The sequence below is a fragment of the Xenorhabdus kozodoii genome (assembly GCF_002632875.1).
Taxonomy (GTDB): domain Bacteria; phylum Pseudomonadota; class Gammaproteobacteria; order Enterobacterales; family Enterobacteriaceae; genus Xenorhabdus; species Xenorhabdus kozodoii.
The window spans coordinates 57672-115342 of sequence record NZ_NJCX01000015.1 but is presented as its reverse complement, the minus strand read 5'-3'; the positions used below and the strand labels follow the sequence as shown (position 1 = coordinate 115342).

The 57671-nt window shown below is 44.6% G+C and carries 52 protein-coding genes and 1 pseudogene (1 of these 53 only partly in view); 30 read left to right on the top strand and 23 right to left on the bottom strand.

What is annotated here, in order from left to right; all coding sequences use genetic code 11:
- Nucleotides 1-153: 153 nt before the first annotated feature.
- Both murI and btuB read right to left on the bottom strand, forming a co-directional pair.
- Nucleotides 154-1017, bottom strand: coding sequence for a glutamate racemase (gene murI / locus Xkoz_RS11755; protein ID WP_099142341.1), 864 nt, complete (start codon nt 1015-1017; stop codon nt 154-156).
- The gene (gene btuB, locus Xkoz_RS11750; RefSeq protein ID WP_099142340.1) at nt 962-2800 is read right to left on the bottom strand and encodes a TonB-dependent vitamin B12 receptor BtuB; all 1839 of its coding nucleotides are present in this window, start codon (nt 2798-2800) and stop codon (nt 962-964) included. Before btuB ends, murI begins: the two co-directional genes overlap by 56 nt.
- A 191-nt stretch (nt 2801-2991) precedes the next feature.
- Between btuB and trmA the strand changes: the two genes are divergently transcribed.
- Nucleotides 2992-4092 (top strand): tRNA (uridine(54)-C5)-methyltransferase TrmA, encoded by a 1101-nt coding sequence (gene trmA, locus Xkoz_RS11745; RefSeq protein ID WP_167386584.1) that lies wholly within the window; start codon nt 2992-2994, stop codon nt 4090-4092.
- A 65-nt stretch (nt 4093-4157) separates the two neighbouring features.
- On the opposite strand, the gene Xkoz_RS11740 is transcribed toward trmA, so the two are convergent.
- Both Xkoz_RS11740 and fabR read right to left on the bottom strand, forming a co-directional pair.
- The gene (locus Xkoz_RS11740; protein WP_099142339.1) at nt 4158-4535 is read right to left on the bottom strand and encodes a YijD family membrane protein; all 378 of its coding nucleotides are present in this window, start codon (nt 4533-4535) and stop codon (nt 4158-4160) included.
- Nucleotides 4536-4556: 21 nt separating this feature from the next.
- The gene (gene fabR, locus Xkoz_RS11735) at nt 4557-5207 is read right to left on the bottom strand and encodes an HTH-type transcriptional repressor FabR (RefSeq protein ID WP_099142338.1); all 651 of its coding nucleotides are present in this window, start codon (nt 5205-5207) and stop codon (nt 4557-4559) included.
- 205 nt (nt 5208-5412) lie between these two features.
- Between fabR and sthA the strand changes: the two genes are divergently transcribed.
- Nucleotides 5413-6810, top strand: a complete 1398-nt coding sequence (gene sthA, locus Xkoz_RS11730) for a Si-specific NAD(P)(+) transhydrogenase (RefSeq protein WP_099142337.1) — start codon at nt 5413-5415, stop codon at nt 6808-6810.
- Here the strand turns inward: sthA and oxyR are convergent.
- From oxyR to argC, 5 genes are all read right to left on the bottom strand, one after another.
- Nucleotides 6802-7719, bottom strand: a complete 918-nt coding sequence (oxyR, locus tag Xkoz_RS11725) for a DNA-binding transcriptional regulator OxyR (RefSeq protein ID WP_099142336.1) — start codon at nt 7717-7719, stop codon at nt 6802-6804. The genes sthA and oxyR overlap by 9 nt on opposite strands.
- Before the next feature lie 98 nt (nt 7720-7817).
- Entirely contained in the window at nt 7818-9191 is a 1374-nt protein-coding gene (gene argH, locus Xkoz_RS11720; protein ID WP_099142335.1) for an argininosuccinate lyase, read from the bottom strand.
- A gap of 40 nt (nt 9192-9231) precedes the next feature.
- Nucleotides 9232-10443, bottom strand: coding sequence for an argininosuccinate synthase (locus Xkoz_RS11715; RefSeq protein ID WP_099142334.1), 1212 nt, complete (start codon nt 10441-10443; stop codon nt 9232-9234).
- 73 nt (nt 10444-10516) lie between these two features.
- Nucleotides 10517-11290 carry an acetylglutamate kinase gene (argB, locus tag Xkoz_RS11710; RefSeq protein WP_099142333.1) on the bottom strand — a complete coding sequence of 258 codons (774 nt, stop codon included), beginning with the start codon at nt 11288-11290 and terminating at the stop codon, nt 10517-10519.
- 69 nt (nt 11291-11359) lie between these two features.
- The gene (gene argC, locus Xkoz_RS11705) at nt 11360-12364 is read right to left on the bottom strand and encodes an N-acetyl-gamma-glutamyl-phosphate reductase (RefSeq protein ID WP_099142332.1); all 1005 of its coding nucleotides are present in this window, start codon (nt 12362-12364) and stop codon (nt 11360-11362) included.
- A gap of 116 nt (nt 12365-12480) precedes the next feature.
- Here argC and argE point away from each other — a divergent pair, with 116 nt between their 5' ends.
- Nucleotides 12481-13638, top strand: a complete 1158-nt coding sequence (gene argE, locus Xkoz_RS11700) for an acetylornithine deacetylase (RefSeq protein WP_099142331.1) — start codon at nt 12481-12483, stop codon at nt 13636-13638.
- Nucleotides 13639-13892: 254 nt separating this feature from the next.
- Nucleotides 13893-14780: a methylenetetrahydrofolate reductase gene (metF, locus tag Xkoz_RS11695; protein WP_099142347.1), complete on the top strand. Its 888-nt coding sequence runs from the start codon at nt 13893-13895 to the stop codon at nt 14778-14780.
- A 174-nt stretch (nt 14781-14954) separates the two neighbouring features.
- Here metF and ppc read toward each other — a convergent pair whose 3' ends face one another.
- From ppc to metB, 3 genes are all read right to left on the bottom strand, one after another.
- Entirely contained in the window at nt 14955-17591 is a 2637-nt protein-coding gene (gene ppc, locus Xkoz_RS11690) for a phosphoenolpyruvate carboxylase (protein WP_099142330.1), read from the bottom strand.
- A 314-nt stretch (nt 17592-17905) separates the two neighbouring features.
- Nucleotides 17906-20341: a bifunctional aspartate kinase/homoserine dehydrogenase II gene (locus Xkoz_RS11685; RefSeq protein WP_099142329.1), complete on the bottom strand. Its 2436-nt coding sequence runs from the start codon at nt 20339-20341 to the stop codon at nt 17906-17908.
- A complete protein-coding gene (gene metB / locus Xkoz_RS11680) occupies nt 20338-21504 on the bottom strand; it encodes a cystathionine gamma-synthase (protein WP_099142328.1) in 1167 nt (388 codons plus the stop codon). Before metB ends, Xkoz_RS11685 begins: the two co-directional genes overlap by 4 nt.
- 292 nt (nt 21505-21796) lie before the next feature.
- Here metB and metJ point away from each other — a divergent pair, with 292 nt between their 5' ends.
- Entirely contained in the window at nt 21797-22114 is a 318-nt protein-coding gene (metJ, locus tag Xkoz_RS11675) for a met regulon transcriptional regulator MetJ (RefSeq protein ID WP_099142327.1), read from the top strand.
- A gap of 82 nt (nt 22115-22196) precedes the next feature.
- Here the strand turns inward: metJ and rpmE are convergent, their stop codons facing one another.
- Nucleotides 22197-22412: a 50S ribosomal protein L31 gene (gene rpmE / locus Xkoz_RS11670; RefSeq protein WP_099142326.1), complete on the bottom strand. Its 216-nt coding sequence runs from the start codon at nt 22410-22412 to the stop codon at nt 22197-22199.
- A gap of 219 nt (nt 22413-22631) precedes the next feature.
- On the opposite strand from rpmE, the gene priA reads away from it, so the two are divergent.
- The 7 genes from priA to rraA all read left to right on the top strand — a co-directional run bounded on the left by priA (nt 22632) and on the right by rraA (nt 30736).
- Nucleotides 22632-24830 carry a primosomal protein N' gene (gene priA / locus Xkoz_RS11665; protein WP_099142325.1) on the top strand — a complete coding sequence of 733 codons (2199 nt, stop codon included), beginning with the start codon at nt 22632-22634 and terminating at the stop codon, nt 24828-24830.
- 313 nt (nt 24831-25143) lie between these two features.
- Entirely contained in the window at nt 25144-26169 is a 1026-nt protein-coding gene (cytR, locus tag Xkoz_RS11660) for a DNA-binding transcriptional regulator CytR (protein ID WP_099142324.1), read from the top strand.
- 73 nt (nt 26170-26242) lie between these two features.
- Nucleotides 26243-27043, top strand: coding sequence for a cell division protein FtsN (gene ftsN, locus Xkoz_RS11655; protein ID WP_099142323.1), 801 nt, complete (start codon nt 26243-26245; stop codon nt 27041-27043).
- Between the two features lie 135 nt (nt 27044-27178).
- On the top strand, nt 27179-27709 hold the full coding sequence (gene hslV / locus Xkoz_RS11650) for an ATP-dependent protease subunit HslV (protein ID WP_092520260.1): 531 nt from the start codon (nt 27179-27181) through the stop codon (nt 27707-27709).
- 11 nt (nt 27710-27720) lie between these two features.
- Entirely contained in the window at nt 27721-29052 is a 1332-nt protein-coding gene (hslU, locus tag Xkoz_RS11645; protein WP_099142322.1) for an HslU--HslV peptidase ATPase subunit, read from the top strand.
- 136 nt (nt 29053-29188) lie between these two features.
- Nucleotides 29189-30106 carry a 1,4-dihydroxy-2-naphthoate polyprenyltransferase gene (locus tag Xkoz_RS11640; protein ID WP_099142346.1) on the top strand — a complete coding sequence of 306 codons (918 nt, stop codon included), beginning with the start codon at nt 29189-29191 and terminating at the stop codon, nt 30104-30106.
- 108 nt (nt 30107-30214) lie between these two features.
- Nucleotides 30215-30736 carry a ribonuclease E activity regulator RraA gene (rraA, locus tag Xkoz_RS11635; RefSeq protein WP_099142345.1) on the top strand — a complete coding sequence of 174 codons (522 nt, stop codon included), beginning with the start codon at nt 30215-30217 and terminating at the stop codon, nt 30734-30736.
- Nucleotides 30737-30875: 139 nt separating this feature from the next.
- On the opposite strand, the gene zapB is transcribed toward rraA, so the two are convergent.
- The gene (gene zapB / locus Xkoz_RS11630) at nt 30876-31118 is read right to left on the bottom strand and encodes a cell division protein ZapB (protein WP_099142321.1); all 243 of its coding nucleotides are present in this window, start codon (nt 31116-31118) and stop codon (nt 30876-30878) included.
- Between the two features lie 317 nt (nt 31119-31435).
- On the opposite strand from zapB, the gene Xkoz_RS11625 reads away from it, so the two are divergent.
- Nucleotides 31436-32233: an MIP/aquaporin family protein gene (locus Xkoz_RS11625; protein WP_099142320.1), complete on the top strand. Its 798-nt coding sequence runs from the start codon at nt 31436-31438 to the stop codon at nt 32231-32233.
- Nucleotides 32234-32302: 69 nt separating this feature from the next.
- Entirely contained in the window at nt 32303-33826 is a 1524-nt protein-coding gene (gene glpK / locus Xkoz_RS11620; RefSeq protein WP_099142319.1) for a glycerol kinase GlpK, read from the top strand.
- An 82-nt stretch (nt 33827-33908) separates the two neighbouring features.
- On the opposite strand, the gene emrD is transcribed toward glpK, so the two are convergent.
- Complete coding sequence (gene emrD, locus Xkoz_RS11615) at nt 33909-35096, bottom strand: multidrug efflux MFS transporter EmrD (protein ID WP_099142318.1); 1188 nt, start codon at nt 35094-35096, stop codon at nt 33909-33911.
- Nucleotides 35097-35522: 426 nt separating this feature from the next.
- On the opposite strand from emrD, the gene fpr reads away from it, so the two are divergent.
- Entirely contained in the window at nt 35523-36269 is a 747-nt protein-coding gene (gene fpr / locus Xkoz_RS11610) for a ferredoxin--NADP(+) reductase (RefSeq protein ID WP_099142317.1), read from the top strand.
- Between the two features lie 39 nt (nt 36270-36308).
- Here the strand turns inward: fpr and Xkoz_RS11605 are convergent, their stop codons facing one another.
- A complete protein-coding gene (locus Xkoz_RS11605) occupies nt 36309-36746 on the bottom strand; it encodes a DUF805 domain-containing protein (RefSeq protein WP_099142316.1) in 438 nt (145 codons plus the stop codon).
- A gap of 70 nt (nt 36747-36816) precedes the next feature.
- Between Xkoz_RS11605 and Xkoz_RS11600 the strand changes: the two genes are divergently transcribed.
- Nucleotides 36817-37425: a DUF1454 family protein gene (locus Xkoz_RS11600; protein ID WP_244183462.1), complete on the top strand. Its 609-nt coding sequence runs from the start codon at nt 36817-36819 to the stop codon at nt 37423-37425.
- Nucleotides 37426-37569: 144 nt separating this feature from the next.
- Nucleotides 37570-38337, top strand: a complete 768-nt coding sequence (gene tpiA, locus Xkoz_RS11595; RefSeq protein WP_099142315.1) for a triose-phosphate isomerase — start codon at nt 37570-37572, stop codon at nt 38335-38337.
- Between the two features lie 91 nt (nt 38338-38428).
- Here the strand turns inward: tpiA and Xkoz_RS11590 are convergent, their stop codons facing one another.
- From Xkoz_RS11590 to Xkoz_RS11575, 4 genes are all read right to left on the bottom strand, one after another.
- Complete coding sequence (locus Xkoz_RS11590) at nt 38429-39406, bottom strand: sulfate ABC transporter substrate-binding protein (RefSeq protein ID WP_422646056.1); 978 nt, start codon at nt 39404-39406, stop codon at nt 38429-38431.
- A 284-nt stretch (nt 39407-39690) separates the two neighbouring features.
- Nucleotides 39691-40668, bottom strand: a complete 978-nt coding sequence (gene pfkA, locus Xkoz_RS11585) for a 6-phosphofructokinase (RefSeq protein ID WP_099142313.1) — start codon at nt 40666-40668, stop codon at nt 39691-39693.
- Nucleotides 40669-40860: 192 nt separating this feature from the next.
- A complete protein-coding gene (gene fieF / locus Xkoz_RS11580; protein ID WP_099142312.1) occupies nt 40861-41760 on the bottom strand; it encodes a CDF family cation-efflux transporter FieF in 900 nt (299 codons plus the stop codon).
- A gap of 31 nt (nt 41761-41791) precedes the next feature.
- Nucleotides 41792-42736 (bottom strand): phosphatidate cytidylyltransferase, encoded by a 945-nt coding sequence (locus tag Xkoz_RS11575; protein ID WP_099142311.1) that lies wholly within the window; start codon nt 42734-42736, stop codon nt 41792-41794.
- Between the two features lie 93 nt (nt 42737-42829).
- Here Xkoz_RS11575 and rfaL point away from each other — a divergent pair, with 93 nt between their 5' ends.
- Nucleotides 42830-44095, top strand: coding sequence for an O-antigen ligase RfaL (rfaL, locus tag Xkoz_RS11570; protein WP_099142310.1), 1266 nt, complete (start codon nt 42830-42832; stop codon nt 44093-44095).
- 62 nt (nt 44096-44157) lie between these two features.
- Here rfaL and Xkoz_RS11565 read toward each other — a convergent pair whose 3' ends face one another.
- Together Xkoz_RS11565 and Xkoz_RS11560 are read right to left on the bottom strand one after the other, a co-directional pair.
- Nucleotides 44158-45297: a glycosyltransferase gene (locus Xkoz_RS11565; RefSeq protein ID WP_167386583.1), complete on the bottom strand. Its 1140-nt coding sequence runs from the start codon at nt 45295-45297 to the stop codon at nt 44158-44160.
- 166 nt (nt 45298-45463) lie between these two features.
- Nucleotides 45464-45964: a Spy/CpxP family protein refolding chaperone gene (locus Xkoz_RS11560; RefSeq protein ID WP_099142308.1), complete on the bottom strand. Its 501-nt coding sequence runs from the start codon at nt 45962-45964 to the stop codon at nt 45464-45466.
- A gap of 152 nt (nt 45965-46116) precedes the next feature.
- On the opposite strand from Xkoz_RS11560, the gene cpxR reads away from it, so the two are divergent.
- From cpxR to Xkoz_RS11515, 9 genes are all read left to right on the top strand, one after another.
- The gene (cpxR, locus tag Xkoz_RS11555) at nt 46117-46809 is read left to right on the top strand and encodes an envelope stress response regulator transcription factor CpxR (protein ID WP_099142307.1); all 693 of its coding nucleotides are present in this window, start codon (nt 46117-46119) and stop codon (nt 46807-46809) included.
- Nucleotides 46806-48182 carry an envelope stress sensor histidine kinase CpxA gene (gene cpxA, locus Xkoz_RS11550; protein ID WP_099142306.1) on the top strand — a complete coding sequence of 459 codons (1377 nt, stop codon included), beginning with the start codon at nt 46806-46808 and terminating at the stop codon, nt 48180-48182. Before cpxR ends, cpxA begins: the two co-directional genes overlap by 4 nt.
- A 380-nt stretch (nt 48183-48562) precedes the next feature.
- Nucleotides 48563-49873 carry a nucleotide sugar dehydrogenase gene (locus Xkoz_RS11545; RefSeq protein WP_099142305.1) on the top strand — a complete coding sequence of 437 codons (1311 nt, stop codon included), beginning with the start codon at nt 48563-48565 and terminating at the stop codon, nt 49871-49873.
- A 13-nt stretch (nt 49874-49886) separates the two neighbouring features.
- Nucleotides 49887-50936 carry a Gfo/Idh/MocA family protein gene (locus Xkoz_RS11540; RefSeq protein WP_099142304.1) on the top strand — a complete coding sequence of 350 codons (1050 nt, stop codon included), beginning with the start codon at nt 49887-49889 and terminating at the stop codon, nt 50934-50936.
- Nucleotides 50937-50951: 15 nt separating this feature from the next.
- Nucleotides 50952-51542, top strand: coding sequence for an acyltransferase (locus Xkoz_RS11535; RefSeq protein ID WP_099142303.1), 591 nt, complete (start codon nt 50952-50954; stop codon nt 51540-51542).
- A gap of 17 nt (nt 51543-51559) precedes the next feature.
- The gene (locus tag Xkoz_RS11530) at nt 51560-52642 is read left to right on the top strand and encodes a DegT/DnrJ/EryC1/StrS family aminotransferase (protein WP_099142302.1); all 1083 of its coding nucleotides are present in this window, start codon (nt 51560-51562) and stop codon (nt 52640-52642) included.
- On the top strand, nt 52635-53843 hold the full coding sequence (locus tag Xkoz_RS11525; RefSeq protein ID WP_099142301.1) for an MATE family efflux transporter: 1209 nt from the start codon (nt 52635-52637) through the stop codon (nt 53841-53843). The genes Xkoz_RS11530 and Xkoz_RS11525 overlap by 8 nt, the downstream gene beginning before the upstream one ends.
- Nucleotides 53840-55171, top strand: coding sequence for an O-antigen polymerase (locus Xkoz_RS11520; RefSeq protein WP_099142300.1), 1332 nt, complete (start codon nt 53840-53842; stop codon nt 55169-55171). Before Xkoz_RS11525 ends, Xkoz_RS11520 begins: the two co-directional genes overlap by 4 nt.
- Nucleotides 55168-56382 (top strand): glycosyltransferase, encoded by a 1215-nt coding sequence (locus tag Xkoz_RS11515; protein WP_099142299.1) that lies wholly within the window; start codon nt 55168-55170, stop codon nt 56380-56382. Before Xkoz_RS11520 ends, Xkoz_RS11515 begins: the two co-directional genes overlap by 4 nt.
- Nucleotides 56383-56618: 236 nt before the next feature.
- Here the strand turns inward: Xkoz_RS11515 and Xkoz_RS23025 are convergent.
- Nucleotides 56619-56846 (bottom strand): annotated as a pseudogene (locus Xkoz_RS23025) (IS1 family transposase); the annotation flags it as partial.
- Between the two features lie 151 nt (nt 56847-56997).
- On the opposite strand from Xkoz_RS23025, the gene Xkoz_RS23020 reads away from it, so the two are divergent.
- The 3 genes from Xkoz_RS23020 to Xkoz_RS11500 form a co-directional block, all read left to right on the top strand.
- Entirely contained in the window at nt 56998-57162 is a 165-nt protein-coding gene (locus Xkoz_RS23020) for a hypothetical protein (protein ID WP_244183461.1), read from the top strand.
- A gap of 72 nt (nt 57163-57234) precedes the next feature.
- Nucleotides 57235-57576: a hypothetical protein gene (locus tag Xkoz_RS23015; RefSeq protein ID WP_244183460.1), complete on the top strand. Its 342-nt coding sequence runs from the start codon at nt 57235-57237 to the stop codon at nt 57574-57576.
- Nucleotides 57509-57671, top strand: partial view of an IS630 family transposase gene (locus tag Xkoz_RS11500; protein WP_099142298.1) — the start only. The gene runs 317 nt beyond the window's last position; 163 of the gene's 480 nt are visible here — the first part of the coding sequence; the start codon lies at nt 57509-57511; its stop codon lies beyond the right edge, outside the window. Before Xkoz_RS23015 ends, Xkoz_RS11500 begins: the two co-directional genes overlap by 68 nt.

The window sequence follows — 57671 nt, the reverse complement described above, 5'->3', positions numbered from 1 at the left end:
CAAGCGTTTATTTTCGCTTTCTTCCGGCTGTCCGCCGCGGCCTGTTTCAGCTCGTCGTCGGTCAGTGGTGGCGCATTATAGGGAGTTTTTCGGCGCTGACAATAGTTTTTTTGAAAATAATTACCAACCGATTACTATTGCGCCAAATTGCACTTAAGTTGGTAGTTTTTCCAGCGTTAAGAAGCCCAATTCGCGTAAACCGGGGAGTAGTTCTTCATTCCCAGGTTCGATCTTTGTGCAATAAGCCAAGTTATCCGATGTTGTTAAAAACAAATCTTCCCGATTTTTGACCAACCATGCCGTTCTGCGGGCAATTGCAGCACCTGAATCAATTAATCTTGTTCCATCTGGTAAAACCTGGGCAATTTCTTCTGCTATCAGAGGAAAGTGGGTGCACCCCAAAATAACAGTATCTGGTGGCTCTTTCATTCTTAACCACGGTTTCAATATTTTCTCTAACTCTTTTAGCGGAACGTTCTTGCCATGTAACTTTCGCTCAGCTAATTCGACCAATTCAGCAGAGCCGATTGAATATATCTGGCAATCCGTCGCAAACCTTGCAATTAATTCTTTGGTATAGTCGCGATTCACTGTAGCGCGTGTCGCCAATAATCCCACAACACGATTACAAGTGAGTTTCGCAGCAGGTTTGATCGCCGGCACAACACCAACAACAGGAAAAGAAAAACGTTCACGTAAGGCAGGTAAGCTGACTGTACTGGCAGTATTGCAAGCAATCACAACAACCGCCAAAGGATGTTTTTTCTGGATCGTACCAACAACCTGGACAACCCTTTCTACAATCACTTCCGCCGTTTTTTCGCCGTAAGGGAATGCGGCATTATCGAAAGCATATATATAGTGGAGATCCGGCAAGAGTTGCCGAATCTCTTGATAGACAGATAACCCCCCTACCCCAGAATCAAAAACCAGAATTGTTGGGCGGGCGGTCTTGTTTAAATCAGAAGTTATAGCTTCCAGTGAGATAGAACTCTCTACCTGGGGTGCGATAGCCATAGGCTGTCTCATAATTTTTATCAAACAGGTTAGCTATTCTAGCACGGATTGTCAGGTGGTCAGTGATCGGGAATGAAGCGCTGATATCCCATAGACTTACGCCCGCTAATTTCACTGTTTTTGGCGGATACGTACTATAGTTTTGGTCATAACGCCAACCGATGTATTGATAGGTTACTCCCCAATCGATATTAAAGGCTTCCCAGTCTAATTGATATTTAACTTGCTGTTTGGCTCTGCGAGTCAATGGCTGGCCATTACCATCACGCGGGTCAATGTACTGTAATGTGAGTTGATGCTGAAATAGGCCGGTGTCTATTGTTCCTGTCCACTCAACACCTTTTATTTTTGCTTTGTCACGGTTTTCATAACGGTTATTGGCAAAATTTATCAGTTGTTCAATATCGTTACGATAAGCAGATAGACGCCAATTAAGTGGCCCAGTCAAGCCTTCAAGTCCAATTTCCCATTGCTGACTTTTTTCTGGTTTAAGGCTTTCATTTCCCCATTGACTATAAAGTTGACTCAAAGTCGGAGCCTTAAATGCCGTTCCATACGAAGTGATAAAACGATAACCCTCAATAAATTCCCAGCCGAGGCCGATTTGCCCCGTCGTATTCCAGTCATATTCAGAATGGCGATCTGAACGTACAGCACCTTCTAAAATGACATTCTGAACTTTTTGCTGTGCAGTGAGATATAGTCCCGCATTATCAACCTGTTTTTGCACAGGGATGTTATTGGAGCCTGCGGCAACTGATTCTCTTTTCCAATCAATCCCACTACTGATTGCACCATGACTAAGCTGCCACGTATTCCCCCATTGCACATTGTATTGCTTTGAATCACTCAGGCTGGCGTTATCGCCATAACGCCCATGTTTGGGAACATAATTGTAGTCTTTGACATGGCTGTAACTGGCAATGAATTGAGAAGAATAGATGCCCTGGTTAAATTGAAAACCCGCATCATAGTTATGGCTGAAGAGTTCGCGGGTATCTGTATCGCCGATGCTCCATGCATCGTAAGCGGTTCGATTATTCAATCCATAGGCTCTGACAAATCCGCTCATTTGCTCATTTATCTTATGATCTATTTCCAACCACAGCAGCTTACTCATAAAGCCATCCCGATCTGGCTGACGATCCCCGCCGGTTTTGCCCTCAACGATCACATCAAACCCTTTGGTGTAGGTATAGCCTGCGGCGGTGGTTAATAGCGTATTCTCACCGAGTTTTTGCTGTGTCGAACCATGATAGTTCTGGTATCCATTCGAACCGATCCCGACATTCAGTGTTGTGCCACGCTGTTCCCGTTTTGTGATGATATTGATCACGCCACCCATGGCATCAGAGCCATATACAGCAGAGCGTGCACCACGGATATACTCTATTTTTTGCACCATTGAGATGGGGATCTGGCTAAAATCGGCGGCTCCAGTAATGCCTGCCTGGTTCAAGCGGATCCCATCCACCAGCACCAGGGTATGGCTTGAGTTTGTGCCGCGAACAAATAAAGAAGCGTGCTGTCCCATACCGCCATTTTGCGCAATATCAACACTCGGTAAACGGCGCAAAACATCCACTAAGTTGCTGGATTGCCACCGATCGATATCTTCACGAGTCACTACCGTTATTGGCGCCAAAACTGAAGAAATCGGCTGCCTAAAGCGATTAGCGGTAATCACCAACGTATCTTGATTATCGGCAATGGCTAACTGGCTCCAACCAGAAAATACCGCTACGGGAGTAACAAATAGAAGAAAGTGTTTTTTATTTATCATAAGATTTTTGATCAGTATGAGTGGGGTATCTGGCTATATAAAGCGTCATGCTAAGATGAAGGTCTTGGCATGTCTAGCGTATCTCTCCATCAAAAAAAGAGTGGATAAACCAGAAAACTGGACATCCTTTGCACTTGCCCTACAATGCCGCTCGGAAATTTTTCTTAACGCGACCATACGAGAACCCGATAATGCAGAATGTTTTGCCAACGGAAAATTATGAAAATCAATTGATGGAGAAAGTCCATCGTCTAAAAGGAATGATGCTCCCCTTTAGTGCACCTGAGCCTGAAGTTTTCCGTTCCCCTGCATCACATTACAGAATGCGCGCAGAATTCCGTATCTGGCATGAGGAAGATGACCTCTACCACATCATGTTTGATCAGCAGACTAAACAGCGTATCCGTATCGATCAATTTCCCGTTGCCAACCCGCTAATCAATAATATGATGCAAGCCATCATTGCGGGTGTAAAAGGCAATCCAGTATTACGCCACAAACTGTTTCAGGCTGATTACCTTTCTACCCGCAGCAACAAAATCATTGTCTCCCTGCTTTACCACAAAAAACTCGCGGATGAATGGCGTGAGCATGCAACTGCACTGCGTGCCCAACTCATTGCGGCAGGATTTGATGTCCAACTTATTGGACGTGCGGCAAAAACCAAAATCATGCTTGATCATGACTATATCGATGAAGAATTGCCGGTTGCAGGTAAGACGATGATTTACCGTCAGGTTGAAAATAGCTTCACACAACCGAATGCCAGCATCAATATTCATATGTTGGAATGGGCGATTGATATTACCAAAGGCGCCAAAGGCGACTTGCTTGAGCTGTATTGTGGCAATGGTAATTTTTCCCTGGCGCTAGCGCAGAATTTTGAACGCGTATTGGCGACAGAAATTGCTAAGCCTTCCGTGGCTGCCGCACAATTTAATATCGCAGCGAACCAGATTGATAATGTACAGATTATCCGCATGTCGGCGGAAGAATTTACTCAGGCGATGAATGGGGAGCGGGAGTTCAATCGACTGCAAGGCATTGATTTAACCAGTTATCAATGTGAAACCATTTTTGTTGATCCACCACGCAGTGGTCTGGATGAAAAAACAGTCAAAATGGTTCAAGCGTATCCGCGCATTCTTTATATCTCCTGCAATCCAGAGACACTTAGCCAAAATCTGGAAACGCTGACGCAAACCCACAAAATCAGCAGACTGGCCCTCTTTGATCAATTTCCTTATACCCACCATATGGAGTGCGGTGTTCTACTGGAAAAACGTCATTAAAAACAAAAACGCCACGGAGGTTAATTTTGTGGCGTTTTTTATTGAACCGCTTTCGATAAAAGCGATTAACTTTGGCTTTCGGAAGTGAGCGTTGATTGCTGCTTGCGCTTTTTCATCTTTAGGTAGATCCAAAACACCAAGACCGTGCCAATAACGACAGGAAATAAATTAGAACCAATGGCCGGATATTCCATCCGAATGAAGGCGCTATAGATAAATATGCCTAAGAAGAAACATCCCGTGGCCAGTTTAGGTAACCCTTCAGCCATTGGAAAATTCAGATAACGTTGATGGAGACAATACAGAGAAAGTACCAGTGTAATCAGCGGGAAAATAGAAAAAGGGACAAAGGAATTGAAAAATGCTGAGAAAGTTCCGTGTGTTGCCATTCCAACGATAAGAGCCAGCAACATTGTGCTTTTATCCTGGCGGTATTGTTCCATCGTATTATTCTCCTTTCATTATTATTCAGGGATTTTAGGGACAGCGTTTTTTTCTTGCTCACGGCGACACCAATGATAAGCACCTTTGGAAATCATACGGAGTTGTAAAACCAAACGCTCTTCAAGGCTACGCCTTTTTTCTTCATCAATATCGAGTGCTTCTGCACCGGCACTGAATACGATTGTCACCATCGCCTCGGCTTGTATTTCCGTAAAATGACGAGGCATATGGCTGGCTTGCTCAAGGTAGTCTGCCAATTCGGCAATAAAATGTTGGATTTCCCGTGCTACAGCCGCACGAAATTCAGCCGATGTGCCGGAGCGTTCACGCAGCAATAACCGGAACGCATTGGGATTGTTGCCGATGAATTCCATGAAAGTTGAAACCGAAGTACGGATGACACTGCCACCTTTGGCAATGCGTTGGCGTGCCTGACGCATTAACTGGCGCAGCATCAAACCACTTTCATCCACCATCGTCAGCCCCAGTTCATCCACATCGCGAAAATGCCGATAAAAAGAAGTCGGTGCAATACCCGCCTCACGAGCCACTTCCCGTAGGCTCAGGCTGGTAAAACTGCGTTCAGCACTGAGTTGGCTGAATGCCGCCTCAATCAGGGAGCGGCGGGTTTTTTCTTTCTGTTTTGCTCTAACGCCGGTTACGTTACTCACAACAATCCTGATCTATTTCGCCTCTAATTCGGCAAATATAACAGATTCTGCTAAGTTTGCTGTGATTGTTCTCTTAAAGATATTATTCAATTTTTCCTGATTTATTTCTAAACAATGCGATAAAAACCTTATGCGGATTGGGTTATTACATCAAGTAATGTTAATATAGCGTTGTTATTTTGTATAAAAAACAGGTCTTTCCTCTATGCAACATACTCATTTTGATGCCATTGTGATTGGCTCTGGCCCTGGCGGCGAAGGAGCAGCAATGGGGCTGGTCAAACAAGGCAAAAACATTGCGGTTATAGAACGTTACAATAATGTCGGTGGTGGATGTACTCATTGGGGCACCATCCCCTCGAAAGCACTCCGCCATGCCGTTAGTCGTATTATCGAATTTAATCAAAACCCCCTCTACAGTGATAACTCCCGCATTCTTCGTTCTTCGTTTTCAGAAATTCTGCGCCATGCTGAAGTCGTTATTAACCAGCAAACCAAGATGCGCCAAGGGTTTTATGAACGTAACCGGTGTCGAATGTTTGCAGGAGAAGCCACTTTCATTGATGAACATCGGGTCAGTGTGCGTTATCCCGATGATAGTGTTGATATCCTGAGTGCAGACAAGATCATCATTGCCACTGGCTCCCGTCCTTACTGCCCTCCTGATGTCGATTTCACCCACTCCCGTATTTATAACAGCGATACCATACTGCAACTGGATCACGAACCACGCCACGTCATTATTTATGGTGCCGGCGTGATTGGCTGTGAATATGCCTCTATTTTCCGCGGATTGGGAGTTAAGGTGGATTTGATCAATACCCGTGATCATCTTCTGTCTTTTCTTGATCAAGAAATGTCTGATGCCCTCTCCTACCATTTCTGGAACAGTGGCACGGTCATCCGCCACAATGAAGAATATGAAAAAATTGAAGGTCTTGATGATGGTGTCATTGTTCACCTGAAATCCGGCAAGAAGGTCAAAGCGGATTGCCTGCTCTATGCCAATGGCAGAACCGGTAATACGGACACGATAGGTTTAGAAAATGTCGGGCTGGAAACAGACAATCGAGGCTTATTGAAAGTCAATCGTGTCTACCAGACCAACAATGAAAACATCTACGCCGTGGGTGATGTTATTGGCTATCCAAGTTTGGCTTCTGCGGCTTATGATCAAGGGCGCATCGCTGCCAAAGCAATGACGACCGGCAGTGCCAATCTACATCTGGTGGAAGATATCCCAACCGGGATTTATACCATTCCTGAAATAAGTTCAGTGGGCAAAACTGAACAGCAATTAACCGCAATGAAAATCCCTTATGAAGTAGGGCGCGCCCAATTCAAGCACCTGGCACGTGCGCAAATTGCAGGAATGAATGTTGGCAGCCTCAAGATCCTGTTCCACCGTGAGACAAAACAGATTTTAGGTATCCACTGTTTTGGCGAGCGCGCCGCAGAGATCATTCACATTGGTCAGGCCATCATGGAACAAAAAGGTGAAGGCAATAATATCGAATATTTCGTTAATACTACCTTCAATTATCCCACAATGGCGGAAGCCTACCGTGTTGCAGCACTCAATGGGCTAAACCGATTATTTTGATGTTTTTCCGGGTATCTCGAAATAATTGCCCATTTTAGAACGGATCGCCTCTGCCAATTGCTCATAGCGACCACGCAGAGGTGAGCCGGGACGATACACCAATATGACAGATCGTTTCGGTTCCGGCTCGTAACACTCCAGATAACAAACCCCATCCCGCTGTCTTTCACTCGGCACTGACAAATCAGGTAATAGGGTAATACCACTGCCCGCAGCGACCATATTGCGTAATGTTTCCAGGCTAGTTGCCCTGAAATGGGTATCTTCTTTGGCGCCCGCCTGAAAACAAAATCCCATCGCCTGATCACGCAAACAGTGCCCATCTTCCAGCATTAATAACTTCTCGCCGGATAGCTCACTCATCTTAATGTTGTCCCGCCCTGCCCATTTATGCGCTTCATACACCGCCAGCTTCATCGGCTCTTCAAACAATGGCACTTCGATAAAGGCTTCGGTCTCTTTCACCAGTGCCAAAATGGCGCAGTCAAGTTTTCCACTATCCAGTTGTGCCAACAGATTTTGGGTTTGAGCCTCATGCAGGTACATTTCCAATTTGGGAAACAATTTATGCAGTTCAGGAATGATAAGGGGTAGGAGATAGGGGCCGATTGTTGGAATAAGGCCGATATGCAACGGCCCAGACATACTTTCACCTTGAAGGGAGGCCATTTCCTGCAAGACTTTCACTTCCCTCAAAACGGTTTTGGCCTGTTCCACTAGCAGCATACCCTGTTGGGTAAACAATACCTTGCGGCTAGTGCGTTCCAGCAGCATCACGCCAAGCTCATCCTCCAGTTTGCGGATTTGCCCGCTTAGTGTCGGTTGGCTGACATGACAAGCATCAGCGGCTCGGCGAAAGTGACGATGTTCAGCAAGTGCTACAAGGTATTCTAGATCGCGGATATTCATTCCCAACCTCAGCATTTGATATCAATGATATATTGATCAATAAATCATTATATCCACGAGGAGAAAAAACTATCAACTTCCTGTGATTATTAGTGTTTTTACCTCAGCCGCTGCTTGGCCTGAGAAATGGCTTGCTTCACTTGCCCTTGTGCTACACCGCCTTTAGCCAGCCGCTTGTCCAGGCAGGATTGCAGCGATAAAACATCATAAACATCCACAGAAATAACCTGACTGAATTTTTGCAATTCAAGCAGAGAAAGTTCTTCCAGCGCCTTACCTTTGTCAATTGCCGCAATAACAACTTCACCCACAATATGATGTGCCTCACGGAATGGAACCCCTTTTGCGACCAGATAATCAGCCAGCTCAGTCGCATTCGCATATCCCTGTTTTGCTGCTTCCTTGCAACGGGTGCGCCTTACCTGAATGCCATCCAATACCAATATCGCCATGTGCAAACAATCCAACCAGGTATCCAATGCATCAAACAAGCCTTCCTTATCTTCTTGCATATCTTTATTGTAGGCGAGAGGAAGCCCTTTCAACGTCATCATCATCCCGGTTAATGCCCCTTGAACCCGTCCACATTTGCCACGGATAAGTTCCAATGCATCCGGGTTTTTCTTTTGTGGCATCAGGGAAGAGCCAGACGTTACCCGATCGGACAGCTCAACAAATCCGGCCTCTCCGCTATTAAAGAAAATCAGATCCTCAGCAAAACGTGAAAGATGGATCATACTGATACTCGCATCTGACAGTAATTCCAAGACATGATCGCGATCAGAAACGCTATCCAGACTATTGCGTGTCGCCGAGGCAAAGCCTAGCCATGATGCCAGTTGCTCCCGATCAATAGCATAAGCCGTTCCTGCCAGCGCCCCACATCCCAACGGGCTGGTATCCAACCGTCTTAGGGCGTCTTGCAACCGGCTTTCATCACGACTCAACATTTCCACATAGGCTAAACACCAATGGGCAAAAGTGACCGGTTGCGCCCGTTGTAAATGGGTGTAACCTGGCATTACCGCATCCTGATTGTTTTCAGCCGTAAGCACCAATGCTTGTTGCAACCCGGCCAATGCTTGCAGAATATGGGCAACCTGATCTTTGCACCATAATTTCAGATCCGTCGCAACCTGATCATTACGGCTACGTCCCGTATGGAGTTTTTTCCCTAAATCGCCCACTTTCGTGATCAGTTGCCCTTCGACCCAACTGTGAATATCTTCCGCATCGCTTTGCAAAATGGCTTTGGGGTCGGTTCGCACTTCATCCAGCAGCTCATTTAACGCCCGCTCCAGCTTTTGTTGCTCTTCGGCAGTTAATACTCCCACAGTAACCAGTGCCTTTGACCATGCCACCGAACCCATAATATCCTGCTGAGCCAGACGATAATCAAAACGCAGTGAATCATTGAATTGCTTGAACCGCTGATCGGCTTCCTGACTGAAACGCCCGCCCCAAAGTGCCATAATATCGTTCCTGTTTTTTATCTCATTGATTAGCCAAAAACTATTTTTTACTGTTAAGTGCACGAATACGTGAAGACAGCGAATAGAGGCGAATAAATCCTTCTGCATGACGATGATCGTAAACCTCGTCTTCTCCAAAAGTGGCGAACGCTTCAGAATAGAGACTATTGGCTGATTTTTTCTGCACCGCCGTTACCTGCCCTTTATAAAGTTTCAGGGCCACTTCTCCGCTCACATTGGCGGCCAAAACTTCTGCAGCGGCTTGAATGGATTGGCGCAATGGGGCAAACCAACGGCCGTCATAGACAACATAAGACATCTCCAGTCCCAGTTGTTGACGCCATTTGAAGCTATCGCGATCCAAAACCAGTTGTTCGATGCCACGCAGCGCTTCCATCATGAGGGTTCCTCCTGGGGTTTCATAGCAACCACGGGATTTCATGCCGACCAAACGGTTTTCTACGATATCGATCCGGCCAATGCCATGTTTGGCTCCCAACCGGTTTAACGCATTCAGGCACTGATAGGGTGAAAGCGCGTGGTCATTCACGCCAACCACTTCACCTTTTTCAACCGTCACTGTGACATATTCCGGTTCATTGGGGGCTTCTTCGGGTTCCACTGTCCACACCCAACAATCCTTATTAGCCGCATTCCAGGTGCTTTCCAAAACCCCGCCTTCGGTTGAGATGTGCCATGCATTTTCGTCACGACTATAGATTTTTTCCAACGTTGCAGTTGTCGGGATATTGCGAACTTTTAAGTAATCCAGCAACGCTTCACGGGAACGCAGATCCCATTCCCGCCACGGGGCAACAACTTTCAGATGGGGTGCCAACGCGGTATAAGTGCTTTCAAACCGAACCTGATCATTACCTTTACCTGTTGCGCCATGGGAGACCGCATCCGCCCCCACTTTCAAAGCCAATTCAACCTGTGCCTTGGCAATGATGGGACGCGCCATTGATGTACCAAGCAGATAACTGCCTTCATAGAGGGCGCCCGTTTTCAGCACGGGATAAACATACTCTTTGATAAACTCTTCACGCAGATCAACGACATAGCATTCGGAAGCACCGGAGAGTAATGCTTTCTGCTCTACACCATCCAGATCTTCACGGCTTTGGCCAACATCCGCGACAAACGCAACCACTTCACAATTACCATAATGTTCTTTCAACCACGGAATAATGGCGGAAGTATCCAAACCACCGGAATATGCCAGAACGATTTTTTTAATATTTTGAGTCATAGGGATAACCTGTTTAATTTTGTTTATCTCACAAAGGCCGTACCATCAATTCAGCCTAAAATTTGTCACTGAATTACGCCAAAATGCGTGTGCCAATGGGGATGCCATTAAATAACGCAATCAACTGATCCGCATGGCGCCAACTTGCGATATCCACCGGTTGGCCGAGTATTTTTGCCGCCTCTAACGCCGCATTGACTTTCACTATCATGCCGTCGGTGATAATGCCCTGATCGATAAGCTGCTCGATTTTCTCTGCTGTCACTTCCGGGATTTTTTGCCCTTTTCCATCCAAAATACCACTGACATCGGACAACAAGATCAGATCCGCATTAAGCACTTGTGCAATGGCCGTTGCAGCTTGATCGGCATTGACATTCATCAATTCACCCTGTTCAGTGATGCCAATTGAGCTGATGATTGGTATATAGCCCACATCCAGCAAAATTTTCAGGAGATCAGCGTTTCCTGGCTGTGCCTTTCCAGTGTGACCGAATTCTTCACCCAGTTGAGAAACCTTAACCGTTCCCCCATCCCCCAGGCATAACCCGATGGCCGGCAAACGAAACTTTGTTGCCCATGCCAGCAATTTCTTATTGGCCGTTCCGGCTAACGTTCCTGTAATAATGTCGATTTGATCCTCTGGCGTCACCCGCAGACCCTGTTTCTTCAAAATCGGCATCTGCAATTGCTGCATCAGTTCATCAACCAGACAGCCACCGCCGTGTACAATCACTAGCGGACGTTTATGTGTTTTTCGATATAACTGTAATGTAGTAAATAACCGCTCCAGCGCTTCTTCGCTGTCTAACAACACACCACCTAACTTGATAACTAACGGCTCCATCGGATTCATCCTCTGTCGGTATTAATCTCTGTAGGGTTCTTCATTTTTTGGCATCCCATCAATGAGAACTTAAAGTAATGCCAGCGTTTCTTGATAACCAAAACGAATATTCATGCACTGTACTGCTTGGGCCGCAGCACCTTTCAACAAATTATCCTCGGCACCGACGATAATCAGGTGCTGCTCCTGGACAGCAAAACCAATGTCGCAGAATGGCAACCCAACAACCGCTTTCAACGCGGGAAGTCCTTTGCTGTATAAGCGTACTAATGGCTTATCATGATAGGCTTGCTGATAAGCCTCTCTGATGTGTGTCTCTGTCACACCCGATTTCAATTTACAGGTCATTGTGGCCAGAATCCCGCGGGAAAAATTGCCCAAATGCGGGGTAAAAATCACGTCTGTCCCCAAATGTGTCGCGATTTCAGGTTGATGACGGTGGTTAAAAACACCATACGGTTGCAAGCTAACTTCACAAAAACTATTGGTCATTGATGCCTTTCGGCCAGCGCCACTGACACCACTGACCGCATTGATAACGGGCCACTGCGCTGTATCTAGTAAATTTTGTTCAAGTAAGGGTTTCAAAGCAAGCTGGGAAACGGTAGGGTAACAGCCAGGCACGGCAATTAATTGTGCATGCTTGATTTTCTCTGCTTGCCATTCTGCCAACCCATAAACAGCTTGCCTCAACCACTGAGGGTTTTTATGTTCAAACCCGTAGTATTTTTCATAAAACTGTGTATTTTGTACGCGATAGGCACCTGATAAATCGAACACGATACAACCTGCTTCCAGAAATACCGGAGCAATATCATGGCTGACTTCATGGGCAGTAGCGAGGAAGACCACATCGACTCCCTTTGCCGCCTCCATCACATCAGTCAACGGTTGTAAGGGTAAATCAAGCACTCCCTTATATTGTGGATGAAGTGCTGAAAAACATTTTCCCGCATCTGAACTTTGCGAAGAAACCATCAAGCCGGAGAGATGGACATGGGGATGACGTTGCAGATAGGCTGCTAACTCAGCTCCGGTATAACCACTGGCACCCACTATCAGCGTATTCAACATGGGATTTATTCACCTTATAGTATTAACCCAATAGTATTAATTTAACGACTTTATTGCATTTATATGCAATTAATCTGCATGAATATTGATACTATTATGAGTAAGGGCTGTCAACAGTGAATATTAAATTACCGTCTTTTATTAAGTTATATCATCAGCTCATTGCGGCTCCTTCTATCAGTGCAACGGATGCTGAACTGGATCAAAGTAATGAAGTTGTTATCAATCTGCTGGCGCAATGGCTAAAAGAGATCGGGTTTTCCATTGAAATTCAACCCGTCCCTGAAACCCGAAGGAAATTCAACCTGCTGGCAACCTTGGGCAGTGGTTCGGGTGGTTTATTATTATGTGGCCATACCGATACCGTCCCTTTTGATGAAGGGCGCTGGACACAAGATCCATTCACACTGACCGAACACGATGGCAAGTTATATGGGCTTGGGACGGCTGACATGAAAGGCTTTTTTGCCTTTATTGTTGATGCGTTACGGGATATCGATGCCAGCAAACTCTCCCACCCTGTTTATATTCTGGCGACCGCCGATGAAGAGACATCAATGGCCGGCGCACGTTACTTTGCTGCCAATAGCCATCTTCGGCCTGATTTTGCCATCATTGGTGAACCCACATCATTACAACCAATCCGCGCCCATAAGGGGCATATCGCCCAGGCTATCCGCATTGAAGGAAAGTCCGGGCATTCCAGTGATCCCGCGCGGGGCGTCAATGCCATTGATCTGATGCACGAATCCATTACCCAGCTAATACAACTGCGCCAGACCTTGCAAGAACGCTATCACAATCCAGCTTTCGTCATTCCTTATCCAACCATGAATTTTGGTCATATTCATGGCGGCGATGCCGCAAATCGCATTTGCGCCTGCTGCGAACTGCATATGGACATCCGCCCGCTTCCCGGATTAACTTTGCAGGATTTGAATGGATTGCTGAATGAGGCACTGGAACCGATAAAACAGCGCTGGCCTGGTCGCCTGAGCGTGACAGAGCTTCATCCCCCCATTCCGGGTTATGAATGCCCGACAAACCACAAACTGGTCGGTGTGATTGAAAAACTGTTAGGAACAAAAGCAGATACGGTCAATTACTGTACAGAAGCGCCTTTTATTCAGGAATTGTGCCCAACCTTGGTTTTAGGGCCAGGATCGATTGAACAAGCGCACCAGCCCGATGAATTTTTGGATATGGCGTTTATTGAACCAACAAGGAAACTGCTGTCACAGCTTGTCGAGCATTTTTGTTTGAATGCGGGGTAATTTTCACTACCGATAACCCCGATGAGGGCATCGGGGTTTTTCTGTAATATCAGTACCTTCATCCCTCCTTCCCCAACATGAATTTCTTTCCTGATCACTTTGAATATTCCTCATTGGGAATAAGTCATTTCTCGATTGACTAAAAAGTTCGCTTCGCCCATTCTGTTTAGACATCTAAACGGATAGACATTTAAACACTTAAACATCTAAAGGTGAGCGGATAAACATGCCGCTTATGCATGAGGGCACAGGGTATGAGTTTTTTTCACGCTAATCAGCGAGAAGCGCTGAACCAGAATCTGGCTGAACTTGAAGGGCAATTTCGTGTTTCCTTTGAATTCTTTCCACCCAGAACGGCTGAGATGGAACAAACCCTGTGGAAATCCATTGATCGCTTGAGCAAGCTGAAACCTAACTTCGTTTCTGTGACCTATGGCGCCAATTCGGGTGAACGTAATCGCACCCATAGCATTATTAAAGGCATTAAAGATAAAACGGGTCTTGAAGCCGCACCACACCTGACTTGCATTGATGCCAGCCGGGAAGAATTGCGCACGATTGCCCAGGATTATTGGCAAAACGGTATTCGTCATATTGTGGCATTACGGGGGGATTTACCGATTAACGGCGGTAAGCCAGAACTGTATGGCGCTGATTTGGTTGAACTCTTAAAAAAAGAAGCGGATTTTGATATCTCCGTTGCCGCTTATCCAGAAGTGCATCCCGAAGCGAAAAGTGCACAGGCAGACCTGATTAATTTAAAACGTAAAATTGATGCTGGGGCGAATCGCGCCATTACCCAGTTCTTTTTTGATGTGGAGAGTTATTTGCGTTTTCGTGATCGCTGTGTTGCAACAGGGATTGATGTGGAAATTGTGCCGGGGATTTTGCCCGTCTCGAACTTCCGTCAATTGCAACGATTTGCCTCAGCCACTAATGTTCGCATCCCAAGCTGGATGACCAGAATGTTTGAAGGGTTAGATGATGATCCGGAAAGTCGCAACTTGGTCGGTGCCTCTATTGCAATGGACATGGTGAAAATTCTCAGTCGTGAAGGCGTGAAAGATTTTCATTTTTATACCCTGAATCGGGCAGAATTGAGTTATGCCATTTGCCATACATTGGGTGTACGCCCTTCTTAATTTCCCTATTGCAATTTATACCCGTCGTCTTTCAAGTTGCCGCTTTGTTGGCTGCGCTGCATCTTGAAATCCATAGGGTATATTTATTGCAACCTTATCAACCGGACTGGATGCGAGTCCGGTGGTCAGGAAAAAAAGCCAAACAGTCTCCCATTCGGCTTTTATCATTCAACCTTATCCCGTATTGCGCATTCCTGCCGCAACGCCGGCAATCGTCACCATCAGCGCCTGTTCAAGATGTGGATCAGGGTTTTTCTGCTGGCGGGAACGCTGTAATAATTCGGCCTGTAGCACGTTCAACGGATCGGTATACACATTACGCAAGGCGATAGATTCAGCGATCCACGGCAGATCTGCCATCAATTGTTCATCCTGCGCAATGGTCAGTACCGTTTCGATATCTTTGGCAAGCTGGTTACGCAATTGGATGCCTAACGGCCACAGTTGTGGAGCGACCAAACGCTGATCGTAATATTCAGCTAACCACAAATCGGCTTTGGCAAACACCATCTCCAACATGGCAATACGCGTGTTGAAGAATGGCCAGTCGCGACACATATCCGTTAAAACGGGTAAGTTACCTGCATTGATCACCTGTTGCAGAGCCGCGCCAGCGCCTAACCATGCCGGCAACATCAGGCGGTTTTGCGTCCAGGCAAATATCCACGGGATCGCCCGCAAACTTTCAACGCCCCCCGTCGGGCGGCGTTTAGCGGGGCGCGAACCTAACGGCAGTTTTGCCAACTCTTGTTCCGGTGTTGCCGCCCGAAAATAAGGCACAAATTCCGGTTGTTCACGTACATAATCACGGTACATGTCACAAGAAACATCGGAAAGCGTGTCCATAATCTGGCGCCATTCGGGTTTTGGCTCCGGAGGTGGCAATAAGTTTGCTTCCAGAATGGCACTGGCATACAAGGCCAAACTGCTGATCGTCACCTGCGGCAAACCAAACTTAAAGCGGATCATTTCGCCCTGTTCCGTGACGCGCAATCCGCCTTTCAGGCTGCCCGGCGGTTGAGAGAGCAAGGCCGAATGCGCAGGTGCGCCACCACGGCCAATCGTGCCGCCACGCCCGTGGAACAGGGTGAGGGTCACTCCCTCTTTTTCACACACGTTGATTAACGCATCCTGCGCCCGATATTGTGCCCACGACGCCGCCATCACCCCGGCATCTTTCGCTGAATCAGAATAACCAATCATCACCATCTGCTTGTCTTTAATCAGATCGCGATACCACTTAATCCCCAACAGTTGCCGGATCACGCTTTCGGCATTGTTCAGGTCATCAAGGGTTTCGAACAACGGCGCGACAGGCAATGACAATGGGCATCCCGCCTCTTTTAGCAACAATTTCACCGCTAAAACATCGGAAGGCACTTTCGCCATGGAAATCACATAAGCGGCTATCGAATCTTGCGGTGATTTTGCAATCACCTTGCAGGTATCGAAAACCTCCTGGGTTTCTGCGCTGGGCTGCCAATCACGTGGGGTCAGGGGGCGTTTTGACTGCAACTCTCGCAGCAAGAATGCCTGTTTTTCGGTTTCAGGCCAGCTCGCATAATCGCCCATTTCCAGATATCGCGTCAGTTCAGCAATGGCATCGGCATGGCGGGTACTTTCCTGGCGGATATCAATGCGCACCAACGATAAACCGAAACAACGGATTCGACGCAAAGTATCGAGCAATTGCCCGTTCGCGATAATTTCCATGCCGCAATTTTTCAGGGATTGATAGCAGGCATAGAGCGGTTGCCATAACTGTTCGTTATGCAGGAGGAGATCCGCCGGTGGCAAGGCGTGCTCGCCTTTAAGACATTTTTCCAGATAGACCAGCGTGTTACTTAATTGGGTACGCAACTGTTTGGCAATTTCACGGTAAGGCTCCAAAATATGCTCACCCCCCGCCATTTGACGCAGTTCAGGTGTACATTCCGACATGGAAAGCTCAGAAACTAAAACCTGAATATCTTTCAGAAACAGATCGGCGGCTTTCCAACGGCTTAGCAGGAGGACATGATGGGTAATTTCGGCAGTGACGTTCGGGTTACCATCACGATCGCCCCCCATCCAGGAGGTGAAACGTACCGGCACCGCTTCTACCGGCAAGCTGTAGCCGAGGGAATCCTCCAGTTGTTCATTGAATTCTCGCAGGAATGCCGGCACGCCTTCCCACAAACTGTTTTCGACCACAGCAAAACCCCATTTTGCTTCATCAATGGGGCTGGGGCGGTTCTTGCGGATCTCATCCGTATGCCAGGATTGGGCAATCAACTGACGTAACCGGCGCATGATGTTATTGCGTTCATAATCGGCCAAATCGTCGTGATCAAGTTGTGCCAGACAGCTATTCACTTCAACCAATTTATGGATCAGGGTACGGCGAGCGATTTCTGTCGGATGCGCCGTCAAAACCAATTCAATCGCCAGCTCATTCACTGCATGGATTAAATCATCATTGCTGAATTGGCGCTCTTTGAGCCGGTTAAACAGGGCGGCCAGCGCGACCGGATTACTTGCCGCTTCGCCGTGTGGCGAAATACTGTGATATTGTTCGGCGACGTTAGCCAGATTTAAAAACTGGTTAAACGCACGGGCGACGGGCAATAATTCATCATTGGATAAATTTTCCAGCGTCGATAAAAGCTGCTGACGGTGAACTTCATTACCAGCGCGGGATGATTTGGATAACTTCCTGATGGTTTCTACTTTATCAAGAATATTTTCTCCCAAAGCCTCTTTGATCGTGTCGCCCAGCAATTTACCGAGCATACTGACATTACTTCGCATGGCGGAATATTGTTGATTCATGTGGTTTATGACCTTGTGTTGCTGTATGTCACCCATTTCACCAGTGGACTGGCTCAATCGGCATTTACCCTATTTTCTGTCCAGATATTTGATGTTTCGCTGTAGAGCGTGTGCTGCTTGTTTATCTCTAACATTCTATTCATATCAGAAAACAAACAATTTGGGCGAATTTTATGAAATTTAATCCGGGTTTCGTTTTTATAGACAATTCAATGGATGGGATAGCGATACCAACGGGTGGCAATGATGGGGTAACCTCTTTTTTCTGCGATTAGCAGGGATAACCTGTCATATCCCTGCCAGCAAAATTTTGGCTACAGAAGTTGCGACAGACGATTTAAGTCTGATTGGATAGCCCCTGCGGTGACATCCCGTCCAGCGCCTGGCCCACGGATCACCAACGGATTATCGCGATACCAGCGGCTTTCTATCGCAAAGACATTATCTGCCGGCAACAGGGCGGCCAATGGGTGATCGCTACGCACGGCTTCCACCCCCACTTTTGCCTTTCCACTGGAATCAAAACGGGCAACATAGCGCAAGACCATGCCCATCTCCTGTGCGGCTTCCAAACGTTGCAACATCTGCTCATTAATGGCAGCGCTGTTTTCAAAAAACGCTTCGATGGAACCACTCCGAGCCTCTTCCGGGACTAAAGACTCAACCCGCACCTGATCAGGCTCTATCTCATAGCCCGCTTCGCGAGCCAGAATAACCAGCTTACGCATCACATCCTGACCGGAAAGATCAATTCGTGGATCGGGTTCGGTCAATCCCTGCTGCCAGGCTTGTTCGACTAAATCACTAAAAGGCACAGAACCATCAAACTGCAAGAACAACCAGGATAAGGTGCCGGAAAAAACACCACTAATGGATAAAATGGTATCACCGCTTTCCCGCAGATCCCTGACGGAGTGATTAATCGGCAACCCTGCACCCACTGTGGCGTTATATAACCAGTGCCGCCCTGTTTTCGCAAAGGCATCGCGGATCATGCGATAAGTGCTGCTGTTGGAAGAGCCGGCAACTTTATTGGCACTAACCACATGAAACCCATAACTGGCAAAATAGACATACTCTTTGGCCAATTCCTCGCTGGCCGTCACGTCCAGGATAACCAAATCATCATAAGGATGAGCCCGCATCCATAAAAACAGGGCATCTTCTTCATGTTCCGTCGCTTCATCATCAAAAAAGGCCAGCGCCCGACTGGCATCAATGCCCTGATAATGCAGTAGACTCCGGCGACTATCGACGACACCCGCCAGAATAAATTCAAAACCGCTACGAGCAGAAATGTTTTTCTGTTCGCGAGCGAACAGTTCCAGCCAACGAGAACCAATATTGCCTTTGCCAAACAGCACCAAACCGATGCGTTTTTCTGCCCGAAACAGGCTTTGGTGTAACCCTTGGATCAAATGTGACGTCTGATTCGAACGCAATACGGCAACCAGGCTGATGTCATCTTCTGCATGCCAGATAAATTCAACCGGCTGATCTTTTAATTGCTGGTAAAACCGATGGCTATGCAACGGGTTTTTGCACACACCCGCCCCGACCAAAGCCACCAGCGCCAAACCTTCGCGCAAAGAAAGTTTGCCGGGTAAGGAGGCTTCTTGTAAAACATCAAGGGCGCTATTCACAATCTCAGCGGTATAACAAAGTTGGATCAGGTTGCAATCTGCATGTATCCCTGTTGCCAATGGCCGCATTTGGGCGCGCTTTAGCAAAGAATCAATGTCTTTGTAAATTTGTTTGAAATCATGAGCCGGAGATACATGCAACTCAATCAGGCAGACATCATCATGGCTGGTGACAATTTTTGCCCCTGTCCCCGTTGCCAATACCCGTTCGATACGGGTAGAACCCTGTTCAGGCTGGTAACTGCAACGCAATTGCAGATCAATATCGCTAAGAGAAACGGGCTGTAATGTACGGGTATGCAGAACCGGTGCGGCTAAGCGTGCTAATTCGCTGGCTTCATCCAGACGCAGCAACGGCAGCAAGCAGGCATCCTTGACTTTGCGCGGATCAGCACTATAAACACCCGCTACGTCGCTCCAAATGGTGACTTTTTTGGCTCCCGCCAAAGCGCCAACTTGGGTAGCAGAATAGTCACTGCCATTGCGCCCCAGCAATACCGTTTCACCCTTTTGGTTACTGGAAATAAAACCGGTAACCACGATACGCCGATGGAGGTTTTGGATTAATAATTGGCTAAGTAAAGGTTGAGATAACCTCACATCAACTTGCGGCTGGGCAACGCGTTCTGCCCGCAGGAATTGGCGAGCATCCAGCCATGAGCTGGGAATGCCTTGATTTTCAAGCACCGCCGCCATTAAACGTGCCGACCAAATTTCCCCATGACCGACAACTTCTGCATATGTCATATCCGTGACGGGCTTATCCAGCAATGCACTCAATCTTTCCAGATCAGCGATAAACTTTGCGTTCAGTTCTTCTGCAACGGTTTCGGGCAACAAACCACGGATCAATTCTTGCTGGTAACGTCGCAAAGACTGTTGTATTTGATGTGCGGATATCCGGTCACTCTGGCTCAACTTAAGCCAATCGATCAACTGGTTGGTGGTACTCCCCGCTGCCGAGACCACCATCAAATCACCCGGTTGGCTGTAGTTTTCCATAATTTCAGCAACCCGCTGATAACATTTCACATCAGCCAAGCTACTACCACCAAATTTATGTAACTGGCGGCCAGATCCCGCCTCCGCTGTTGCCAAAGTACTCATGATGACCTCGTTACCGCTGCCTGAAACGCATGGTCCAGATCAGCTATTAAATCCTGACTATCTTCAATTCCCACAGAAACACGAAGAAGCGAATCCGTGATCCCTGCTTGCGTCCTTGCTTCTGCCGACATTCCCGCGTGTGTCATTGTTGCGGTATGAGAAATCAACGATTCCACACCACCGAGAGATTCAGCCAAGGTAAATAATTTTAACGCAGATAAAAAACGACGCATGGCCTGTTCATCACCCTCCAGTTCAAAACTGATCATTGCCCCAAACCCTTGCTGTTGCTTAACCGCAATTTCATGCCCTGGATGATTTTTCAATCCAGGGTAGAAGAGTCTTTTTACTTGGGGCTGCTGTTGCAAGTAATCCACAATAGCAACAGCATTGTTTTGTTGGAGCAACACGCGAGCAGATAATGTACGGATACCACGGAGTAACAGATAGCTGTCAAAGGCCGCAGCCGTCACGCCAATATTGTTCGCCCACCAAGCCAACGTTTCCGCAACGGATGATTCCTTCGCAATAATAGCTCCTGCAATCAGATCTGAGTGTCCATTCAGATACTTTGTACACGAATGCACCACCAAATCCGCCCCTAAGTCCAACGGTTTTTGCAATACAGGACTTAAGAACGTGTTATCAACGACAGCCAATGCCCCAATTTCATGTGCTAATCCACAAATGTATTGAATATCAACGATCCGCAACAGAGGATTACTCGGTGTTTCAATCAGCACCAGCTTAGGTTTTTTGGCCAACGCCTGTTGCAATGCCTGTCCATCCGACTGATCAACAAAAATCACATTATATGCCCCACGCTGACTCAGGCTGTCAAACAGACGATAACTACCGCCATAACAATCATGAGGAGCCACCAATAAATCGCCGGGTTGCAGGAATACCGTACAAAGCAGATGGATCGCTGACATACCACTGCTGGTCATGACCGCCCCCGCTCCCCCTTCCAGCTCGGCCAGAACCTGTTGGACAACATCGCGGCTCGGATTACCACGACGGGAGTAATCATGAACCCTGGGTTCATTGAAACCCGTAAAGTTGTATGTACTGGAAAGATAGATAGGTGGAACAACACAACCGTATTGTTCATCAACGTTTGAACCACAGTGAACTGCAATTGTCGCTTGCTTACATCCCATAACCTTTCACCATCATCGTTATTATTAGCGTCACGCAAGAATAACGATTGGAAAGATAGACGTCAACACATCTAGACATCCAAATCATTTTACGGTTTAATATCACAATTCCATAGGTATCACTACACTTTATATGTCTTCTGGTTATATTTTATAAATTAGTGCAGGTGGGGCGATATAGTCGATAGGCGAATTATGTTAGACTACTGCATTATCGAAATGAAAACAGATCAGAAACCCCTTCCAAATTCTGATCTCAATTACTTGATTCAAAAACTATTTAAGGTATCTCATGGCTGAGTGGAATGGTGAGTATGTCAGCCCTTATGCTGAACATGGCAAAAAAAGTGAACAGGTCAAAAAAATTACAGTTTCAATTCCACTAAAGGTGTTGAAAATACTGACTGATGAGCGTACTCGCCGTCAGGTGAACAATTTGCGTCATGCAACAAACAGCGAATTGCTATGTGAAGCTTTTCTCCATGCGTTTACTGGACAGCCCCTGCCTAATGATGACGATTTACGCAAAGAACGCCATGATGAAATCCCTGAAGCAGCGAAAATCATGATGCGTGAACGGGGTATCGATCCCGATACATGGGAGTATTGATAACAAAAACGCCCGATGCAAAACATCGGGCGTTTTTGTTTCAACTCTCCAGCCTGTACGGATGACAGACTGGAAAAAGTCATTACTTCTTAGCAGCCGGAACGCTGAAACGTTTGTTAAAGCGATCAACACGACCACCAGTCGCAACATCACGCTGCTTACCGGTGTAGAATGGGTGGCATGCACCACAAACGTCCAGGTTCAGGTTGTGACCTACAGTAGAATTGATTTCGATGACATTACCGCAAGAACAAGTTGCCGTAATTGCTGCGTATTTAGGATGGATACCTTCTTTCATGGGAAACCTCTGTTCAGGCCGTGTCGCTATCCAGCCTTGTTGCCGCCAGACACCACACGTCGTGTTGATAAAAATGACGTATCGGTAAAATTTCTATACCAAAGGCGGCGGATCATACAGAATATCGGTTTATTGCGCAATGAAATCTGCTGATTTGCTATGATACCCTTAGCGCTATACGTTCTTTTATCTGGTCATTAATTACCCGGAAATCGCCTTATGACAGTTGTTCAGGTTGCCTTACCTGTCCCCCTAACCCGCACATTTGATTATCTACTGCCTACAGAATTACCTTTGCCAGCGATTGGCGTTCGAGTGCTTGTGCCTTTTGGCAAGCGTAATGCGATAGGTATTGTCACGGGCATTGCAGATAGCAGTGAATTCCCTTCTGAACAACTCAAGTCTATTTCCACCATCCTTGATGTCCAGCCCCTTTTTCCTGACGATCTCTGGCAATTGCTCCGGTGGGCAGTCAGCTATTATCACTATCCACTGGGAGAAGTGTTGTTCCATGCCCTGCCTGTCTTGCTACGACAGGGAAAACCGGCAGAATTTTCTCCACTCTGGCAATGGCAAGTCACTGAGGCAGGCCGTGAACTCCCGCTGGCACAGCTCAAACGCTCTGCCAAACAACAAACAGCGCTGGCGGCTTTGCGCCAACATCCCATTTACCGTCACCAGATCGCTGAATTGGCGTTAAGTGAAAGCGCACTGCAATCACTGAAAAAGAAATCACTGATTGCCTTGCATCCCATTCAGCCAGAAGCGGAAGCGTGGTGTCAGCATTTTAAAACTATCGGTGAACGGTTAAAACTCAATACAGAGCAAGCGACTGCGGTAGGCGCCATCCGTGCAGAAGATCAAACCTTTTCGCCGTGGCTACTGGCAGGTATCACGGGATCGGGTAAAACGGAAGTTTATCTCAGTGTACTGGAGAACATTCTTGCACAAGGTAAACAAGCCCTCATTTTAGTCCCTGAAATTGCCTTAACCCCACAGACTATCCGTCGGTTTCGGGAACGTTTCAACGCCCCCATTGATGTTCTGCATTCCGCCTTGAATGACAGTGAACGGTTGACAGTTTGGCTGAGGGCGAAAAGAGGGGAAAATGCCATCGTCATTGGCACACGATCAGCTTTGTTTACCCCCTTTGCTCATCTGGGCGTCATCATTATCGATGAAGAACATGACAGCTCTTACAAACAGCAAGAAGGCTGGCGCTATCATGCCCGCGATCTGGCCGTGTTTCGGGCGAAAAAAGAGGGCATCCCGATCATTATGGGTTCCGCCACCCCCGCACTGGAAACGTTATATAATGTGCAACAGGGAAAATATCGCCAACTGACCTTAACCCAACGGGCAGGCCACGCCCAGCCAGCAACCCAGCATTTATTGGATCTGAAAGGCTTGCCACTGACGGTGGGATTATCCCAACCGCTGATCAATCGCATTGGTGAACACCTCAAGGCGGATAACCAGGTCATCCTGTTTCTAAACCGTCGTGGCTATTCCCCTGCCCTGCTCTGTCACGAGTGCGGCTGGATAGCGGAATGCCAACGCTGTGATCACTATTACACCCTACACCAAAACCATCGCCACCTGCGTTGCCATCACTGTGACAGCCAGCGCCCAATCCCACGCCAATGCCCGCAATGCGGCTCCACTAATTTAATTCCCGTTGGCTTGGGTACTGAGCAACTGGAAGATGGCATGACAAAACTGTTCCCCGATGTTCCTGTTACCCGTATCGATCGTGATACCACCAGCCGCAAAGGGGCACTGGAACAGCAACTGGCCGACGTTCATCAAGGTGGCGCCCGCATTTTGATTGGGACACAAATGTTGGCGAAAGGTCACCATTTCCCCGATGTTACGCTGGTCGCTTTACTGGATGTCGATGGGGCGCTGTTTTCTGCTGATTTTCGGGCAGCCGAGCGTTTTGCCCAACTCTATACTCAAGTCTCCGGTCGGGCTGGGCGAGCAGGAAAACGGGGAGAAGTTGTCCTCCAAACCCACCATCCTGAGCACCCGCTGTTGCAGACATTGTTGGAAAAAGGCTACGATGCCTTCGCCCGGCAAGCGATGGAAGAGCGTCAGCAAGTTCTTCTGCCTCCCTTTGTGAGCCATATCCTGCTCCGCTCAGAAGATCACGACAACCAGCAAGCGCCCGCATTTTTGCAACAAATACGTCAACTGCTTGAACACCCTTCACAACGTGATAATCATTTATGGATCATGGGCCCCGTACCCGCATTACAAGCCAAACGGGGCGGCCGTTATCGCTGGCAATTGATGATCCAACATCCTTCACGCATTTTCCTACAAAAAATGATGACCCGCCTCTATCACCAAATCACTGCTCTGCCACAGGCGCGTAAAGTGAAATGGAGCATTGATGTTGACCCTACTGAAAGCTGATAACAGAAAATCGTTCGCCAATAGACAGAAATAAAAAATTGCGCGTTGTCGCAAGGTACTAAAATTAGGCGAATATCGAGAGAAAAACCGAGACAATTATTTTTTTAATTTGCGAAGTATCTCTAAGAAATGATTTATATCACACTTTTTATGCAAACAAAGTAACCGGTTGATCGGTTAATCCGTTTAAAATGAACTTATTAATATAACTGTAGAAAACCATCCGCCAGTTATCCTTTTCCAGGATAGACTGGCGTTTTTTAGCAGCCGGATAGCAATCGTTTCGCTGCCTGTGGAGATTGAGGAGTGAACTATGGAAAAAAAGAATTGCGCGTTGGCAACCATGAAAGATGTTGCCAAAGTGGCTGGTGTTTCTACCGCAACTGTATCAAGAACATTAATGAATCCTGACAAGGTTTCTGCCCGTACACGCCAGAAGGTTGAGAATGCAGTGCTGGAAGTGGGTTACTATCCCCATAATCTGACCAAAAATTCACGCCGCAATGAATTCAGAACTATCTTGGTTATTGTGCCCAATATCAGTGATCCTTTCTTTACTGAGGTGATCCGGGGCATTGAAGAAACCGCGACTGAACAGGGTTATTTAGTGCTGATTGGTGATTGCCAGCATCAGCAGCAACCAGAACAGGCGTTTATCAACTTTCTGATCACCAAGCGCATTGATGGTATGGTACTACTCGGTTCCAACATTCCTTTCAATGTTTCTAAAGACGAACAGAAAAACCTGCCGCCAATGGTCATGGCTAATGAATTCACACCGGAACTGGAACTGCCCACTGTCCATATTGATAACCTGACAGCCGCCTTCAATGCCACCCTTCATTTGCAAAAACTGGGGCACAAACGCATAGCCTGTATCACAGGGCCGGAAACCATGCCACTGTGCCACTATCGCTTACAAGGTTACATTCAGGCACTACGGCGTACAGGGGAAGAAATTCGCGAAGAATATATTGCCCGCGGCGATTTTACCTATGAAAGCGGGGCGACACTGGCACAAACCCTGCTTACCCAACCAGAGCCGCCAAGCGCGATTTTTTGCCATAGCGATATCATGGCAATGGGCGCAATGTGGCAAGCTAAAAAAATGGGGTTAAAATTACCAGAAGATCTCTCTGTTGTCGGTTTTGATAATTTAAGCTTGGCTCAATACTGCGAACCCGCCCTAACGACAGTGGAACATCCCCGTTATGAAATTGGGCATCATTCCATTCTGTTACTGCTGGAACAGCTTCAAGGCCGTTTGATTTCTAAGGGTTCCAAATTATTGGAGGCAGAATTGATCATTCGTGAGAGTACTTGTTCGCCTAAAAGCTAGGCAAATAACGACAGCTTAAGTAACATTAGTTATCTATTCTTTTATTTTTTTAAATAACTCAGTGAATTAAACAGTGGCACAACGAGATTATGTGAGTCGCGGGCGTAACAATCCCCGTCGAAAAAATACTGGTAAGAAAAAAAATCAGTCACAAGGATTACCCAAAACGACATTAGCCGTTGCCGCGGCCTTAGTGGTCATGTTTATTGGTGGGCTTTATTTCATCATGCATAATAAGCAGGCAGAAAATAGGCAGGCAGAAGAACACCAACAGCCTCACCACCAAACTCAAGGGCATGGGCTGCCACCAAAACCAGAAGAGCGTTGGAGTTACATCAAAGAATTGGAAAATCGTCCTGTGAATGAATCTTCTGTACAGGAACCCAATGCAACATTAAATAAACCGCTCAACCCGCCTCCTCAGCTAACGCCTGAGCAGAAACAGCTACTCGAACAAATACAGTCAGATATGCGCCAGCCGCCTATTTCATTGAAAGAGGTGCCTTATAACAGTGATGCTGTTCCACGTTCACATGTGCTGATCAATCCTCCTGCGCAACCGCATTCGTCAGAACAAAAGCGGGCAGCCGTGCCGGAAAGCAAGCCCCCCGCGTCCTCCCAAGCCAATACAAAGCCTACAGCAAATGAGGCGAAGTTGATGCTACAATGCGGCTCTTTCCGCACTATGGAACAGGCGGATTCTGTCCGCGCCAGCCTTGCATTCGCAGGTATTGAGAGCCAGATTACCACGAAAGACAATTGGAACCGTGTTGTACTTGGCCCTTATAAGCATAAGGCTAGCGCTGAAAAAATGCGCGAACGTGTTGCAAGTGCTGGTGTGCCTGGCTGTATTCTCCGCCCTACTGGGGGTTGAAAAAGCGGAAAGCTCCCCCATCTTAATTCCTAATGCATACACATGGTGCTTTTATCAGCAGTGCGCAAGCAATTGTGGGATAACAAATTATGCTCCGTGTGTACCATCTTCTATTTTGTAACCAGGGGCTAACTCGTGACTACAATCGTAAGTGTTCGCCGTAATGGCAAAGTCGTCATCGGTGGTGACGGACAAGCAACAATGGGTCATACCGTGATGAAAGGCAATGTCCGTAAAGTGCGCCGCCTTTACAATGACAAAGTCATCGCGGGTTTTGCCGGCGGTACTGCTGATGCTTTCACCCTGTTCGAGCTGTTTGAACGGAAACTCGAAATGCATCAAGGGCACCTGACCAAAGCAGCCGTTGAACTAGCCAAAGACTGGAGAACGGATCGCATGCTACGCAAGTTGGAAGCCCTGCTCGCTGTCGCCGATGAAAATGCTTCTCTGATCATTACGGGTAACGGTGATGTGATTCAGCCAGAAAATGACCTTATCGCCATTGGTTCCGGTGGTTCATACGCACAAGCGGCGGCCCGCGCTATGTTGGAAACAACCGAACTCGGCGCCAGAGAAATAGCAGAACGCGCTTTAACCATCGCTGGCGATATCTGCATCTACACCAACCATAATCACAACTTCGAAGAACTGCCTTCGAAAGCGTAAGGATAGATAGTATGTCTGAAATGACTCCTCGCGAAATTGTCAGCGAACTAAACAATCATATTATCGGCCAGGACAAAGCAAAACGTGCCGTTGCTATTGCCCTGCGTAACCGCTGGCGTCGCATGCAGTTAGATGAATCACTGCGTTATGAAGTCACGCCAAAAAATATTTTGATGATAGGCCCAACCGGTGTCGGTAAAACCGAAATCGCCCGTCGTCTGGCAAAACTGGCTAACGCGCCTTTTATCAAGGTTGAAGCCACTAAATTTACCGAAGTGGGTTATGTCGGTAAAGAAGTCGATTCCATCATTCGTGATCTCACTGACGCAGCCATAAAAATAGTCCGTCTGCAATCCATCGAGAAAAACCGCTATCGGGCAGAAGAATTGGCCGAAGAGCGTATTTTGGATGTCCTGCTGCCACCCGCCAAAAATAACTGGGGGCAGGCAGAACCCCAATCCGAGTCATCTTCAACCCGTCAGGCATTTCGCAAGAAATTGCGTGAAGGCCAGTTAGATGATAAAGAAATTGAAATTGAAGTTTCAGCCGCGCCAGTTGGCGTCGAAATTATGGCACCTCCGGGCATGGAAGAGATGACGAATCAGTTACAATCCATGTTCCAAAACCTGGCAGGCCAGCGTCAAAAAAGCCGTAAGATGAAAATCAAAGACGCATTCAAGCTGCTGGTTGAAGAAGAAGCGGCAAAACTCGTCAATCCTGAAGAGCTGAAACAGCAGGCCATTGATGCCGTTGAGCAACACGGCATCGTTTTCATCGATGAGATCGATAAGATTTGTAAGCGTGGCCAAACTTCCGGCCCCGATGTTTCCCGTGAAGGTGTCCAGCGCGATCTGTTGCCGCTTGTCGAAGGCTGCACCGTTTCGACTAAACATGGTATGGTCAAAACCGATCACATCCTGTTCATTGCTTCCGGTGCTTTCCAGGTATCCAGCCCTTCTGACCTGATCCCTGAGCTGCAAGGCCGCTTGCCAATCCGCGTGGAATTGCAAGCCCTGACGACCGAAGATTTTGAACGTATCCTGACTGAACCTAACGCTTCATTGACTGAACAATACAAGGCTCTGATGGCAACGGAAGGCATGGGGATTGAATTCACGCTTGACGGTATCCGTAAAATCGCAGAAGCGGCATGGCAAGTCAATGAAACTACTGAAAACATTGGTGCCCGTCGTTTACATACCGTGCTTGAACGCATGATGGAAGACATCTCTTTCAACGCCAGTGAACGCCCGGGACAAACCGTTGAAATCAATGCCGACTATGTCAAAGAGCATTTGGATGAACTGGTTGCAGATGAAGATTTAAGTCGGTTTATTTTATAACCAATCCTATTATTGGTTTGATTCGTGCCAATAATTCGTCCGACTTATTCAAAATGGGAGGCTTTTAGCCTCCCATTTCGCGATCTTCGATGGTATAAAATTTATTACACCCATCATAATGACAAACAGTGACAATATGAGCACAACAACATCTATCAGTCAGATGCAGGCATGGCTGGAAAGTTTACGCCCGAAAACGCTCCCACTGGCGATTGCTGCCGTTATAACTGGCTCAGCCCTTGCGTCATGGACAGGACATTTTAAATGGCCTGTGGCATTACTGGCTTTATTAACCGCAGCCATGTTGCAAATCCTTTCTAACCTTGCCAATGATTATGGTGACGTCACCAAAGGCAGTGACACAGAAAAGCGCATTGGCCCACAACGGGGTATGCAAAAAGGCCTGATTAGCGCAAAGCAGATGAAAAAGGCATTGAAGATCGCTGTGCTGCTCTCTTGTTTATCAGGGAGTTCCTTGATTGCTGTCGCCTGCAATACCCCAAGCGATATTCTTGGTTTCTTAGTCCTGGGGGTACTGGCGATTATTGCGGCTATCACTTATACGGTGGGCACCCGCCCTTATGGCTATCTGGGATTAGGGGACATTTCTGTCCTGATTTTCTTTGGCTACTTGAGCGTGCTTGGCACCTACTATTTGCAAGCCGGCACTTTTTCCATAAGCACCATTTTGCCGGCAACGGCCAGTGGCTTACTCTCCGTAGCAGTTTTGAACATCAATAACCTACGCGATATCGAAAGTGATCGCCAAAATGGCAAAAATACGCTGGCTGTTCGTTTAGGGGGAAAAAAGGCTCGCTATTACCACGTCGCCCTGCTGTTAACCGCCATGCTCTGCCTTATTGCCTTCACACTCCTGTACCTGAGTAATGGGTTGAGTTGGTTATTCCTGCTCGCTTTTCCCCTGCTGTTAAAGCATATGGTGCAAGTGCTGCGTGATCCAACCGCAGAGGGTATGCGTCCCAAACTGGTACAAATGGTCAAAGCGGCATTATTGACCAATATTCTGTTTTCGATTGGATTGGTACTTAATTAAGCGAGTAGGCAGCAATTTTATGCCTACGTTTTAAAATTGATGATTTTGCCAACATTAGCGTTAAAAGGATATACTGTCCGTTCCTTGCATAAACCAGACGTAAATCCCATGAAATATGATACTTCCGAACTTTGTGATATCTATCAAGAAGATATAAATGTAGTAGAGCCAATCTTTACCAACTTTGGTGGGCGTACTTCATTTGGTGGTCAAATCATCACGGTGAAATGTTTTGAAGATAATGGCCTTCTTTATGATTTACTTGAAGAAAATGGACATGGACGCATTTTGCTCATTGATGGTGGTGGATCGGTACGCAAGGCACTCGTTGATGCAGAACTGGCCCAACTTGCCGCCAATAATGGGTGGGAAGGCATTGTCGTCTATGGCGCCGTGCGTCAGGTCGATTATCTCGCAGAGCTTGATATTGGTATTCAGGCAATGGCTGCCATTCCTGCCGGCTCCAATAGTGAAGGGGTGGGTGAAAGTGATATCAGGGTGAATTTCGGTGGCGTCACCTTCTTCTCCGGTGACTATCTCTACGCCGATAATACCGGCATTGTTTTATCTGATTTCCCGCTGGAGATTGATGAAGAACTTGATGAAGACAGTGGCGATGAAGAAATATAACCTCTGATAAAATGGGAGCAGGCTTTCATCCATCCCCCCAATATCGATATACCCAATGTTAATTGATTCCATTTAATCAAGTTGAAAGGTATAAAAAGGGCGTAATGATCGCCCTTTTTCAGCTCAGCCATTGAATACCTTATTGCACATCTTCCATCTTACCCAACAAAGTGCGTAAGCGCTCTTGCCATGCTGATTGTTCTTGTTTGAGCAGCTCATTTTCACGTACCAGAGATTCACGACTATCCGTCATATTCTGGACATCCTGAGATAAGACTGCATTCTTTTCTTTTAATTCTTCAATTTCCATTTGCAGCAAAGTGATGGTATCAATCGCCTGCTGAACTTTAGATTCTAGCTTCTCAAAAACTTCAAATGACATTCTGGGGCCCCTCTTGTAAGCAATGTATTGATTGTATTTAGCCTATTAACGTCTGTCTAGTTTCATCCTTGCAATGTGCGGCATAACGCGAAATATAGCGACCAAACCCAAATGTCTATAAGATCACATTTCCAAGCCCAATAAAACGCCAAATAAATGCGAATTCGCTCATTTTGTTGACGCAACACGCATATTTCAATTTCGCTATTTCTCGTTTACGCGCATTAACGATAAATTCACAGGCACCTTTCTCTTAGTACACAAGAAAGGACTCATAATGAATCTTTCTCCCTTGTACTTTTTTATAGGATATAGAAATGGGCCAGACCACAACTCCAACACTATCAGGTCAATGCATTTCCGAACTTCTAGGTACTGCGTTGCTCGTTTTTTTTGGCTTAGGCTGCGTTGCGGCTGCACGACTTGCAGGAGCACAACTGAGCTTATGGGAAATCAGCATTATCTGGGGCTTTGGTGTCGCCCTGGCAGTTTACCTCACTGCCGGAATTTCAGGCGCGCACCTTAACCCTGCGGTGACCATTGCCTTATGCCTGTTCGCCAACTTTGACAGAAAAAAAGTGCTGCCTTACATCATCGCCCAAATGTTGGGCGGCTTTATCGCAGCACTCGTTATCTACATGATGTATTACAACCTTTTCCTGGATTATGAGCAAGTTCACAATGTTGTCCGCGGCTCACAGGAAAGCCTCTTTAGCGCGGGGGTTTTCTCCACTTACCCTGCGGCTCAGATCTCCGTACTACAAGCATTTTTCGTTGAAGTTATCATCGCGGCGGTGTTGCTGTGCCTGATCCTGTCCCTGACCGATGATGGCAATGGCATCCCACGAGGGCCTTTAGCGCCTCTGTTAATCGGTATTCTCATTGCCGTTATCGGTGGCGCATTCGGCCCCTTGACGGGGTTTGCCCTGAACCCAGCCCGTGACTTCGGCCCTAAATTAGTGGCTTACCTGACTGGCTGGGGAGACATTGCCCTGACCGGAGGCCGGGATATCCCTTATTGCCTTGTTCCGTTGGTCGCCCCTATTGTTGGCGCCATTATTGGTGCTTTTGGCTACCGCAAACTGATTACTCGCCATTTACCGCGCGAGGTTTAACTTTGCCATACTGAAATGATGGCAATCCAACACAACAATAAAAATGAGTCAATAAACCAGGTTATAGTTATGACAACAGAAAATATGACTGAAAAAAAATATATTGTCGCTCTGGATCAGGGCACGACCAGTTCACGCGCCGTTGTACTCGATCACGAAGCCAATATTGTCTGCATCTCACAGCGTGAATTTCCGCAAATCTACCCCAAGCCAGGCTGGGTAGAACACGATCCGATGGAAATCTGGGCAAGCCAAAGCTCTACCTTAGTGGAAGTGCTGGCAAAAGCGGATATTCGCTCTGACCAAATTGCCAGCATTGGTATTACAAACCAACGAGAAACAACCATTGTCTGGGAAAAAGAGACCGGCAAACCGGTGTATAACGCCATTGTATGGCAATGCCGCCGGACAGCAGATATTTGCACCAAATTGAAACAGAAAGAGGGGTTGGAAGAATATATCCGCCACAATACCGGCTTGGTTCTTGACCCTTATTTCTCCGGCACAAAAATAAAATGGATTCTGGATAACGTCGAAGGTGCCCGTCAACGCGCTGAAAATGGTGAACTTTTATTCGGCACCGTCGATACCTGGCTGGTCTGGAAAATGACTCAGGGACGCGTACATGTGACCGATTACACCAATGCCTCCCGTACCATGCTGTTTAATATCCATAATCTGGAATGGGATCAAAAAATCCTTGATGAGTTGGCAATACCTCGCGTTATGCTGCCTAAGGTCGCCGCCTCCTCGGAGATTTATGGTCAAACCAATATCGGCGGTAAAGGCGGCACCCGCATTCCTATCGCGGGTATCGCAGGCGACCAACAAGCCGCCTTATACGGACAACTGTGCGTACACTCTGGGATGGCAAAAAATACTTACGGCACCGGCTGCTTCCTGTTGATGAACACCGGCATAGACGCCGTGCGTTCCAATCATGGCCTGTTGACAACCGTTTGCTGTGGTCCACGCGGTGAAGTCAATTATGCCCTGGAAGGCGCCGTCTTTGTTGGCGGGGCATCCATTCAATGGTTGCGTGATGAACTGAAACTGATTGCGGATGCCGCAGATTCAGAATATTTCGCGACTAAAGTCAAAGACAGCAATGGGGTTTATGTGGTGCCGGCCTTCACTGGCCTTGGCGCACCGTATTGGGATCCCTACGCGCGTGGTGCTATTTTCGGCCTGACCCGCGGTGCCAATAGCAATCATATTATCCGGGCGACATTGGAATCCATCGCTTACCAAACCCGCGATGTGTTGGACGCCATGCAAGCTGACGCAGGTGCACGCCTGCAAGCCTTGCGCGTAGATGGCGGTGCTGTTGCCAACAATTTCCTGATGCAGTTCCAGGCCGATATTCTCGGCACCCGTGTGGAGCGCCCCGAAGTGCGTGAAAGCACCGCCTTAGGCGCGGCTTTTCTGGCAGGTTTGGCCGTCGGCTTCTGGCGGGATCTGGATGAAGTGAAAAGTAAGGCGATAATCGAAAAAGAGTTCCGTCCAAGTATCGAAACGACTGAGCGCAACCATAAATACAATGGCTGGAAAAAAGCCGTTGCCCGCGCCCAAGAATGGGAAGATCGCGCTTAACCGCGAGAAATAACCAATCAAGGCGCTGACACTGTTTATACCTGTTGCCAGCGCCTTTTTAATATCATTTACAGAATGGATTTTACGAAACTGTATGTTCCTGATGCTGGAACCGTTGGGAAAGGGGCAGCCAACAAAATAGGATCAGTAATGACATGAAAAACATCAGCATCCCGACACTAAATTGGCTGTCTTGCGGTAACATCGCCGACAACCCGGTTGCCACACCTGAACCGACATTCTGTAATCCCCCCACCAACGCCCCTGCGGCGCCTGCCAGATAAGGAAAGGGTTCCATCGCCCCGGTTGTCGCCAATGGGAACAACATGCCGGCGCCAAAAAAGAATAGTGCAGCAGGGATCAACAACGTCCAGAGATTCATGATGCCAAACCAGCCAGGCAACCACATCAAAATACCCGCCAGCAAGCAACAACTCACAGAGTGCCACATCAGCCGATAAAATGTTTTACCTTCACGTCCCGCATACCACGCCCCAAAAAACGCCGCGGGAATGGGCAGAATAAACAAGATGCTGACCGTTAGGCTATCCAATCCCAAAACAGCCCCCATCAACACGCCGCTACTGGCTTCAAAAACGGCAATCCCAGCCAGCCCCCCCACCAACATGATCAGGTAAAAGACAAAGGAGTCATGCGAGAGTAACCGCTGGAAAGAAACCAGCATGGTGCTATGGGAATTCCCTGTGGGGCGAGTCTCCGGTAAATGCCGAAGCAGGAAGAAAGCAACGACAGCTCCCAGTATCAATAGGAACAAATAGCAGGAGCGCCAACCAAAATAGTGGGCAACCACGCCACCAATCATGGGAGCAGCCAGAGGGCTAACCAATATGGCCATATTCAGCAGGCTATTGGCATAGCGTAACGTCGTGCCGGTATATAAATCCCGTGGCATAGTACGCACCATCACACCGGCAACCCCAGTGCCGAGCCCCTGTAATGCACTCGCAATGACTAACATCGGCAGGTTCGGGGCAAACAGGGCATATAGCGTCGCCACCAGATAAATCGACATTCCCAGCAAGATCACAGGACGGCGCCCTACCTTGTCAGATAGCGGCCCATAAAAAAGTTGTGAAAATCCGTAAGAAAACAAATAGGCCGCCATCACCCGCTGGACTTCCCCCGCAGGCTTATTGAGATCGCTTGCCATATCGGCAATCACTGGCACATAGATTGTTTGCGTCATCTGCCCGACAGCGGTCAAGGCAATTAACATCAACAATAAATTAAAATGTTCTATTTTTCTCATCGCGTTTTATTCAATTACCCATTGAAGACAATAACCCTTAGAGCAAGCAATATTTATTCAAATATTGTTTATTGACTTACAAACCCTTTAATCGCTATTGAATAATTAGCCACCAGCCATAGCGAACTCCTCAAGTGCTTAGTAAAGAACCTGATAGCCTGACTTCATTAGATAGGATTCATTGGGTAAATCTATATTTTTTCTTTTAAGTATACAATTTTACATGAATAAAAAATAACAGCGATATTCTCCATAAATGTCAATAAAAGTGTACATATCTGTCTATGATATTGGCTAAAACCCAGTTTATTGCACTGTAACACGTAATCGATAATGCTATCTTAAGTAATCACGTAGAATCGTTACAAAAATCCCCCATTCACGCAGTATTCATTCGTACCTTATTGTGTAGAGAGGCTTATCGTAATGGCAAATTGGGTTACAGGAAAAGTTACCGACATAACCAACTGGACTGACTCACTTTTCAGTATCAAAATTCAGGCTCCCATAGAAAAATTCACGGCCGGACAATTTGCAAAACTGGCGCTGGAAGTTGCAGGAGAGCGCATTCAACGAGCTTACTCTTACGTCAACGCGCCCGATGACAATAATCTGGAATTTTATTTAGTCACTGTTCCTGAAGGGAAACTCAGCCCCCGCCTGGCGACACTAAACGCCGGTGATGAAGTGTTAGTAACAGAGCAGGCGGCGGGTTTTTTCGTTCTGGATGAAATCCCTGATTGCCAAACACTCTGGATGCTTTCCACTGGCACCGCCATTGGGCCTTACCTTTCCATCCTCCAGCAAGGAGCCGATCTGGAACGATTCGAAAATATCGTTTTAGTGCATGCGGTCAGATGGGGAAAAGATTTAAGCTATCTACCCATGATGCAGGCCTTAGTGAAAAAATTTCAGGGCAAACTGCGCATTCAAACCATCGTTAGCCGAGAAAAATGGTCAGATTCACTGATGGGCAGAATTCCGACATTAATTGAAAATGGCGAACTGGAATCGGCTGTCGGTTTACCGATGCAGGCAAAAAACAGCCATGTCATGCTGTGCGGGAATCCCCAAATGGTCAGGGATACCCAGCAATTATTAAAAGAGCAGCGTGACATGGCAAAACATCTGCGTCGTAAACCCGGCCATATCACCAGCGAGCAATATTGGTAATCCGCTCAGGGTGGAGACCACGTCAACTTATTTGCGTTTTTAAGCCGGCTCCTTGGCAGAAATGTAGTCAACGGTTTCTGCCATCTCACCAAAGCGATTAGCACCTTCCGTACCCCGAAAAACGCCACAATCCATTATCATCATGACAAAAATCAGGGTTGGCACAAAACGACCAATTCCCCATTGCCATATTGGCGCCATTGCGCTCCAGTCCAGGGACAGCAATATCCAGGCCAATGCCAATAACAATGCCCAGCCACCACGTTTATTCCGGTCATGCAGTCGCTTCGAAAAAATCGCCGCAGTGGGATACAATAGCAAAGCCACACCGACCGCCGCATAATCCATAGGGAGGAGATTCATTCCATGCAGTGTCAGGAGTATAAAGATCAAGGCGAAACAGATGCCTATGCCGATCCAAAACTCTCGCCTGCCAATTCGGCCTTTGAATGAGAATCCCCATTGTTGTAATGTCATGTACTCTTTTCCAATTGTGGGTGCTGTTTTTCCCGGATTAAACTCAGTGAGTAATAAGATGAAAACAGGCATGAATAAACTTCTGGTGACAATATTAATCGTTTTTGGCATCGGTTTGCCATTAGCAGTCTCTGCCGATGCGCCTTCAGTCACAGCGGAAATCAACTCACCATTAATGTACCTGTTGCCGGATTCCCCAACTTTCGAAGACACCATCCCTGTCTTTCGGGAAAAATACAACAAAAAACACGCGGACATCCCCCTGTACGAATACAGGGTGGTTGCCAGCAAAGATATTTCTCAACCTTTTATCCGTGCCGCCAGTAAAATCAATGACAAAATCTACTCCTCAGCGGTGCTGGAACGCGGTAGCGAAAAGATTAAAAGCCTGCAAATTACCCTGCTGCCATCACAAAGTGAACGAGAAAACGGACAAAACCGCGCCTTGGCAAAACAATACATAGCCGCCCTGATCAACCAATTCGAGCCTACCCTTTCCCTTGGGCAAGCCCAGACCCAATTGGAAAGGCTTTTACGGGTAGCGGAAAACCGTCCGGCTTTTAGCCAAAAAATGGGAGCAGTACGCTATATCATCGTAAACAGCAGCGAAAATATAATGACCTTCGCAATTGAACCGATTAAGCTATCGTTATCTGACACATCAGCAAATGAAAATTAGTGACGCAGCGCAGAGCTATTCGCACTGATGATCTTTATACTGTCGGGATTCCGCTTACAGGGAATGACATCACCATCATGTCATTCAAAGAAAGAATATTCATTCAGTTCGCAATTTGATTATTTTCTGGTTGGAGGGAAAAATATGCGACATCCATTAGTTATGGGTAACTGGAAATTAAATGGCAGTACCCACATGGTTAACGACCTGATTGCAGGCCTGCGTAACGAATTGAGCAACATTGACGGCTGTGACGTCGCTATCGCACCACCAACAGTTTATGTTTCTCTGGCAAAAAATGCCCTGGCAGGTAGCCGTATCGCCTTGGGCGCACAGGATGTTGGCGTCAACCTTTCTGGCGCTTTCACTGGCGAAACCTCCGCTGACATGCTGAAAGACGTCGGTGCAAAATATATCATCATCGGTCACTCTGAACGCCGCACTTACCATAAAGAGAGCGACGAATTCATCGCGCAGAAATTTGCCATCCTGAAAGAGCAAGGCCTGATCCCGGTTCTGTGCATTGGCGAAACCGAACAAGAAAATGAAGCCGGCCAGACCGAAGTTGTCTGCGCACGACAAATCGATGCCGTGCTGAACACACTGGGCGTCGCAGCATTTAAAGATACGGTTATTGCTTACGAGCCTGTTTGGGCAATCGGTACAGGCAAATCCGCAACGCCTGCCCAGGCTCAGGCCGTTCATAAATTTATCCGTGACCATATCGCAAAACAAGATGCCGCTATCGCTGAACAGGTCATTATTCAATATGGCGGCTCAGTTAACGCTAGCAATGCAGCAGAGCTGTTCACCCAGCCGGATATCGACGGTGCGCTAGTCGGTGGTGCATCACTGAAAGCCGATGCGTTTGCCGTGATCGTCAAAGCCGCAGCAGAAGCAAAAAAAGCGTAATTTCTTAACAAAAACCGCCACAAGGCATTATTTGTGGCGGTTTTTTTCACTTAATCTGAACCATTTCACCTATGCCAAATCGGTTCCATGATTAACGCCGGATAATATCGTCAAAAGTCCCACCGGTGGCGAAATGCATTTTCTGGGCGCTATCCCAGCCACCAAAAACCGCATCAATCGTAAAAAGTTTTAAATCAGGAAAAATAGCGCGGTATTTTTCTGCGATGGCTTTATCGCGAGGGCGATAATAGTTTTTGGCGGCAATGTCCTGACCCACCGGAGAATAAAGATATTTCAGGTATTCGGTTGCCAGCTCGCGCGTTCCGCGTTTATCAACCACCTTGTCAACAACAGAAACCGTCGGCTCTGCCAGAATAGACATGCTTGGCGTCACAATTTCAAACTTCCCCTTGCCCAACGCATTGATTGCCAGCAAGGCTTCGTTTTCCCAGGCAATCAAAACATCGCCAATCCCACGCTCCACAAACGTGTTCGTTGCTCCGCGAGCGCCAGAATCCAGCACTTCAACATTTTTATAGAGTTCCCTCACAAACGCTTTAGCTTTAGCCTGATCTTGATTGTTATGTGCTAAACCATATCCCCAGGCAGCCAGATAATTCCAGCGTGCCCCACCGGACGTTTTCGGATTCGGCGTCACAACCGCAACATCCGGGCGGATCAAGTCCGACCAATCTCGGATCTGTTTCGGGTTTCCTTTTCTCACCAAAAAGACAATGGTGGAGGTATAAGGGGCGGAATTATCCGGCAGGCGCTGGATCCAATGCTTGTCAATACGTCCACGCTCTGCAATGGCATTGACATCATAAGCCAGTGCCAGCGTCACCACATCCGCCTGTAGGCCATTAATTACGGAAGTTGCCTGCTTGCCTGAACCGCCATGTGATTGACGGATTTTTACCTCTTCCCCTGTTTTGTTATGCCAGTATTTGCTGAATGCCTCATTATATTGCTGGTAAAGTTCACGGGTCGGATCATAGGAGACATTCAATAATTGCAACTCTTTTGCCCATGCACTGTTGAACACCAGTGTCATCGCCAAGACCACCAAAAATAACGTCGCCACAAGATATTCTCTTGAGGGCGTCCGTTTTAAGTCTGTATTCACACCCTTTGCATTCATGATCACGATAACAATTCCCCTAAGCTATTATGTTTTCTCCATAAAAGCTGACAGAAAGCATCATAATGCAGAAATAATTTTAACTTTCTGCTTATGCATAAGAAGAATTTGACATCCTCTAAAGGACGGGGATATAAGGCGCACCGGATAAGGGGTGAAACAGCCACATGATATGGCTGTTTCCAAAAGAGGATTTTGCCGCAACGAAAGGATTAATAGAGTTTCTTGGCCGTTTCCAGCCACTCTTTTTTAAAGACGCGCTGCATATTTTGCACGGCATCAATGATATCGTGATGAACAAGTTTCTCGTTCTGGATACCGACACAACGACCACCATAGCCCTCCAGCAAGAGCTGGACAGAATATGCCCCCATGCGGGAAGCAAGAATACGGTCATAAGCGACCGGTGCACCACCACGCTGGATATGGCCTAATACCGTCGCGCGGGTTTCATGGCGGGTTTCCGCCTCAATATATCTCGCCAGTTCAGCGACATCACAGACATGCTCAGTAATCGCAACAATGGCGTGACGCTTGCCTTTTTGAATGCCGACCTTAATCTCAGCCAGCAGCTCTTCACGATCGAACGGAATTTCATTTTCAGGCAGGACAATAAATTCACATCCACCGGCGATTGCCGCCGATAAAGTCAAATCGCCACAATAACGTCCCATCACTTCAACAATCGAAATTCGTTTGTGGGAAGTTGATGTATCGCGCAAACGGTCAATCGCTTCCACCACGGTTTCCAGCGCCGTGAAATAACCAATGGTGTAATCTGTGCCCGCGACGTCATTGTCAATGGTTCCAGGCAAACCAATACAAGGGAATCCCGCTTCGGTCAGCTTTTTCGCCCCCAAATACGATCCGTCTCCGCCAATCACCACCAACGCATCAATCCCATTTTTACGCATGTTTTCAATGGCCGTTTCCCGAACTTTATCATCCCTGAACTCAGGGAAACGGGCTGACCCCAAAAACGTACCGCCGCGGTTAATCATGTCGGAAACACTAAAGCGATCCAGCTTCTTCATGCGGTTTTCATACAACCCCAGATAGCCATCATAAATGCCGTAAACTTCCAACCCTTCGGTTAAAGCGGCACGAACAACACCACGAATAGCGGCGTTCATGCCAGGCGCATCACCGCCACTCGTTAAGACTCCGATTCTTTTAATCTTGTTGATCATGATGACCTCTGACTTGTCGATATAATATTTGCCAATCTGCTGACGGAAAAATTAACAGCAATTTTGCGTAACCTGATTGTCATTGCATTAGCTGAATTGATTCAACTCTATCTATAATACGGAAAAACACCCAGTCTGCATCAAGATTATGTCTGTTTTTTGATGCCCTTTTGATTATGAATAAATTCCGCTTCAATCCCAGCAGTTTTTATGCTCTTTTGGCACCGTGGAGCTGGGATCTTGGTGAATAATAATATCGGCATCTGGAAACCTATCCCGCAATTTATTTTCAACGCCTTCGGCCAAAGCATGTGCCTGCACCAAGGGCAAATGATCATCTATCTCAAGATGAAACTGGATAAAACGAGTCGGGCCTGATTGACGGGTTCTCAGCTCATGCCCACCCGCTATACCCGGATAATTTTGGATGATCGCAATAATCTCCTGCCGCTCTTCATCCGGCAAGGCACGATCAAGTAAGGACTGTACGGCATCATAGCCCATCCGTAACGCACTATAGAGGATATAGACGCCAATACCCAAGGCAAAGAGGGCATCCGCGCGTTTAAAACCATACAGGCTCAAAAGCAATGCCACCAAAATTGCCCCATTCATCAACAAGTCGGACTTATAATGCAGCATATCCGCACGGATAGCCTGACTTTGGGTTTTGCTGATCACCCATTTCTGGAATGCCACTAAACACAACGAGGAAATCAAGGCAACGACGATCACCCCTATGCCTATCGCCGCATGTTCCAGTGGATTGGGGGAATACAGATGCCGAAAGCCCGTCAAAAACAGGAAAATTGCCGAGCCGGAAATAAACATGCTTTGCGCCAACGCCGCCAGCGATTCGGCTTTACCATGCCCAAAAGTATGCTCTTTATCCGCAGGTTGAAGTGAATAACGCACCACAAAAAAATTCGTCAGGGACGCGGCCAAATCGACCAATGAATCCACCAGCGCCGCCAATAAACTCACCGACCCCGTCAACCACCAGGCTACTATTTTCACAACCAATAGCACACTGGCCAGAACCGTTGCCGCTAACGCGGCGGCGCTGACCCATCGACCATAATTTATACTCATTGACGACCACCTATCGGTTATTCAGCCATTCTCAGGTATAAAAATAGCGCGTTAGATGGAAAAATATAGGGGCAGCGAAGCAAAGTGAGTCGATTCGATCCAACATTCCACCGTGACCTTCAATGATGCCACCAAAGTCCTTCACCCCACTGTCCCGTTTAATCGCCGACATACATAACCCGCCAATAAACCCCATCAGGGTGATTGCCAGCGACATCAGCCCCGCTTCCCGCGGGGAGAAAGGCGTTACCCAAAACAGCGACATGCCCAACAATACAGACACCAAAATTCCGCCAACAAACCCCTCAACCGTTTTATTCGGACTGAGCTTCGGCACAATCGGTCGTTTGCCCCATAATTTCCCGAATACGTACTGCAAAACATCGGACATTTGTACCACGATCATCAGGAACAACAATAATTTGATATTTTGGTTCTCATATTCAGGGATCTCCAGCATCAACAGCGCTGGCGCATGGCTGATGGCAAATACCGTTACCAACATCCCCCACTGGATTTTGGCCGTTCGCGCCAAAAAATGGGTAGTATCCCCGACTAAAGCGATTCGAGCCGGTAAGAACAGGAACACATAGACAGGAATGAAAACCGCGAATAACCCATACCATTGCATACCCACCAAAAGATACTGCGCCGGTATAAAAACGAAGAAACACCAAAACAGCGCTTCATGATCACTGCGGCGAGTCGGCGTTAGCGTAATAAATTCACGCAAGGCAAAAAATGACATCACGGCAAACAAAATCACCGAGCCAACAAGCCCTACGACAATGGCTAACACACAGATGACACATATCATCCACCAGCCGCGGATCCGGGCATTCAGGTTATCGATAGTGGCATTGCGCCTTTCCCCCGAATACCATAAGGCCAAAATACCCCCAATCACACTGGCAATAACCAATATCCCGAATATCCCTGCCAACAACAGCATCAGATCATGATCGATATTTGTCATAGTACTCATTCCCCTGATATCCATGTTGGATATTTTGCTCCCTTTTATACCACGTTATAACAGCGTATTTTTATTCGTGCCTGTCTGGTGAAAATGGTACAAAATACCAGCCAGAAATCCATTTCCCATTCTGGTAAGGTCATGTTTAAAGAAACCGTAAAAACTCATTTATCTTGGGGCACTTTTTTTGTCGGGGGTTACATCGCGCTTGTCTATGTAACCGGCGTCACACGCTATAAAAACCTCTTTTTTGCATTGATGGCGTTAACTGCACTCTACTTTTTGATCAAAAACCCCAAAGGATGCCTCTCGGCATTAAAGAACAACATCGTACTGGCGTTGGGCATATTAACTTTGGCTTATCTCTATTCGATTGTTATTTCACCGGATCCCAAGCTCAGTTTCAGTGAAATAAAAACCCCTTTTTTCAGGGATGTCGTTCTCTCCAGCCTCATCATTACATTAGCGTTAAGTCATACGGATACACTTAAAATCCAGAAAATGATTATTGGCTCATTCCTGTTTGGCTTGTCATTCATTACGCTGAAAGAAATGTACCTGTTCTATCTGGATTATCAGAACAATATCATGCCATTCACCAACTATAACCACCGTAACATATCAGATGGCATTATTTTCTTCTTCCCCGCACTCGTTGCCCTTTGGCATTTTCAAAAACCCCAACATTATGTTCGCTTAACGCTGACAACGTTACTTATCTTAGCCGTACTCTTTATCTTGCTGGGAACCCTTGCCAGGGGGGCTTGGCTTGCCGTTTTTGTGATGTTTTTCATGATGATCATCATGAACAAAAACTGGAAAACGCTTATTGCCAGTATCGTTTTTATCTGCGCAGCCGTATTTGCTGTCAAATCTGACTACCTTGGTCAGCAGTCAACGTTAACCTATAAATTGGAACAAACAGATAGCAGTCACCGATATGGTAATGGCATACAAGGTTCAGCACTTACCTTAATTCTGGAAAACCCAATCAAGGGCTATGGGGCAAGTAACAAAATCTATGACCAAATTTACAACGATAATGTGAAAAATTATCCTGCCTGGACATTTAAAACCTCCCTTGGACCCCATAATATTTTCCTGACAATTTGGTTTTCTGCCGGCATATTTGGCCTGGGGGCTTTTTTATTTTTAGTTATCTCTTATCTGAAACAATCAGCCCAAGAGTGGAACACGAGTATCGGCTGCTATAAGCAAGCGGGGCTAATTTTATTTATCTCTTTCTTTGGCTATTTTATTGTCAGAGGGAATTTTGAAAGTGTTCATTTGAATATTTTAGGAATTTATCTTGGTTTGCTCATAACGCTGTGTCAGCAAAGATGGAATAAAACAATATAGGAATTTAAACGCTAATGATTACAGGCTATTCCAAAAATGAATAGCCTGTAAAATCAATCCCATTAAAACCACTCAGACAACACAGTCGTTAGAGACTCATTTACCGTATGCCAATCGTAGTTTGTGAGAGCCATTTCTTTACCCTTTTCAGTAATATCGTGTAATCGACTATCTGACAGCGTATCTAAAATATCTTGGGCAATACTCTCTGGAGATAATGGCTCTTGCAGTAAGAAACCGGTATTGTTGGGCACCACAAACTCTTTGATCCCCCCTCTTGGACTCGCCAAAACAGGTGTACCTCTCGCCATTGACTCCAATGCAACCATACAAAATGGCTCCTCCCACAATGAAGGAACAACCGTTAAATCGGCAAGTGAATAAACCTGATGCATATTGGCAGGCGGAATATTTCCTGCCAAGACACAACACCCTGTCATCTCCAACGCTTTATCAACGACTTTTTTACGGTAAACCTCACGCTCGCCTTTTGTACTTTTTGTGTATTCTCCGATCAAAAGCAGTGTGATTTGCGTATCCTTTTTGTGCAATAAGGATACAGCTTCCATTAACTCAAGCACTCCTTTTCTCTCATCTAATCGCCCAGCATACAAAATGACTTTTGCCGTATTTTTGAGACCAAAGCGTTCCCTTTTCCAGCAACTTTGTTGCATATAAAGCATCTTATCAATGCCATTTGGCACCACTTTAATGTTCTCTAATTTTGCTTCATTACGAAAAAAATTCGCCAGAAAATGACTTGGAGTAATAAGTTTTGTCCCAGCGCCCAAAGTAGCGACGTTATGCTTATTATGCAGGTGAAGTACCATCTGTTCTTCAGGATAATACTGCTTAATCTCGTTATACAGTGAAACGGAGTTTTGAATAATCAAAATAGGTTTGTCATGGGGCTGGTTTTGGCTACAGGAAACTGTGTCTACTACCCTTTTGGCATAAGGATAAGGATCTAATCGCGACCATTTCCTGAAAAAACGTTTATATATTGCACTAATATATATTCTGTGAATGGTGGCATAATCACTGATTTTCTCTACCGTTTTTTCTGTTTTTTCTCCCTTACAAATAATTAAATTATTAGCCTGACTGATTTTGGCTACGTTATAGATCCACCACTCGACTGCGGCTGCATAGTTTGGCGGAATAGAATGAAATTCAGGAGCAACAAAAACAAATTTTTTCATGAGAAAACAATCAACAGAAATCATTTATCGGATTAGATAAAAAAAGGCCTGTTTATGCAAGTAAACTTATAGACAAAAAAAAGCCCCTCGAAGGGGCTGAAAGACAGGGATGGTGTCTATGGCAAGGAAAATCGTTATTGGTGCCACGGTGTAGCAAAAAATCCGTTCACTTTTCGAACTTCACGTTCATGGGGTTTAACCGATTTTTTAATAGCGCTTTCTGCTCTGGCGTTAACAGTTGATAAACCTGATGACTCATGCGCGCAATTTCGACACTCAGAGCAACATTCTTTTCAGCTATTCTTTCAATCTGCGAGCGAACCTCAGCTTCATTAAAATCTTCTGCTGTCAAAAGCGCATTCAACTTTCGATGTTCAGCTCGCATATCAACCAGCGGCTGCTCATACTGATGCTGCTGTTTGACTAAATTCCACATTTCTTCACGTTGCTGTTCAGTTAACGCTATCCCACCGAAGATATAACTATAGTTATATTGACTATCCTGGCGATGATTAAAATTCCTCTTATAGCCATATGACATACAATATGGATGCGGGGAGGAAGAACTAACCTCAGGAACATGATCCGTACCAGCAGTTTTAGCTAAAGCTTCCGTTGTTCCGAGAACAAACATTGACGCTAAAGCCAATATTGCTATGTTACGCATTAAATTTCCTCGCTTTCTCGAACAGCAGCATTCGATTCAGTGCGGATAACTATAACCTTGCGGCTGCAAACTAGCGTCAGAGCATGTAAAAGAACGTAAAGTCATGGAATAGCGAAGTTTGTTATCGTATTTTGCTCTTGGAGGAAGAATTAATGCATAAAATCTTATTAGTTGATGATGACCGCGAACTGACATCGCTATTAAAAGAATTGCTGGAGATGGAAGGATTCAATGTTGTGATCGCCTACGATGGCGAACAGGCTTTACAATATATCGATTCTTCAATTGACCTATTGTTGCTGGACATCATGATGCCGCGTAAGAACGGCATTGAGACGCTGAAAGAGCTGCGGCAATACCACCAGACCCCCGTCATCATGTTAACGGCGCGTGGTAGCGATTTAGACCGTGTTTTGGGATTAGAGCTGGGAGCCGATGACTATCTCCCCAAACCTTTTAACGATCGTGAACTGGTCGCGCGCATACGTGCCATTTTACGCCGTTCCAACTGGAGTGAACAACAAGCGGATATTGGAACACCGATACTGGAGATCGATCAACTGCAACTCAACCCTGGCCGTCAGGAAGCCAGCTTTGATGGGATGATTTTGGATCTCACTGGCACAGAGTTCACCTTACTTTATTTATTAGCACAGCATTTAGGGCAAGTCGTTTCCCGTGAACATTTAAGCCAAGAAGTCTTGGGGAAACGCTTAACGCCTTTTGATCGGGCGATTGATATGCATATCTCGAATCTACGCCGTAAATTACCCAACAGAACGGATGGGCTACCGTGGTTTAAGACATTACGCGGCCGTGGATACTTAATGGTTTCGGCAAAATGATCAATAGCTTGACGGCCCGTATATTCGCCATTTTTTGGTTCACGCTCGCGCTTGTCCTGATGATCGCCTTAATGGCGCCCAAACTGGACTCACGGCAGTTAACGCCGCTTTTGGACACTGAATATCAGTTGGGGAAAAAACTGGCAAAACAAATCGAAGAAGAATTAATGAACGACTCTGGGAATGACCTATTCTGGTGGTTACGTCTGGATCGCGCGGTTGCCATGTGGACACCACCTGGCCAACGCCTGATCCTCGTCTCCAGTGAAGGGCTTATCAGTGACATTCATACTCCCCCACATCAACAACAAGTTATCCGCAATTTTATCGGCCAATCCGATAACGCAGATCACCCTAAAAAGAAAAAATATGGCCGTTCGGAAATACTCGGCCCCTTTTCTGTTCGCGATGGCGAGGATCATTACCACCTCTACATCATCAGGCCGGCGGGTAGTCCACAATCAGACTTTATTAATTTGATGTTTGACCGACCCTTTTTACTGCCCGCGGCCACCATGTTAATTAGCGCCCCATTACTCTTGTGGCTCTCCTGGAGCCTGGCAAAACCGGCTCGTAAATTAAAAAACGCGGCCGATGACGTTGCGAAAGGAAACTTACGGCAACACCCTGAGTTGGAATCCGGTCCACAAGAGTTTTTAGCGACCGGCAGTAGTTTCAACCAGATGATTAGCGCACTGGAAAGGATGGTCACCGCCCAACAACGGCTGATTTCCGATATCTCCCATGAACTGCGCACCCCCCTTACCCGCTTACAATTGGCGACCGCCTTACTACGCCGTCGCCACGGAGAAAGCAAGGAGCTGGCCCGCATCGAAACAGAGACCCAACGTTTAGATGGCATGATTAATGACCTGCTGGTACTTTCCCGCAATCAGCATAAGAACGAGTTATTGCGCGAAAATATCAAAGCTCACGATATCTGGTCTGACATTCTGGAGAATGCCAAATTCGAAGCGGAACAGATGAGCAAAACACTGGATATCCCCTCCCCACCCGGAAACTGGATAATTTACTGCAACCCCGCCACACTCGGCAGCGCACTGGAGAACATCGTCCGCAACGCACTACGTTATTCCAGCAACCATATTGCCGTAGCATTTAAGGCCGATAATCAAGGCGTAACGATCACCGTTGATGATGACGGACCAGGCGTCACCCCAGAAGATCGGGAACATATCTTCCGACCGTTTTACCGGACAGATGAGGCAAGGGACAGAGAGTCCGGCGGAACCGGATTGGGATTGGCGATAGTTGAAACGGCGGTGAGTCAACACCGAGGATGGGTGAAAGCAGAAGATAGCCCGCTAGGGGGATTACGGCTGGTGATTTGGCTGCCATTGCATGGAAGATAAGTAGCTTTCGCCTTGCAATCTAGCGAGTTACAAACTGTAACAATGATTAAGAAAAAAGGCTATTATACTTGACCTCAAAGCGTCGAGGGACTAATCTCGTCGCTGCTTAACACAAATCGTTGATATGTTAGTTTTTGTTAAGTGAAAAATTCCTTTTATATTAAAAGGATAAGTGAAATTGTTACATATGACAGGCACTCTGGGAGCCGTAACCTAGTGCGGTAGCTTTGATGCAGTTTTAATCTTGTTCAAAAATTCAATCGTCACTCCACTTTCCTGTTATCTCTTTCAAATTAGTGCTCATATGAGCTAAAAAAACGCTCTTAGTCTAAGAACATTTTTTTAGCTTAATTTTATATGGTATATCAAAGGCCTATAACATGTCATTTCTGAATCAATTAATTAACAAGTTTAATAATAAAAATGCAAATATAGCTATTGTTGGATTAGGGTATGTTGGACTACCTTTAATGCTGCGATACAATGATATTGGTATTAAAGTTATCGGTTTTGATATAGATAAAAACAAAACGGATAAGTTAAATCAAGGACTAAGCTATATTGAGCATATTTCTCCCTATAAAATTCAAAAAGCCATTGAAACTGGTTTTGAAGCAACAACGGACTTTTCAAGAATTTCCGAGTGTGATGCAATTATTCTCTGTGTACCAACACCATTAAATAAATACAGAGAGCCAGATATGAGTTTCGTCATAAATACAACAGATATGGTGAAACCATTCTTAAGACAAGGTCAGGTACTTTCTCTAGAAAGCACAACTTATCCGGGAACAACTGAAGAAGAACTCTTACCAAGAGTAGAAGAGAACGGTTTAAAAGTTGGCGAAGATATATTTCTTGTCTATTCACCAGAACGCGAAGATCCTGGTAATCCAGATTTCGAAACTAGAACAATCCCAAAAGTCATTGGTGGACATACAGAAAACTGCCTAAGAGCGGGTATTGCCGTTTATCAACCTGCTATTGACCAAGTCGTTCCCGTTAGCTCCACAAAAGCGGCTGAAATGACTAAGTTGCTTGAGAATATACATAGAGCCGTTAATATAGGCCTAGTCAATGAAATGAAACTCGTTGCAGACAAAATGGGCATTGATATACATGAAGTCATCAGAGCAGCTGCAACAAAACCATTTGGCTTTGTGCCTTACTATCCAGGACCAGGATTAGGTGGTCATTGTATCCCTATCGATCCCTTCTATTTAACATGGAAAGCCAGAGAGTATGGTATCAACACTCGTTTTATCGAACTTTCTGGTGAAGTTAATTCATCAATGCCTGATTATGTTGTTACTAAGACAGTCTTAGCGCTGAATAAAACTAACAAATCCATTAATGGAAGTCGTGTACTCGTATTAGGAATTGCATATAAGAAAAATGTTGATGATATGAGGGAAAGTCCATCAGTCCATATAATGGAAAAATTAAGGGATTTAGGTGCATTAGTAGAGTATTCAGATCCACACGTTCCTTCTTTTCCTAAAATGCGTGAACATCACTTTGACTTAACGAGTCAGGCTATAACTGAAAATAATTTAAAAGAATTCGATTGTATTATTTTAGCAACAGACCACGATCAATTTGATTATAATTTAATAATTAACAATGCAAAATTAATTGTTGATACTCGTGGGAAATATTCTCCTGAAAATAATAATGTAACAAAAGCTTAATTTGGGATAAAATATGTTTAATATTATTACAGATAGAAAAATAAAATTTGCATTAGTTGGATGTGGAAGAATCTCTAAAAATCATTTTAACTCTTTAGATGCACATAAAAATAATGCCGAGTTAGTTGCTGTGTGTGATACAGACCCTGTCGCTCTCAATACCGCTATGGAAAAAACAGGCGCTAACGGATTTAATAACCTCCATGATATGCTGGATAACATTTCGGCTGATATTATCATCCTAACTACACCTTCAGGACTCCACCCTGAACAAGCCATTGCTTGTCTAGAAAAAGGTTTCCATGTAGTTACTGAAAAACCCATGGCCACTCGTTTTTCTGACGGGGAGCAAATGGTTAAAGCTGCTGACAAAGCAGGCAAACGCTTGTTCGTAGTCAAACAAAATCGCTTAAACGCAACTCTCCAATTACTAAAACGTGCGGTAGAAGAAAAGCGTTTTGGCCAAATCAATATGGTTCATCTCAATGTATTTTGGACACGTCCTCAAGATTACTACGATCAAGCAGCATGGCGTGGTACATGGGAATTTGATGGCGGTGCATTTATGAATCAGGCTAGTCATTATATTGATTTATTAGAATGGCTCATTGGTCCAGTCAAAGATATTCAAGCAATGATGTCTACACACTTAAACATTGAAGCTGAAGATACAGGTGTACTAAATATTAGGTGGAGAAACGGTGCATTAGGCTCAGTAGCTGTTACTATGTGTACTTATCCTAAAAATCTGGAAGGCTCTATAACTATATTAGGGGAAAAAGGAAGTGTTAGAGTTGGAGGTTTAGCCGTTAACGAAATTCAAGAGTGGAATTTTGCTGACGAAAAAGATTATGACCAACAAGTAAAAAATGCCAATTACGAAACAACTTCAGTATACGGTTTTGGACATCCATTATATTATAAAAATGTTATCGATGTAATGAGAGGAGAAGCAGAGCCAATAACTGATGGACGGGAAGGATTAAAATCTCTTGAATTACTAATCGCCGCTTATCTTGCTGCCAGAGATAACAAAACAGTATCTTTGCCTCTAGTGTACTAATTAAGACAATTTATTATGTCAACTATAGAAAATATCATGATCCATTCAAGTGCAATTGTTGATGATGGCGCCAGAATTGGCAAAAACAGCCGTGTCTGGCATTTTACGCATGTTTGTTCTGGAGCTGAAATCGGAGAAAGTTGCTCTTTAGGACAAAATGTATTTATCGGAAATAAAGTAATTATTGGTAACCACTGCAAAATACAAAACAATGTATCTATCTATGATAACGTTTATTTAGAAGATGGTGTTTTTTGTGGCCCAAGTATGGTTTTTACTAATGTCTATAATCCCCGTTCTTTCATCGAAAGAAAAAATGAATATAAAAATACTTTAGTAAAAAAAGGGGCAACCTTAGGAGCCAACTGTACAATAGTTTGTGGAACAACAATTGGTTCTTATGCTTTTATTGGTGCAGGAGCTGTTGTCAACAAAGATGTTCCTGATTATGCGTTGATGGTTGGGGTACCCGCAAAACAAATAGGTTGGATGAGTGAATTTGGTGAACAGTTAGATCTGCCATTGCATGGCAAAGCCACTACAACATGTCCCTATACAAAGCATGTCTATCAATTAGATGGTAATAGTGTAAAAAGAATAAAATAATACAGGAAGAATGTATAATGCAATTCACAGATCTAGCAGCACAACAACTGAAAATTAAAGATAAAATAGACGAAAATATTCAAAAAGTTTTAACACATGGAAAATATATTCTAGGTCCAGAAGTTTCAGAGTTAGAAGAAAAACTCGTGGAATATACTGGAGCAAAATATTGCATCACATGTGCAAATGGAACCGATGCATTGCAAATCGCCCTAATGGCTATTGGTATCAAACCCGGCGATGAAGTTATTACTCCTGGTTTTACTTATATTGCCACTGCTGAAACAGTTGCTCTCTTAGGCGGCATTCCTGTATATGTTGATGTAAAGCCAACAACTTATAATTTAGATCCTGCACTATTAGAAGCCGCTATAACTCCAAGAACTAAAGCGATTATCCCTGTTTCTTTATATGGTCAATGTGCTGATTTTGACGAAATAAATGAAATAGCAGAAAAACATAATATTACTGTTATAGAAGATGCCGCTCAAAGTTTTGGAGCAGCCTATAAAGGCAAACGCTCTTGCAACTTAACAACCATTGCATGCACAAGCTTCTTCCCAAGTAAACCACTAGGATGCTACGGTGATGGTGGTGCTATTTTTACAAGCGATGAAGAATTAGCAAAAGTTATTCGTCAAATTGCTCGTCATGGACAAAATAGAAGATACCATCATATAAGAGTTGGTGTTAATAGTCGTTTAGATACATTACAAGCGGCTATTTTGCTACCGAAACTCGAAATATTTGATGAAGAGATGGAGTTGCGACAAATTGTTGCTAAAAACTACGATAAGGCTTTAAACGAAACTGGGATTATGACAACTCCGTATATAGAGCCATATAATATATCAGCATATGCCCAATATACTATTCGAGTTAAAGAACGCGATAAATTACAAGTTAAATTAAAAGAAAAAGGCATTCCTACTGCCGTACATTATCCTCTTCCATTAAATAAACAACCTGCAGTTTCTAGTGATATAATTCTTCCTATTGGAGATCAAATTTCACAAGAAGTTATTAGTCTACCTATGCATCCTTATTTATCCCTTACAGAAATTTTTATGATAGGAAAAAATATAAAAAGGTATGATTAAAAAAATATCATCATCAATAGCAATACAGTCTTTAGGAACTATATCATTATTACTCGTAACCTTATTTATAACAAAAGAATATGGGATTCAGACACAAGGTGAATTTGCAGTCATTAAATCTTGGGTTGATTTGCTAGTGGTCATATTTTGCTTCGGCTTGCCTCAAAGTTTTATTTATGGGATTAATGCATTAGGAATTAATCCTTATAAGCTTAAGATATTCAGTATTTATTATCCTTTTTTAGTTTTTCCATTAGTATTTATCACAACATATTTATGGTTCAATAAATCAAATCAATTATATTATTTACATTCAACAATATTTTTAAGCGCAGGAATTTGTTTTCTCATAGGTCATAGTCTTGTAAGAGGAATTTTTCTTACTATTAACGATAGTAAATTATTTTCACTGATCACAGCAATACCTTCAATTTTGTTATTTTCCACCATATTAATTTCATATAAAATTAATTTTTTTTCTTTTCATATCTCTTATTTATTGTCGGGACTACTATCATTTATATTAATAATAATTCTAGTGAAAAAAATAAACATAAAATCAAAAGACACTGTTCCATGGAGGATACTTATAAAAAATGGTAACCATGTTTTATTGCAGAGTATTTCATCTGGATTAATTCCTGTAATTACATACTGGTTAATGAATAAATATGGGATGAATAATAAAGATATAGGGGGATTTAATTTATCTGTATATTCATACCAAATATTTTCTCTACCATTTTCCATGATAGCTCCTATTTTTGTTAATCAATGGTCAAAACAAAACAATATAAATATTATAAAAAAAAACGTAATGAAATTATTAAAAGTATCGCTCTGTATACTATTAATTAGCTCTCTTACGGCTATATTCTTATTACCAATGATAATAGAAAAAATATTAGATAACAATTTCCTATTCATAATACAAAGCTCACGAATACTTCTTTTTTCCGCTACCCCGTTATTCATAAGCACTGTACTGGCCGGATTCTTAATATCAAAAGGATTTTTTTCTTATAATATGAAAGGCTATACATTAAAAACAATTTTTGTAATTGTTACTCTCATCATTCTTTTTGAATTTAAGTCGGTATCACTACAATCCATATCTCTCAGTTGGATATTAGGTGATCTAATATTAATGCTTATATTGTATTATAAATCAGTTGAGATATTTAGGAGCAACGCTCAGTGATATTAATTAACTACATCTTTTTTGCCGCCTCAGCAATATTAATATTTATAATAGATAAACTGACAATTAAGAGAGTATGGTTTGATCCTTTATATATTTTCCTTATCTTAATGATCATGTATGTTAGTCCATTAAATATAAGATATATATTTAATTTACCGATCTCTGGTAATGTTACATATATGTTTTACGATATTGAAGATATATTCCCTTATTCTATAATGTTAACAACTATTTCTTTATGGATCTTCTATTTTTTTTACAGAATATCTAAACCTATGTTTATAACAAAAAAGTTAATAAATTTAGGATTAAAACTAGATTCCTTAAATTTACCACTAAATATAACGGGGAAAATTTTCGTAATACTGGGATTTGCCATTTTCTTAATTATATCAAACAACAATGGTGGAATAAGTTCAATTCTACTAGAAGGATATGGTGTTACTAAAATTTTTGCTAATAATCCAACCTTAGAAATCTCACTATCTATAGCATATGTAGGAAGTTTTTTCTTATTATCCTCCGGGAGAAAAAAAACCTCAATAATAATATTTATAATCATAATGACTATGAATATTATTTTAGGACGACGCTCTCAACTAATTATTTTAGGAATGACCTATGCAATATTTTATTTTATAAGATTTAGATTTATTTCATTTAAAAAAATACTACCCTTTGTATTAATTTCATTTATTTTATTAAATATATTAGGATACATCAGAAATTCTAATTATAAAAATTATCAAGACTTATATGAGAGATCTATTGCTAGATTAGAACAGACGAATCATGATTCATCATCAATGTATTATACATTAACAGATGGGCAATTCGTTGTACCTTTTGAAACACTACCAGTTTTAATGAATAAACTAGAGACTAATGATTATTATTATGGAAGTTCTCTTCTAGACACTATCATTCAATGGATTCCAAGATCTATTTTTCCATCAAAAAGTTATGGTTTATCAAACTGGTATTATCGGACTTTTTATGATCAAAATGCATCACCTAATATAGGAAGACAATTTTTCTTCCTTTCAGAAGGATTTATTAACTTCGGCATTGTAGGAATTTTTATTTGGGCGGGATTTTGGGGATTCTTCTGGAAGAATATATCTTCTTTAATTAAATATTCACAATCAACTTTAACAAGTTTTATTTTCTCTATATATGTATCATCAATGATTGTACTATTATCCGGAGATTCAGTTTCACTCTTCGTAGCAACACCAAAGTCATCAATAATCTGGTTATTCTTAGGTTATATCATTGCTATAGTGATAAAGTATATAAAAAAGGAACTATCAGGACTATCATGAAATCTATTTTTTTTATCACATCCTCCTATCCTTTTGGAAATGGGGAAAGTTTCATTACATCAGAAATAGAGGATTTATCTGATAATTATAATGTTCATGTTATTCCAACTTATCCACGAGGTAACTTAAAGAACAATCAAGAAAAAAAAACAAATAAAAACATATTCTATATTTATTCACCATTATTAACTACAGAGTATTTTTTCTCCACTATTTTATTTACAATAAAACATCCTATTATTTTATGGAATTTATTACGATTATGTCTTGTAAAAAATTATAAACATAGCATTAGGAATCTTGTTCTTATTCCAAAATCAATATTCCTTTACAAGAAAATCAAAAAAATCAATCCATGCTTTATTTATTCACACTGGATATCAGCTCCCACTCAATTAGCTATGATGTTAAATTTTCTATCAAAAGTACCATATGGAGCTACAGGACATAGATGGGATGTTGTTGATAATAACAATTTTGTAAATAAATTTAAAAATGCGGCGTTTATTAGACTTATTTCAAAAAAGTCACAACAATTGCTTCATTCCAATATATCAAAAAAATATAATGATAAAATTAAAACAATCTATATAGGTGTCGATGTAGGTAACAACTCTAATATTAGCATCCCCTTTATTAAATCACGTACAAGAGGTGTTTGCGTAGCAAACTTCATTCCAGTGAAAGGGCATCGTTATTTATTTAATGCCATATCTCTGTTAAAGAGAAAAAATAATATTGTTCATATAGATATAATTGGTGATGGTGAGTTAAAGAAAGATCTCTTGAAATTAGCTAAAGATTTAAATATAGAACAACAACTTCACTTTAAAGGACAACTAACTCATAATTGTGTGCAAAAATTACTAAATAGTGGTATATATCAGTTTTGTTGTTTACCTAGTCTGGATTTAGGTAATGGAGTGCATGAAGGAATACCAGTGTCATTGATGGAAGCAATGAGTAAAGGAATTCCGTGTATATCAACTACTACCGGATCTATTATTGAACTAATCCATGATGGCTATAATGGTATTTTAGTTAAACCTGCAGATAGTGAAGCATTAGCTAATGGGATTATCGCACTAATACAAGATAAAGATTTGAGAAACAAAATTAGTGAAAATGGCGTTAAAACAATTAATTATTTATTTAATCGAAAAAACAACAACAATAAGATATTAAATCTTATTAACAAGCATAGATTTTAATTATAATAATGGTCACGTATTCAATACGTTGTTCTGCCTTAAATATAGTGTTCTCCTCTTTCAATAAAAGTCCCGATAACTTTCTCATGCATCTCAGGGGATTTGTAGCCGAGTGTTTTACCCGACATTCCGCACCGCATTCGTAATTTATTGTTTTAATTAAAAATCAATATTAGCGTGAATTTTGCTCAATCATTTTAAAATCAGTATATTACAGATATAGCTGCGGAATGACGGCTGATATGTAATGCATGGGCAGTATCACGAATACCTGAGTTGTTCATGGCAAAATCAACAAATTATTCTTTAATTCCTGCTTTGTATGCTCGATAAACGTACTCAAGTTGAAAGGTTCGTTTGCAGGAGAAACAACGATAGCGTTGATGTCCCGCATCGCCTTTACCGTGTTTTTTGACAAATTCTGTTTGTTGACAAAATCGACATATTCCTTCAACCGTCACCATTTAATTTCTCCGAAAAAATGGAGATTTTACACAACAATCAACATATTGAATACGTGACCGAATTTTCGGAACTATACTAAGTTAATCAATGAAATTATCTGCACTTTTGTTATAGTAGGTAATACAATAAACTGACTTACCGCGTCCACTCATGAAATCCAAAATAATCCTTTCTGAGCCTGAACGGATCACGTTGCAACAACTCGCCCTGAATCATCAGCATCGGGACATCCGTACGAGAGGAACCGGTTTGCTCATGCTTGCCAGAGGGTTAAAACCGCGCCAAATCGCCATTGAGACAGGATGCAATTTATAACTGGGTTCACACCTGGCATGACTTCGGGATCGCGGGTCTGTTGGGGGTCATGCTGGCGGCCGGTATCTCGCCATGACGCCTGAAATGATCGCAACCGCGGTTGAAATCGCCTGTTCCGAGTCCCTGACGCTGGCCCGGATAGCTCAGGGGGTTGAGGAAAAGCACGGTCCTCTGCCATGCACGCTTGAAACGCAGGCAAAGACACTGAAAAAACTGGGGCTCACCTATAAACGCGCCCGTCTGTCGTTAAAAAAACGCGATGAAACGGAATTCGCTAAAAAATCCGCCTTGCTGGATAATCTTAAGGCCGGTGCACGGTCAGGCCGCTACCGTCTGGTCTATTTTGATGAAGCCGGTTTTTGCCGCCTCTCCACCGGTGCAATATGGGTGGAGTCCACGGGGCAAACCCCATGAGACTGAGCCTCAACACCATGACAGACGGTCAGTTCTGGGGGCGTTAAATTACACGGACAACACGCTGTTTTACCAGACAATGTCAGGCAGTATCA

Bases quoted from the DNA above. Each gene is read 5' to 3' on its own strand.
- fpr (WP_099142317.1), top strand. From the start codon at position 35,523: ATGGCAAATTGGGTTACAGGAAAAGTTACCGACATAACCAACTGGACT.
- btuB (WP_099142340.1), bottom strand. From the start codon at position 2,800: ATGATAAATAAAAAACACTTTCTTCTATTTGTTACTCCCGTAGCGGTA.
- Xkoz_RS23020 (WP_244183461.1), top strand. From the start codon at position 56,998: ATGAAATCCAAAATAATCCTTTCTGAGCCTGAACGGATCACGTTGCAA.
- hslU (WP_099142322.1), top strand. From the start codon at position 27,721: ATGTCTGAAATGACTCCTCGCGAAATTGTCAGCGAACTAAACAATCAT.
- emrD (WP_099142318.1), bottom strand. From the start codon at position 35,096: ATGAGAAAAATAGAACATTTTAATTTATTGTTGATGTTAATTGCCTTG.
- Xkoz_RS11540 (WP_099142304.1), top strand. From the start codon at position 49,887: ATGTTTAATATTATTACAGATAGAAAAATAAAATTTGCATTAGTTGGA.
- Xkoz_RS11560 (WP_099142308.1), bottom strand. From the start codon at position 45,964: ATGCGTAACATAGCAATATTGGCTTTAGCGTCAATGTTTGTTCTCGGA.
- glpK (WP_099142319.1), top strand. From the start codon at position 32,303: ATGACAACAGAAAATATGACTGAAAAAAAATATATTGTCGCTCTGGAT.
- Xkoz_RS11575 (WP_099142311.1), bottom strand. From the start codon at position 42,736: ATGACAAATATCGATCATGATCTGATGCTGTTGTTGGCAGGGATATTC.
- murI (WP_099142341.1), bottom strand. From the start codon at position 1,017: ATGGCTATCGCACCCCAGGTAGAGAGTTCTATCTCACTGGAAGCTATA.
- tpiA (WP_099142315.1), top strand. From the start codon at position 37,570: ATGCGACATCCATTAGTTATGGGTAACTGGAAATTAAATGGCAGTACC.
- Xkoz_RS11535 (WP_099142303.1), top strand. From the start codon at position 50,952: ATGTCAACTATAGAAAATATCATGATCCATTCAAGTGCAATTGTTGAT.
- Xkoz_RS11525 (WP_099142301.1), top strand. From the start codon at position 52,635: ATGATTAAAAAAATATCATCATCAATAGCAATACAGTCTTTAGGAACT.
- rpmE (WP_099142326.1), bottom strand. From the start codon at position 22,412: ATGAAAGAAGGTATCCATCCTAAATACGCAGCAATTACGGCAACTTGT.
- argH (WP_099142335.1), bottom strand. From the start codon at position 9,191: ATGGCACTTTGGGGCGGGCGTTTCAGTCAGGAAGCCGATCAGCGGTTC.
- fieF (WP_099142312.1), bottom strand. From the start codon at position 41,760: ATGAGTATAAATTATGGTCGATGGGTCAGCGCCGCCGCGTTAGCGGCA.
- Xkoz_RS11545 (WP_099142305.1), top strand. From the start codon at position 48,563: ATGTCATTTCTGAATCAATTAATTAACAAGTTTAATAATAAAAATGCA.
- argC (WP_099142332.1), bottom strand. From the start codon at position 12,364: ATGTTGAATACGCTGATAGTGGGTGCCAGTGGTTATACCGGAGCTGAG.
- metJ (WP_099142327.1), top strand. From the start codon at position 21,797: ATGGCTGAGTGGAATGGTGAGTATGTCAGCCCTTATGCTGAACATGGC.
- Xkoz_RS11640 (WP_099142346.1), top strand. From the start codon at position 29,189: ATGAGCACAACAACATCTATCAGTCAGATGCAGGCATGGCTGGAAAGT.
- sthA (WP_099142337.1), top strand. From the start codon at position 5,413: ATGCAACATACTCATTTTGATGCCATTGTGATTGGCTCTGGCCCTGGC.
- cpxR (WP_099142307.1), top strand. From the start codon at position 46,117: ATGCATAAAATCTTATTAGTTGATGATGACCGCGAACTGACATCGCTA.
- Xkoz_RS11715 (WP_099142334.1), bottom strand. From the start codon at position 10,443: ATGACTCAAAATATTAAAAAAATCGTTCTGGCATATTCCGGTGGTTTG.
- Xkoz_RS11605 (WP_099142316.1), bottom strand. From the start codon at position 36,746: ATGACATTACAACAATGGGGATTCTCATTCAAAGGCCGAATTGGCAGG.
- Xkoz_RS11740 (WP_099142339.1), bottom strand. From the start codon at position 4,535: ATGGAACAATACCGCCAGGATAAAAGCACAATGTTGCTGGCTCTTATC.
- metF (WP_099142347.1), top strand. From the start codon at position 13,893: ATGAGTTTTTTTCACGCTAATCAGCGAGAAGCGCTGAACCAGAATCTG.
- Xkoz_RS11625 (WP_099142320.1), top strand. From the start codon at position 31,436: ATGGGCCAGACCACAACTCCAACACTATCAGGTCAATGCATTTCCGAA.
- rfaL (WP_099142310.1), top strand. From the start codon at position 42,830: ATGGTACAAAATACCAGCCAGAAATCCATTTCCCATTCTGGTAAGGTC.
- cytR (WP_099142324.1), top strand. From the start codon at position 25,144: ATGGAAAAAAAGAATTGCGCGTTGGCAACCATGAAAGATGTTGCCAAA.
- priA (WP_099142325.1), top strand. From the start codon at position 22,632: ATGACAGTTGTTCAGGTTGCCTTACCTGTCCCCCTAACCCGCACATTT.
- oxyR (WP_099142336.1), bottom strand. From the start codon at position 7,719: ATGAATATCCGCGATCTAGAATACCTTGTAGCACTTGCTGAACATCGT.
- Xkoz_RS11600 (WP_244183462.1), top strand. From the start codon at position 36,817: ATGAATAAACTTCTGGTGACAATATTAATCGTTTTTGGCATCGGTTTG.
- cpxA (WP_099142306.1), top strand. From the start codon at position 46,806: ATGATCAATAGCTTGACGGCCCGTATATTCGCCATTTTTTGGTTCACG.
- Xkoz_RS23015 (WP_244183460.1), top strand. From the start codon at position 57,235: ATGACGCCTGAAATGATCGCAACCGCGGTTGAAATCGCCTGTTCCGAG.
- Xkoz_RS11530 (WP_099142302.1), top strand. From the start codon at position 51,560: ATGCAATTCACAGATCTAGCAGCACAACAACTGAAAATTAAAGATAAA.
- Xkoz_RS11515 (WP_099142299.1), top strand. From the start codon at position 55,168: ATGAAATCTATTTTTTTTATCACATCCTCCTATCCTTTTGGAAATGGG.
- pfkA (WP_099142313.1), bottom strand. From the start codon at position 40,668: ATGATCAACAAGATTAAAAGAATCGGAGTCTTAACGAGTGGCGGTGAT.
- Xkoz_RS11685 (WP_099142329.1), bottom strand. From the start codon at position 20,341: ATGAGTACTTTGGCAACAGCGGAGGCGGGATCTGGCCGCCAGTTACAT.
- rraA (WP_099142345.1), top strand. From the start codon at position 30,215: ATGAAATATGATACTTCCGAACTTTGTGATATCTATCAAGAAGATATA.
- zapB (WP_099142321.1), bottom strand. From the start codon at position 31,118: ATGTCATTTGAAGTTTTTGAGAAGCTAGAATCTAAAGTTCAGCAGGCG.
- argB (WP_099142333.1), bottom strand. From the start codon at position 11,290: ATGGAGCCGTTAGTTATCAAGTTAGGTGGTGTGTTGTTAGACAGCGAA.
- metB (WP_099142328.1), bottom strand. From the start codon at position 21,504: ATGGGATGTAAGCAAGCGACAATTGCAGTTCACTGTGGTTCAAACGTT.
- ppc (WP_099142330.1), bottom strand. From the start codon at position 17,591: ATGAATCAACAATATTCCGCCATGCGAAGTAATGTCAGTATGCTCGGT.
- trmA (WP_167386584.1), top strand. From the start codon at position 2,992: ATGCAGAATGTTTTGCCAACGGAAAATTATGAAAATCAATTGATGGAG.
- Xkoz_RS11565 (WP_167386583.1), bottom strand. From the start codon at position 45,297: ATGAAAAAATTTGTTTTTGTTGCTCCTGAATTTCATTCTATTCCGCCA.